Source organism: Rhodopseudomonas sp. RCAM05734, assembly GCF_052658035.1.
Window position 1 is genome coordinate 5,431,299 of sequence record NZ_CP199742.1, and the last position, 54,330, is coordinate 5,485,628.

Annotated in this window: 59 protein-coding genes, 1 tRNA gene and 2 pseudogenes (2 of these 62 running past the window's edge); 33 read left to right on the top strand and 29 right to left on the bottom strand. The window is 65.8% G+C overall.

Features of this window, described 5'->3' with window-relative positions:
* Positions 1-66: the beginning of a COG3904 family protein gene (locus ACUXVA_RS25850; RefSeq protein ID WP_265083651.1), read on the bottom strand. Its footprint begins 801 nt before the window's first position; the window shows 66 of its 867 coding nt (coding positions 1-66); the start codon lies at positions 64-66; its stop codon lies off the left edge, out of view.
* 280 nt (positions 67-346) lie between these two features.
* On the opposite strand from ACUXVA_RS25850, the gene yidD reads away from it, so the two are divergent.
* Positions 347-700, top strand: coding sequence for a membrane protein insertion efficiency factor YidD (gene yidD / locus ACUXVA_RS25855; protein WP_265083051.1), 354 nt, complete (start codon positions 347-349; stop codon positions 698-700).
* Here the strand turns inward: yidD and ACUXVA_RS25860 are convergent.
* Positions 697-1,122, bottom strand: coding sequence for a DUF3574 domain-containing protein (locus ACUXVA_RS25860; RefSeq protein WP_265083050.1), 426 nt, complete (start codon positions 1,120-1,122; stop codon positions 697-699). The two genes, yidD and ACUXVA_RS25860, sit on opposite strands and share 4 nt — an antisense overlap.
* A 122-nt stretch (positions 1,123-1,244) precedes the next feature.
* On the opposite strand from ACUXVA_RS25860, the gene ACUXVA_RS25865 reads away from it, so the two are divergent.
* From ACUXVA_RS25865 to ACUXVA_RS25880, 4 genes are all read left to right on the top strand, one after another.
* Positions 1,245-1,571: a GrlR family regulatory protein gene (locus ACUXVA_RS25865; RefSeq protein ID WP_265083049.1), complete on the top strand. Its 327-nt coding sequence runs from the start codon at positions 1,245-1,247 to the stop codon at positions 1,569-1,571.
* A 141-nt stretch (positions 1,572-1,712) separates the two neighbouring features.
* Positions 1,713-3,761 carry a threonine--tRNA ligase gene (thrS, locus tag ACUXVA_RS25870; protein ID WP_445488979.1) on the top strand — a complete coding sequence of 683 codons (2,049 nt, stop codon included), beginning with the start codon at positions 1,713-1,715 and terminating at the stop codon, positions 3,759-3,761.
* 187 nt (positions 3,762-3,948) lie between these two features.
* Positions 3,949-4,164 (top strand): hypothetical protein, encoded by a 216-nt coding sequence (locus ACUXVA_RS25875; RefSeq protein WP_265083048.1) that lies wholly within the window; start codon positions 3,949-3,951, stop codon positions 4,162-4,164.
* Positions 4,165-4,463: 299 nt separating this feature from the next.
* Complete coding sequence (locus tag ACUXVA_RS25880; protein ID WP_265083047.1) at positions 4,464-6,488, top strand: YadA family autotransporter adhesin; 2,025 nt, start codon at positions 4,464-4,466, stop codon at positions 6,486-6,488.
* 10 nt (positions 6,489-6,498) lie between these two features.
* On the opposite strand, the gene ACUXVA_RS25885 is transcribed toward ACUXVA_RS25880, so the two are convergent.
* On the bottom strand, positions 6,499-7,410 hold the full coding sequence (locus tag ACUXVA_RS25885) for a hypothetical protein (RefSeq protein ID WP_445488982.1): 912 nt from the start codon (positions 7,408-7,410) through the stop codon (positions 6,499-6,501).
* 375 nt (positions 7,411-7,785) lie between these two features.
* Here ACUXVA_RS25885 and ACUXVA_RS25890 point away from each other — a divergent pair, with 375 nt between their 5' ends.
* Together ACUXVA_RS25890 and ACUXVA_RS25895 are read left to right on the top strand one after the other, a co-directional pair.
* Positions 7,786-9,843, top strand: a complete 2,058-nt coding sequence (locus ACUXVA_RS25890) for a YadA family autotransporter adhesin (RefSeq protein WP_265083045.1) — start codon at positions 7,786-7,788, stop codon at positions 9,841-9,843.
* A 15-nt stretch (positions 9,844-9,858) separates the two neighbouring features.
* A complete protein-coding gene (locus tag ACUXVA_RS25895; protein WP_445488984.1) occupies positions 9,859-10,266 on the top strand; it encodes a hypothetical protein in 408 nt (135 codons plus the stop codon).
* Between the two features lie 101 nt (positions 10,267-10,367).
* On the opposite strand, the gene ACUXVA_RS25900 is transcribed toward ACUXVA_RS25895, so the two are convergent.
* Positions 10,368-11,306 carry a 2-hydroxyacid dehydrogenase gene (locus tag ACUXVA_RS25900; protein WP_445488986.1) on the bottom strand — a complete coding sequence of 313 codons (939 nt, stop codon included), beginning with the start codon at positions 11,304-11,306 and terminating at the stop codon, positions 10,368-10,370.
* 198 nt (positions 11,307-11,504) lie between these two features.
* Between ACUXVA_RS25900 and ACUXVA_RS25905 the strand changes: the two genes are divergently transcribed.
* A complete protein-coding gene (locus ACUXVA_RS25905; RefSeq protein ID WP_445488988.1) occupies positions 11,505-12,068 on the top strand; it encodes a nitroreductase family protein in 564 nt (187 codons plus the stop codon).
* Between the two features lie 78 nt (positions 12,069-12,146).
* Here ACUXVA_RS25905 and ACUXVA_RS25910 read toward each other — a convergent pair whose 3' ends face one another.
* A complete protein-coding gene (locus tag ACUXVA_RS25910) occupies positions 12,147-14,654 on the bottom strand; it encodes a putative bifunctional diguanylate cyclase/phosphodiesterase (protein WP_445488990.1) in 2,508 nt (835 codons plus the stop codon).
* A 396-nt stretch (positions 14,655-15,050) separates the two neighbouring features.
* Entirely contained in the window at positions 15,051-15,980 is a 930-nt protein-coding gene (locus ACUXVA_RS25915; protein WP_445488992.1) for an NADH:flavin oxidoreductase/NADH oxidase, read from the bottom strand.
* Positions 15,981-16,058: 78 nt separating this feature from the next.
* Here ACUXVA_RS25915 and ACUXVA_RS25920 point away from each other — a divergent pair, with 78 nt between their 5' ends.
* Complete coding sequence (locus ACUXVA_RS25920; RefSeq protein WP_265083040.1) at positions 16,059-16,400, top strand: ArsR/SmtB family transcription factor; 342 nt, start codon at positions 16,059-16,061, stop codon at positions 16,398-16,400.
* A gap of 171 nt (positions 16,401-16,571) precedes the next feature.
* Here ACUXVA_RS25920 and ACUXVA_RS25925 read toward each other — a convergent pair whose 3' ends face one another.
* Complete coding sequence (locus tag ACUXVA_RS25925) at positions 16,572-17,630, bottom strand: hypothetical protein (protein WP_265083649.1); 1,059 nt, start codon at positions 17,628-17,630, stop codon at positions 16,572-16,574.
* 224 nt (positions 17,631-17,854) lie between these two features.
* Here ACUXVA_RS25925 and ACUXVA_RS25930 point away from each other — a divergent pair, with 224 nt between their 5' ends.
* The gene (locus tag ACUXVA_RS25930) at positions 17,855-18,895 is read left to right on the top strand and encodes a patatin-like phospholipase family protein (protein WP_265083039.1); all 1,041 of its coding nucleotides are present in this window, start codon (positions 17,855-17,857) and stop codon (positions 18,893-18,895) included.
* Between the two features lie 27 nt (positions 18,896-18,922).
* Here the strand turns inward: ACUXVA_RS25930 and ACUXVA_RS25935 are convergent, their stop codons facing one another.
* Positions 18,923-19,351, bottom strand: a complete 429-nt coding sequence (locus ACUXVA_RS25935) for a CBS domain-containing protein (protein ID WP_265083038.1) — start codon at positions 19,349-19,351, stop codon at positions 18,923-18,925.
* A 209-nt stretch (positions 19,352-19,560) separates the two neighbouring features.
* Entirely contained in the window at positions 19,561-20,298 is a 738-nt protein-coding gene (locus tag ACUXVA_RS25940) for a rhomboid family intramembrane serine protease (RefSeq protein WP_445488996.1), read from the bottom strand.
* A gap of 597 nt (positions 20,299-20,895) precedes the next feature.
* On the opposite strand from ACUXVA_RS25940, the gene ACUXVA_RS25945 reads away from it, so the two are divergent.
* The 4 genes and pseudogenes from ACUXVA_RS25945 (at position 20,896) to ACUXVA_RS25960 (ending at position 23,530) form a co-directional block, all read left to right on the top strand.
* Positions 20,896-21,453, top strand: coding sequence for a PAS domain-containing protein (locus ACUXVA_RS25945; RefSeq protein ID WP_265083037.1), 558 nt, complete (start codon positions 20,896-20,898; stop codon positions 21,451-21,453).
* 98 nt (positions 21,454-21,551) lie between these two features.
* Positions 21,552-22,167 (top strand): annotated as a pseudogene (locus ACUXVA_RS25950) (PilZ domain-containing protein).
* A 330-nt stretch (positions 22,168-22,497) separates the two neighbouring features.
* Positions 22,498-23,121 carry a transglutaminase-like cysteine peptidase gene (locus ACUXVA_RS25955; protein ID WP_445488998.1) on the top strand — a complete coding sequence of 208 codons (624 nt, stop codon included), beginning with the start codon at positions 22,498-22,500 and terminating at the stop codon, positions 23,119-23,121.
* A gap of 217 nt (positions 23,122-23,338) precedes the next feature.
* Positions 23,339-23,530, top strand: coding sequence for a hypothetical protein (locus ACUXVA_RS25960; RefSeq protein ID WP_265083035.1), 192 nt, complete (start codon positions 23,339-23,341; stop codon positions 23,528-23,530).
* Between the two features lie 19 nt (positions 23,531-23,549).
* On the opposite strand, the gene ACUXVA_RS25965 is transcribed toward ACUXVA_RS25960, so the two are convergent.
* Positions 23,550-23,798 (bottom strand): hypothetical protein, encoded by a 249-nt coding sequence (locus ACUXVA_RS25965; RefSeq protein WP_445489000.1) that lies wholly within the window; start codon positions 23,796-23,798, stop codon positions 23,550-23,552.
* 245 nt (positions 23,799-24,043) lie between these two features.
* Between ACUXVA_RS25965 and ACUXVA_RS25970 the strand changes: the two genes are divergently transcribed.
* Positions 24,044-24,856, top strand: a complete 813-nt coding sequence (locus ACUXVA_RS25970; RefSeq protein ID WP_445493356.1) for a dienelactone hydrolase family protein — start codon at positions 24,044-24,046, stop codon at positions 24,854-24,856.
* A gap of 44 nt (positions 24,857-24,900) precedes the next feature.
* Here the strand turns inward: ACUXVA_RS25970 and ACUXVA_RS25975 are convergent, their stop codons facing one another.
* The 3 genes from ACUXVA_RS25975 to ACUXVA_RS25985 form a co-directional block, all read right to left on the bottom strand.
* On the bottom strand, positions 24,901-25,053 hold the full coding sequence (locus tag ACUXVA_RS25975) for a hypothetical protein (protein WP_445489002.1): 153 nt from the start codon (positions 25,051-25,053) through the stop codon (positions 24,901-24,903).
* A gap of 107 nt (positions 25,054-25,160) precedes the next feature.
* The gene (locus ACUXVA_RS25980) at positions 25,161-25,541 is read right to left on the bottom strand and encodes a hypothetical protein (protein WP_265083031.1); all 381 of its coding nucleotides are present in this window, start codon (positions 25,539-25,541) and stop codon (positions 25,161-25,163) included.
* Between the two features lie 133 nt (positions 25,542-25,674).
* Positions 25,675-26,016 (bottom strand): hypothetical protein, encoded by a 342-nt coding sequence (locus tag ACUXVA_RS25985; protein WP_445489004.1) that lies wholly within the window; start codon positions 26,014-26,016, stop codon positions 25,675-25,677.
* A 149-nt stretch (positions 26,017-26,165) separates the two neighbouring features.
* Here ACUXVA_RS25985 and ACUXVA_RS25990 point away from each other — a divergent pair, with 149 nt between their 5' ends.
* The 3 genes from ACUXVA_RS25990 to ACUXVA_RS26000 are packed head-to-tail and all read left to right on the top strand — an operon-like array spanning position 26,166 to position 26,893.
* A complete protein-coding gene (locus ACUXVA_RS25990) occupies positions 26,166-26,447 on the top strand; it encodes a hypothetical protein (RefSeq protein ID WP_445489006.1) in 282 nt (93 codons plus the stop codon).
* A gap of 37 nt (positions 26,448-26,484) precedes the next feature.
* On the top strand, positions 26,485-26,751 hold the full coding sequence (locus ACUXVA_RS25995) for a hypothetical protein (protein WP_265083028.1): 267 nt from the start codon (positions 26,485-26,487) through the stop codon (positions 26,749-26,751).
* Positions 26,723-26,893 (top strand): hypothetical protein, encoded by a 171-nt coding sequence (locus ACUXVA_RS26000; protein ID WP_265083027.1) that lies wholly within the window; start codon positions 26,723-26,725, stop codon positions 26,891-26,893. The genes ACUXVA_RS25995 and ACUXVA_RS26000 overlap by 29 nt, the downstream gene beginning before the upstream one ends.
* An 87-nt stretch (positions 26,894-26,980) precedes the next feature.
* Here the strand turns inward: ACUXVA_RS26000 and ACUXVA_RS26005 are convergent, their stop codons facing one another.
* The 4 genes from ACUXVA_RS26005 to ACUXVA_RS26020 all read right to left on the bottom strand — a co-directional run bounded on the left by ACUXVA_RS26005 (position 26,981) and on the right by ACUXVA_RS26020 (position 28,626).
* Positions 26,981-27,511 carry a gamma carbonic anhydrase family protein gene (locus tag ACUXVA_RS26005; RefSeq protein ID WP_445489009.1) on the bottom strand — a complete coding sequence of 177 codons (531 nt, stop codon included), beginning with the start codon at positions 27,509-27,511 and terminating at the stop codon, positions 26,981-26,983.
* Positions 27,512-27,568: 57 nt separating this feature from the next.
* Positions 27,569-27,859 (bottom strand): helix-turn-helix domain-containing protein, encoded by a 291-nt coding sequence (locus ACUXVA_RS26010; RefSeq protein ID WP_265083646.1) that lies wholly within the window; start codon positions 27,857-27,859, stop codon positions 27,569-27,571.
* A complete protein-coding gene (locus tag ACUXVA_RS26015; RefSeq protein ID WP_445489011.1) occupies positions 27,745-28,224 on the bottom strand; it encodes a type II toxin-antitoxin system RelE/ParE family toxin in 480 nt (159 codons plus the stop codon). The genes ACUXVA_RS26010 and ACUXVA_RS26015 overlap by 115 nt, the downstream gene beginning before the upstream one ends.
* Before the next feature lie 72 nt (positions 28,225-28,296).
* Positions 28,297-28,626, bottom strand: a complete 330-nt coding sequence (locus ACUXVA_RS26020; protein WP_265083025.1) for a DUF6949 family protein — start codon at positions 28,624-28,626, stop codon at positions 28,297-28,299.
* A 226-nt stretch (positions 28,627-28,852) separates the two neighbouring features.
* Here ACUXVA_RS26020 and ACUXVA_RS26025 point away from each other — a divergent pair, with 226 nt between their 5' ends.
* Positions 28,853-29,566, top strand: a complete 714-nt coding sequence (locus tag ACUXVA_RS26025) for a hypothetical protein (protein WP_265083024.1) — start codon at positions 28,853-28,855, stop codon at positions 29,564-29,566.
* 25 nt (positions 29,567-29,591) lie between these two features.
* Here the strand turns inward: ACUXVA_RS26025 and ACUXVA_RS26030 are convergent, their stop codons facing one another.
* From ACUXVA_RS26030 to ACUXVA_RS26040, 3 genes are read right to left on the bottom strand one after another with little or no spacing between them, the layout of a single operon-like run.
* Positions 29,592-30,194: a hypothetical protein gene (locus ACUXVA_RS26030; protein WP_265083023.1), complete on the bottom strand. Its 603-nt coding sequence runs from the start codon at positions 30,192-30,194 to the stop codon at positions 29,592-29,594.
* A 5-nt stretch (positions 30,195-30,199) separates the two neighbouring features.
* Positions 30,200-30,829 (bottom strand): hypothetical protein, encoded by a 630-nt coding sequence (locus tag ACUXVA_RS26035; protein WP_265083022.1) that lies wholly within the window; start codon positions 30,827-30,829, stop codon positions 30,200-30,202.
* Complete coding sequence (locus ACUXVA_RS26040; protein WP_265083021.1) at positions 30,826-31,605, bottom strand: MotA/TolQ/ExbB proton channel family protein; 780 nt, start codon at positions 31,603-31,605, stop codon at positions 30,826-30,828. Before ACUXVA_RS26040 ends, ACUXVA_RS26035 begins: the two co-directional genes overlap by 4 nt.
* Before the next feature lie 219 nt (positions 31,606-31,824).
* On the opposite strand from ACUXVA_RS26040, the gene ACUXVA_RS26045 reads away from it, so the two are divergent.
* Both ACUXVA_RS26045 and ACUXVA_RS26050 read left to right on the top strand, forming a co-directional pair.
* Entirely contained in the window at positions 31,825-33,219 is a 1,395-nt protein-coding gene (locus ACUXVA_RS26045) for a histidine kinase (RefSeq protein ID WP_445489015.1), read from the top strand.
* On the top strand, positions 33,216-33,866 hold the full coding sequence (locus tag ACUXVA_RS26050; protein ID WP_265083019.1) for a response regulator: 651 nt from the start codon (positions 33,216-33,218) through the stop codon (positions 33,864-33,866). Before ACUXVA_RS26045 ends, ACUXVA_RS26050 begins: the two co-directional genes overlap by 4 nt.
* A gap of 105 nt (positions 33,867-33,971) precedes the next feature.
* On the opposite strand, the gene ACUXVA_RS26055 is transcribed toward ACUXVA_RS26050, so the two are convergent.
* The 4 genes from ACUXVA_RS26055 to ACUXVA_RS26070 form a co-directional block, all read right to left on the bottom strand.
* Positions 33,972-34,190, bottom strand: a complete 219-nt coding sequence (locus ACUXVA_RS26055) for a DUF3126 family protein (protein WP_265083018.1) — start codon at positions 34,188-34,190, stop codon at positions 33,972-33,974.
* A gap of 131 nt (positions 34,191-34,321) precedes the next feature.
* A complete protein-coding gene (cysE, locus tag ACUXVA_RS26060) occupies positions 34,322-35,149 on the bottom strand; it encodes a serine O-acetyltransferase (RefSeq protein ID WP_265083017.1) in 828 nt (275 codons plus the stop codon).
* Between the two features lie 220 nt (positions 35,150-35,369).
* Complete coding sequence (locus ACUXVA_RS26065) at positions 35,370-36,122, bottom strand: alpha/beta fold hydrolase (protein ID WP_265083016.1); 753 nt, start codon at positions 36,120-36,122, stop codon at positions 35,370-35,372.
* A gap of 51 nt (positions 36,123-36,173) precedes the next feature.
* On the bottom strand, positions 36,174-37,262 hold the full coding sequence (locus tag ACUXVA_RS26070) for a hypothetical protein (protein ID WP_413776466.1): 1,089 nt from the start codon (positions 37,260-37,262) through the stop codon (positions 36,174-36,176).
* A gap of 297 nt (positions 37,263-37,559) precedes the next feature.
* Here ACUXVA_RS26070 and ACUXVA_RS26075 point away from each other — a divergent pair, with 297 nt between their 5' ends.
* On the top strand, positions 37,560-37,805 hold the full coding sequence (locus ACUXVA_RS26075) for a zinc-finger domain-containing protein (RefSeq protein ID WP_265083014.1): 246 nt from the start codon (positions 37,560-37,562) through the stop codon (positions 37,803-37,805).
* A gap of 9 nt (positions 37,806-37,814) precedes the next feature.
* Positions 37,815-38,994 (top strand): annotated as a pseudogene (locus ACUXVA_RS26080) (FAD-dependent monooxygenase).
* 22 nt (positions 38,995-39,016) lie between these two features.
* On the opposite strand, the gene ACUXVA_RS26085 reads toward ACUXVA_RS26080, so the two are convergent.
* On the bottom strand, positions 39,017-39,421 hold the full coding sequence (locus ACUXVA_RS26085; protein WP_445489019.1) for a twin-arginine translocation pathway signal: 405 nt from the start codon (positions 39,419-39,421) through the stop codon (positions 39,017-39,019).
* Positions 39,422-39,637: 216 nt separating this feature from the next.
* On the opposite strand from ACUXVA_RS26085, the gene ACUXVA_RS26090 reads away from it, so the two are divergent.
* Positions 39,638-39,724 (top strand) — tRNA-Leu (locus ACUXVA_RS26090).
* A 47-nt stretch (positions 39,725-39,771) separates the two neighbouring features.
* Here the strand turns inward: ACUXVA_RS26090 and ACUXVA_RS26095 are convergent.
* Positions 39,772-39,969: a hypothetical protein gene (locus ACUXVA_RS26095; protein ID WP_265083012.1), complete on the bottom strand. Its 198-nt coding sequence runs from the start codon at positions 39,967-39,969 to the stop codon at positions 39,772-39,774.
* Between the two features lie 241 nt (positions 39,970-40,210).
* Positions 40,211-41,821, bottom strand: a complete 1,611-nt coding sequence (locus ACUXVA_RS26100) for an ABC transporter substrate-binding protein (RefSeq protein ID WP_445489021.1) — start codon at positions 41,819-41,821, stop codon at positions 40,211-40,213.
* A 288-nt stretch (positions 41,822-42,109) separates the two neighbouring features.
* Between ACUXVA_RS26100 and ACUXVA_RS26105 the strand changes: the two genes are divergently transcribed.
* From ACUXVA_RS26105 to ACUXVA_RS26145, 9 genes are all read left to right on the top strand, one after another.
* Positions 42,110-43,240: a M20/M25/M40 family metallo-hydrolase gene (locus ACUXVA_RS26105; protein ID WP_445489023.1), complete on the top strand. Its 1,131-nt coding sequence runs from the start codon at positions 42,110-42,112 to the stop codon at positions 43,238-43,240.
* Positions 43,241-43,447: 207 nt separating this feature from the next.
* Positions 43,448-44,389 carry an ABC transporter permease gene (locus ACUXVA_RS26110; protein ID WP_445489025.1) on the top strand — a complete coding sequence of 314 codons (942 nt, stop codon included), beginning with the start codon at positions 43,448-43,450 and terminating at the stop codon, positions 44,387-44,389.
* A 13-nt stretch (positions 44,390-44,402) separates the two neighbouring features.
* Positions 44,403-45,287: an ABC transporter permease gene (locus ACUXVA_RS26115; RefSeq protein WP_445489027.1), complete on the top strand. Its 885-nt coding sequence runs from the start codon at positions 44,403-44,405 to the stop codon at positions 45,285-45,287.
* An 8-nt stretch (positions 45,288-45,295) separates the two neighbouring features.
* Positions 45,296-46,972 (top strand): ABC transporter ATP-binding protein, encoded by a 1,677-nt coding sequence (locus ACUXVA_RS26120; RefSeq protein WP_265083008.1) that lies wholly within the window; start codon positions 45,296-45,298, stop codon positions 46,970-46,972.
* A 156-nt stretch (positions 46,973-47,128) separates the two neighbouring features.
* Positions 47,129-48,661, top strand: a complete 1,533-nt coding sequence (locus ACUXVA_RS26125) for a M81 family metallopeptidase (RefSeq protein WP_265083007.1) — start codon at positions 47,129-47,131, stop codon at positions 48,659-48,661.
* 5 nt (positions 48,662-48,666) lie between these two features.
* Positions 48,667-49,836 carry a M20 aminoacylase family protein gene (locus ACUXVA_RS26130; protein WP_265083006.1) on the top strand — a complete coding sequence of 390 codons (1,170 nt, stop codon included), beginning with the start codon at positions 48,667-48,669 and terminating at the stop codon, positions 49,834-49,836.
* A complete protein-coding gene (locus ACUXVA_RS26135; protein ID WP_265083005.1) occupies positions 49,829-51,244 on the top strand; it encodes an amidase in 1,416 nt (471 codons plus the stop codon). The genes ACUXVA_RS26130 and ACUXVA_RS26135 overlap by 8 nt, the downstream gene beginning before the upstream one ends.
* Positions 51,245-51,347: 103 nt before the next feature.
* The gene (locus ACUXVA_RS26140) at positions 51,348-52,238 is read left to right on the top strand and encodes a crotonase/enoyl-CoA hydratase family protein (protein WP_445489030.1); all 891 of its coding nucleotides are present in this window, start codon (positions 51,348-51,350) and stop codon (positions 52,236-52,238) included.
* A gap of 7 nt (positions 52,239-52,245) precedes the next feature.
* On the top strand, positions 52,246-52,929 hold the full coding sequence (locus ACUXVA_RS26145; RefSeq protein ID WP_445489032.1) for an alpha/beta fold hydrolase: 684 nt from the start codon (positions 52,246-52,248) through the stop codon (positions 52,927-52,929).
* An 18-nt stretch (positions 52,930-52,947) separates the two neighbouring features.
* Here the strand turns inward: ACUXVA_RS26145 and ACUXVA_RS26150 are convergent, their stop codons facing one another.
* On the bottom strand, positions 52,948-53,922 hold the full coding sequence (locus ACUXVA_RS26150) for an NADPH:quinone oxidoreductase family protein (protein ID WP_445489034.1): 975 nt from the start codon (positions 53,920-53,922) through the stop codon (positions 52,948-52,950).
* Positions 53,922-54,330 carry the 3' portion of a 2-hydroxychromene-2-carboxylate isomerase gene (locus ACUXVA_RS26155; protein WP_445489036.1) on the bottom strand. It continues 224 nt past the right edge of the window, so 409 of the gene's 633 nt are visible here — the last part of the coding sequence; its start codon lies off the right edge, out of view; the stop codon is at positions 53,922-53,924. Before ACUXVA_RS26155 ends, ACUXVA_RS26150 begins: the two co-directional genes overlap by 1 nt.

The window sequence follows — 54,330 nt, forward strand, 5'->3', positions numbered from 1 at the left end:
ATGGGCCGCCCGCTCGGGCACGCTGGCCAGGACTGCGAGGAAGCAACAGAAGGCCGCGGCGCGCATCAACGCCGAACCGGCGGATCGAAGTGACGTCAGGCGTCTCAAATCGGTTCCTTCCCTGCGCTCGACTGAGCATTGGTACTGGCCCCAAACAACGCTCATGAATCTGTCGCATCAGCGTCGCAAAAAAGTAGACCGCGCGGATGTTAAGCGTCCACTAACAATTGCTGCACCGCATACCGAGGCGTGCGATAAACCGGCGACTGTGACGGAATTGCATGCCTGTTGCAGTTCCGTGCTTCGGAACCATGCAGATCCGCGATACGGAAAGAGCAGATCGCTCATGAAATATTCAACGCCCTGCCCCGACTGCGCCCGTGCGATTCGGCGCGCACCGCGCAATGCGGGGCGCGGCGCGATCTGGATCTACCGTCACACGCTGTCGCCCATGGTCGGCTACAACTGCCGGCACCTGCCGACCTGTTCGGTCTATGGCGACGAGGCGATCGAGCGATTCGGGTTGTGGGCCGGCGGCTGGATGACGCTGGCGCGGCTGCTGCGCTGCCAGCCTTGGGGCACGTCGGGGATCGACAACGTCCCGGCGACGGCGCCGCCGGATGCTCGCTGGTACACGCCGTGGCGCTTCGCGCGCTGGCGCGGCGTCAATGATCGCAGCGGCAACGATCGCGGCGGCTAGAAGCTCACGCAGCCGGCGCGAACGGAAGTAAGTACCGATTGCTGGCGAAACTTGCGCTTGTAGGCGTCGGCGATGGCGACAAGATCGGCGCGCTTCCGCGCATCGTCGTCAAATACCAGCAGCAACAGCTTGCTGGGTTCGCGCAGCAAGGCTCCGGCCCCGTCGCGCCACTGTCCGCGCGCGTCGATCACCGTCAATCCATCGGGAAACCGCGGCGTTACTTCCGCGGCGAGGAAGTCCGCGAAGGCCCGGTCGCTGACCGCCCGGCCGTTCTCGATGTCGCGACCGAACATCATGTCCGCCGTCGCCATCATCCGCGCGGGCGCCACGCAGGACTGCGGCAACGAGGCGCAGCCCGACAGTGCAGCGGCGACGGTCAGCGCGGCCAGACAAGCGCCGGCAGCTCTGGTTCGTCTGTTCATATTCGCCGATCCACTTTGATAAAATATAATGGCTTGAAATAGCAGAATTCATCCATCGGCCATTGTTACTTAGCGAGCATAGTCCTAAAGTATTAATCCCATCACCGATCGAGGAAGCCAAGTTGCGCGAGGGCCTCTACAAGGTTGACTTCCATACCGTCCACGGCGCGGGTAACGGAGTGATTCATGTCATCGGCGGCAAGCTGCGCGGCGGAAACTCGGCCTTCGCCTTCATCGGCAACTACCAGAACACGGACGGCATGATCACTGCGAAGGTGTCGACGCAGCGCTACAGTCCCGACCCCGACTTCAAGGCCCTGTTCGCCCTCGACAGCGTCACGTTGACTCTCAACGGCCGGGAGAACGGCAACATGGTCGACTTCGAAGGCAGCGCCCTGCAGGCGCCCGGCGTCCACTTCAAGGCCGTGCTGACGCTGCTCAGCGACTAGCCTTCCACCGCCAGGCAAGACAAAATCGTCCGTAAATTGCACAGCGGCGCAACGCTACAGTTGCAACGCCACACTCGGCTGATATACAGCGTCTCCCGCTTACCTGCGCCCGTGTGCAGGAGTGAGCCACAGGAGACGACCATGCCCGACAGCAACAAGCCTGCATCCGGATTCCAGTTTGGCCTCGCCAACCTGACGCCGCCGCCGCCGCCCCCCGACGTCATCACGGTCACCTTTCCCGACGGCAAGACCCGCGAATATCCGCGCGGCACCACCGGGTTCGATATCGCCAAGGGCATCTCGCCCTCTCTGGCCAAGCGCACCGTGGCGATGGCGCTGGACGGCACGGTCACCGACCTCGCCGACCCCATCGAACAGAACGTCGCCATCGACTTCGTCAACCGCGACGACCCGCGCGCGCTGGAGCTGATCCGGCACGACGCCGCCCATGTGCTAGCGGAGGCCGTGCAGGCGCTGTGGCCGGGCACCCAGGTGACCATCGGCCCGGTGATCGAGAACGGCTTCTACTACGACTTCTTCCGCAACGCGCCGTTCACGCCGGACGACTTCGCCGTGATCGAGAAGAAGATGCGCGAGATCATCCAGCGCGACAAACCGTTCACCAAGGAAATCTGGACCCGCGACGCCATCAAGCAGGTGTTCGCGGACAATGGCGAGATGTTCAAGGTCGAGCTGGTGGACGCCATCCCCGCCGACCAGACCATCAAGGTCTACAGGCAGGGCGACTGGTTCGACCTGTGCCGCGGCCCGCACATGACCAGCGTCGGCAAGGTCGGCACCGCCTTCAAGCTGATGAAGGTGGCCGGCGCCTACTGGCGCGGCGACAGCAGCAACCCGATGCTGACGCGCATCTACGGCACCGCCTTCGCCAAGCAGGAAGACCTCGACGCTTATCTTCATCAGATTGAAGAGGCGGAGAAGCGCGACCACCGCAAGCTCGGCCGCGAGCTCGACCTGTTCCACTTCCAGGAGGAAGGTCCGGGCGTGGTGTTCTGGCACGCCAAGGGCTGGACCATCTTCCAGGCCCTGATCGCCTATATGCGCCGCCGCCTCGGCAGCGACTACCAGGAGGTCAACGCGCCGCAGATCCTCGACAAGTCGCTGTGGGAGACCTCCGGCCACTGGGAGTGGTATCGTGAGAATATGTTCGCAGCGCAATCCGCCGGCGACGAGGCCGAGGACAAGCGCTGGTTCGCGCTGAAGCCGATGAACTGCCCGGGCCACGTGCAGATCTTCAAACACGGCCTGAAGAGCTACCGCGACCTGCCGCTGCGCATCGCCGAATTCGGCATCGTGCATCGCTATGAGCCGTCCGGCGCCATGCACGGCCTGATGCGGGTGCGCGGCTTTACCCAGGACGACGCGCATGTGTTCTGCACCGAGCAGCAGCTCGCCGACGAGTGCCTGAAGATCAACGAGCTCATTCTCTCGACCTATGCCGACTTCGGCTTCAACGGCGACCTCACCGTGAAGCTGTCGACGCGGCCGGAGAAACGCGTCGGCACCGACGAGATGTGGGACCACGCCGAACGGGTGATGGCCACGGTGCTGTCGCAGATCGCCGCCGAGGGCAACAACCGCATCAAGACCGAGATCTCGCCGGGCGAAGGCGCGTTCTACGGGCCGAAGTTCGAATATGTGCTGCGCGATGCCATCGGTCGTGACTGGCAGTGCGGCACCACCCAGGTCGACTTCAACCTGCCGGAACGCTTTGGCGCGTTCTATATCGACGCCGACGGCGCCAAGAAGGCGCCGGTGATGGTGCATCGCGCGATCTGCGGATCGATGGAGCGCTTCATCGGCATCCTGATCGAGAATTTTGCGGGCAACTTCCCGCTGTGGCTGGCGCCGACCCAGGTGGTCGTCACCACCATCACCTCGGAAGGCGATGACTATGCCAAGATCGTCGCCGCCGCGGCGCGGCGCGCCGGATTGCGCGTCGAGATCGACCTGCGCAACGAGAAGATCAACTACAAGGTCCGCGAACACTCGCTGATGAAGATCCCGGTGATGCTGGTGGTCGGCAAGAAGGAAGCCGAGAGCCAGTCGGTCTCGATCCGCCGCTTCGGCAGCGACGGCCAGACCGTGCTGCCGCTGGTCGAGGCATTGGCCGCGCTGATCGACGAAGCGACGCCGCCAGACGTCAAGCGGGCGAACGGGGCAGCGTAAGACCTCTCGTGTCCCGGGCGCGGTGCGGCGCACTTCGCGCTGCTCCGCAGACCCGGGACCGTACCAAGCACGGAGTTTGTGGCGGTCCCGGCTCTGCAGCGCACCACGCCGCAAGAGCGGCGCGCTGCGCTGCAGAGCCGGGACACGCTTCTCATCTCTCATCGCTTCAACTGACGGAAACAATTCGATGACCGACGCCACCGACGAACAGGAAATCCCGGCCTACCCGATCCTCGCCTATCAGTTGATCCCCGATCCCAACCGCCCCCATGTGGTGGCGCTGGCGTTCGAGACCGACCAGGGCCACAGCTTGTTCCTGGCGACGCGGGAGATCCTCGAGGATCTCGCGAAGGACCTGCTCGACCGCGCCGGCAAGATGCCGGAGAAGGCGCCAAAGGCCTGAGCGCACGCAAGGCCGCAACCGGCGCGAGAGGCAGCCGCGCCGGCAGACGTCGCGGCCGGCAATTGCGGTCATGCCTGGACCTGCCGGGAACGGCTGCTGCGATCCGGCCACAGCGGCGCATTATTACCGATCCGACCAAATTTCTGCAGTTGAGTCCCTTCGCGACGTGCCGGCCATATGCCCGCAGCCATGTGCGTGGTTTGGCTGCAGTGGTGGGGGCTCTCATGGGAAGCGATCCGCATACGCGCAACGTCGTCGTCGCCAAGTGCGCGAACGGGCGACGACGCTCGTGCGCGAGCATGATCGCGCTGGCTGTGGCGGGTATTTTCGCATTGACGGCTGATCCGCAGCCGGCCCGCGCGCAAATCGTTTGCGAAGGCGCGTCAGGAAACGGCGGCGCGACGGCGGCTTCCGGTGCGACGGCCTGCGGCACTTCGGCCAATGCCAGCGGGACCGGCAGTTCGGCTTTCGGGGCCGGAAGCGTTGCTGCCGGCCCGGGAGCTGCAGCCTTTGGCGGTCTCGCCTCGGCATCCGGCCAGTACGGCGTGGCGGTCGGCTATGGTGCCGGCGCCAGCGGCGAGAACGGCGCTGCGATAGGATATCAGAGCTCCGCGAGCGGCGTGAACAGTCTGGCTGCCGGCGCTTCGGCGCACGCGCTTGGAAATCAAAGCATCGCGCTCGGCAGCGGCAGCACGACGACCGGATCCGCCAGCGTCGCAATTGGCGTGGGCAGTTCGGTCGACGGCAGCTCAAGTATGGCGTTCGGCAATTCCGCAAATGCAGCCGGCAACTTCAGCATCGCGCTCGGCCAAAGCGCGTCGGCCGGCGGCAGCGGCAGCATGGCGTTCGGAAACTCGGCGTCCGTCAACGCGACGGCGACCAGCGCCATCGCCATCGGCAACAGCGCGCAAATCGGCGCGGCCGGCACGAATGCGGTGGCGCTGGGCCTCAGTGCGGCAGCAAGCGCCGCCAACGCGGTGGCGCTTGGCTACGGCTCGATCGCCAACGTCGCCAACACCATTTCGGTCGGTTCAGCGGGCAGCGAACGCCGCATCGTCAACGTCGCCGCCGGCACGCTCACTTCGGCCTCTACCGACGCCGTCAACGGCGCGCAGCTCCTGACGGCCAACCAGCGCGTCGCCGCCGCGTTCGGCACCACGCTCGACGGCAACGGCCAGCTCAACGCGCCGAGCTACACCATTCTCGGCACGGCTTACGACAATGTCGGCAGCGCCTTCGGCGCCATCGATGCCGCGTTCAGCGGATTGCAGACGCAGATCAACCGCGGATCCATCGGGCTGGTGCAGCAGAATACGACGACGCGGGTGATCAGCATCGGCAGTTCCACCGACGGCACCACGATCGATATGTCCGGCACGTCAGGCAACCGCACGGTGACCGGCGTCGCAAACGGCGCCGTGACGTCGACCAGCAGCGATGCCGTCAACGGCAGCCAGCTCTATGCCACCAACCAGCAGGTCACCGCGAATACGGCCGACATCGCCAGCCTGACCAGCGTGGTCGCCGGCATCACCGGGGGCGGCGCGAATTATGTTCGTGTCAACAGCTCCGGCGCAGCCGCCTCCGCGACCGGCAGCAACGCTGCAGCGATCGGCACGGGCAGCAAGGCCAGCGGCGCCGATGCGCTGGCATTCGGCAGCAATGCGCAGGCGACGCAATCCGGCGCCATCGCCATGGGGTCGAATGCGTCCTCGACCGGCGTCAATGCGATTGCGATCGGCACCGGCGCGTCCGCCACCGGCTCGGTCGCGGTCGGCGCAGGCGCCTCGGCGGCCAATGGCGGCGCGGCGTTCGGCGACGGCGCCACGGCCACCGCGACCAACAGCACCGCGCTCGGCCCCAACGCGTCAGCGACCGCCACCAATGCGGTGGCTATCGGCTCCGGCTCCACCAACACCGTCGCCAATACTGTGTCGTTCGGATCATCAAGCAACGAGCGCCGCCTGACCAACGTCGCCGCCGGCATCAACCAGACCGACGCCGTCAATGTCGGACAGCTCGACAGCGTCGCTGCCGGGTTCTCCGCGCAGGTGTCGGGACTGCAGACCCAGATCACCGCCAATCAGCGCGAGGCCCGTCAGGGCATCGCCTCGGCGATGGCGATGACGCCGGCGGCGATGCCGTCGGCCACCGGTCGCACCAGTTGGGCGATGAACACCGCCGCGTTCCGCGGCGAATTCGCATTCGGCGGCGGCCTCGCGCACCGGCTCGATACCAATGTGCCGGTGGCCCTGACCGCGGGCTATGCGTTTGGCGGCGGCAGCAATCACGGTGCGCGCGTCGGCCTTGCCGGCGAGTTCTAGCCCCGCGGCGTCAGGCGGAACGCCGGCTGCGCTCGCTGGCCTCGCGATCCTGCACATCGAGCTTCGTCGCCGCCTCGCGCGCGCTGTCGAAGAAGTAGATGAAGGCGTTGGCGTAGAACACGCTGAGTGCGTCCGCGAGGGCCGGCGCCAGCGTGATCTCCTCGCCCTTGTCGCCGGCGCGCGTCAACAGCCCCTCGTTGGCGGCATCGCGCAGCATCTTGGCGACATGAATGCGCGACACGTTGAAGCGCCGCGACAGCGCGGAGATCGAGATCGCAAACGGCCGCGACGGCGGCACGGTGTCGTCCTCTGCGCCCGCCGCCAGCAGGGTCGAGGCGATCATCATGCCGGCGCTGCGGTCGCCGAACAGGCCGAGCCCGGGCGTATACATGATCAGCCGGAAGCCCTCCTCATAGCGGCTGAACATCGCGGCGACGAAGGCCCGCACGAAGACGGGATCGTCGAGGCGGGCCGCGAGATCGGCGCCGTCGGGAAACACCGGAATGCCGCTGATGAAATGCGAGCGCCAGCGCGGGCGCAGCAGTTCCAGCAGCTTCGGTGTCGCCACCAGCGGCCTGCGGCGACCGTCGGTCGCGTCCGGATCAACAGCCAGATAGCCGGCGAAGCGCATCAGCGACACCATCGCGGTGGCCCGCCCCGGGCTGCACAGATCGAACTCGCGGCACGGCTGCTTGATCCGGGTCGGCGTCAGGCCGGACGCGGGGTCGGCGGGATCGCGTGCGAAATGACAGTGCAACACGACATGGCTGAGGACGACGCGTGCGCGATCGTCCATCAGCCAGTTCAGCAGCGGGCCGCCGCGATAGAAGCCGGTGAGCCCGATCGCCATGTTGCGGGCGGCCTGCGGGAATGCAGGATGCGCGCGCAGCGCCGCGATCTTCGCCTCGAGATTTCTCGCCACCGACGCTTCCACGGTGCACCTTCCTGTGTTGCCGAGATCGCATAGTTCGATGCCTGGCGAGATACAACCAAATTTCTGCAGTTGCCGGCGCACTGCGAGTGTCTAGGTTCACCCCAAAGAGGGGTACTACTATTGACGAGGCGCACGAAAATCCGCCGACGTGAAGGAACGGCATGTACCGGCCGTCCGTCAAGCCCGGTGCGACTTTTCGCGGCGGCCATCGCGCTCGCCGCGGGAACTGCAATGTGCCTGCTACCGGCTCCGGCACTTGCGTTCACGTGCGACGGAACAGTCGGCCCGGCGTCGGGAACTTCGGATGCCGGCGCCTTCCAGAACACCGTCTGCGGCGTGGACGCCATCGCGTCCGGAATCGGCATGAATAGCGTGGCGGTCGGTTACGTCGCCCACGCGACCAACAGCTTCAGCACGGCCGTCGGCGGATCGACGTTGGCGACCGGACTGCAGAGCGCGGCGTTCGGCTTCAACAGCCTCGCGCAGGGCGACTACAGCATCGCGATCAACACCGATTCAGGCACCGACACCGGCGGCATCCAGTTGTACGGGGCGACCGGAACGCTCGCCATCGCGACGGGCTATCACGCACTCGCCTCCGCGGCTTCGAGCGTAGCCTATGGCGCCAACACTATTTCGTCCAGCCTCGGCGCCAGCGCTTTCGGCACATCGGCCAAGGCCACCGCAGCTCAAGCGACGGCGCTGGCGAGCGGCGCGGTGGCCTCGGGAATCCGCAGCACGGCCATCGGCGTTTTCAGCACGGCCACCGGACAGGAGTCGATCGCGATCGGCGCGGGAACCAACGTGACGCAGGCCGCCTATTCGTCGGGCATCGGCAGCATCGCCATCGGCAACCGCGCCGCCGCCGGCGGCACCGACGCCAACGGATTCGCCAACGCCGGCAACACCGCCATCGGCCAGCGCGCGCTGGCAGGCAGCAGCGCGAGCAGCATCACCAACGCCACCGCAGTGGGCATCAGCGCCAGTGCCCAGGCCAACAGCGCAGTTGCGCTCGGGGCGAGCGCGAGCGCGACGGCGGCCAATGCCGTGGCGCTCGGCATGGGCTCGGTGGCCAACGTCGCCAACACCGTGTCGGTCGGTTCGTTGGGCGGTGAGCGCCGGATCGTCAACGTCGCCGCCGGCACCCTCGCGTCGGGTTCCACCGACGCCGTCAACGGCGGGCAACTGCTGACGGCCAACGAGCGCGTCGCCGCCGCTTTCGGCTCGACCCTCGATGGTAACGGCCAGCTCAATGCGCCGAGCTACACCATCCAGGGCACGGCCTACGACAATGTCGGCGGCGCCTTCGGTGCGGTGGACACGTGGATGACCGCCACTGCCGCCAGCCTGAACAGCCTGCAGAGCCAGATCAGCGGCGGCGCGATCGGACTGGTGCAGCAGAATGCGACGACGCGCGTCATTACCATGGGCGCCGCCACCGACGGCACCGTCGTCGATGTCTCCGGCACGTCCGGCAACCGCACGGTCACCGGGGTCGCGAACGGCGCGGTCACGTCGACCAGCAGCGATGCCGTCACCGGCAGCCAGCTCTATGCCACCAACCAGCAGGTCGCGGCCAACACGGCCGACATCGCCAGCCTGACCAGCGTGGTCGCCGGGCTCGGCAGCGGCGGCACCGGGTCGAACTACATTCGCGTCAACAGCTCCGGCGCAGCCGCCTCCGCCACCGGCACCAATGCCGCAGCGATCGGTTCGGGCGCAAATGCCAGCGGCTCGGACTCGCTGGCCTTCGGCAGCAATGCGCAGGCGACACAGAGCGGCGCCATCGCCATGGGGCTGAATGCGTCGGCGACGGGCGTCAACGCCATTGCCATCGGCACCGGCGCATCCGCCACCGGATCGGTCGCGGTCGGTGCCGCCGCTTCGGCCGCCAATGGCGGCGCGGCGTTCGGCGATGGCGCCATGGCCACCGGCTCGCTGGCCACCGCGCTCGGTCCCAACAGCAGCGCCACCGCCGCGAACTCCGTATCGATCGGCTCGGGCTCGACCAACACCGTCGCCAACACGGTGTCGTTCGGATCGGCCGGCAACGAGCGCCGCCTGACCAACGTCGCCGCCGGCGTCAACCAGACCGACGCGGTGAACGTCGGGCAGCTGCAGTCGACCGTGTCGGGCTTCCAGTCGCAACTGGACGCCATCCAGTCGCAGGTCGCGACCAACCAGATCGAAGCGCGCCGCGGCATCGTCGCCGCGGTGGCGGTCGCGCCCGTGCTGATGCCGTCGGCAGCCGGGCGGACCACCGTGGCCGTCAACACCGGTTTCTATCGCGGCGAGGCCGGCGTCGGCATCGGCCTGTCACACCGTCTCAACTTCGTGCTGCCCACGGTCGTGTATGGCAGCTATTCAAACGGTGGCGGCGCCGAGCATATCGGGCGCGCCGGCATGGCCATGGAATTCTGAGATATCGGATCGCGCATGACTGGTTTTCACTCCTGCAGTGCGCGCGCTTTCGCCATGGCCGTCATCGTCGCGGCGGCTTCGCAACCGGCGCTCGCGCAGCAACAGCCGGCGCCGCCGCCCGCTGCGCCGCAAGCCGCGCCAGCTCCGCCCGCAAAACCGTTTCCGCAATCGGCGGAGTGGAGCAACCTGCCGAAGATGATCCTCGAGCGGCAATTCGCCGGGCCGCTGCAGGACACCGTGATCCAGCGGCTGCGCGATCCCGTCGACGGCACGGTTTGCTATCTCTATCTGCCGATCTCGGCGCCGCATTCGCCAACCACTGCGACCGGTTTTGTCCAGTATGGCCCCAACGTCATCGGCTCGATCAACTGCAGCCCGGCCGCAGCGCGCGCCGTGGCGCCGGCAACGGCTCGAAAACCCTGAGCCTCGCAATCGCTACCGATCCGGCAAAGGGCCGCGTGGAGGCCGGTCGAGATCCTCGGGGTGAACGACCGCTGAAGCCTGCGTCATCTCCAGGCCGACGGTTACACCGCCGTCGGCACCGGCTTGCCGGAGAAATGCGCCGCGAGATTTTTCAGCGCGAGCGCGGCGGTCGCAGCGATCGCTTCGGGGGAACGGCCGGCCACATGCGGGGTGAAGATCACGTTGGACAGCGCGACCAGTGCCGCCGGGACATCGGGTTCGCCCTCCACCACGTCGAGCGCGGCGCCTGCGATCGTGTCGGCTTTCAGGGCGTCGATCAGCGCGGCGGTGTCGACGACACTGCCGCGCGCGATGTTCACCATGTAGCCGCCGGGGCCGAGCGCCTTCAACACCGACGCGTCGACTAGGTGCCGCGTTGCGCCGCCTCCCGGCGTGGCGACCACCAGGAAATCGGCCCATTCGGCCAGCGCCTCCGGCGTTGGATGATAGAGATACGAGATGTCGGATCGCATCGTGCGGGTGTGGTAGCCGACCGGCATATCAAAGCCGAGATGCGCCCTGCGGGCGATCTGCATGCCGATCTGGCCGAGGCCGAGAATGCCCAGTTTCTTGCCGAAGATCATCGGCTGCCGGTAGGAGGAACGCCCGAAGTCGCCCTGACGCACGCACGCATCCGCCTGTGGAATGCCGCGCGCGACCGCCAGCAACAGCGCCATCGCATGGTCCGCAACGGTCACGTCATTGGTGCCGGCGCCGTTGGTGACGACGATGCCGCGCGCCCGCGCCGCAGCCACATCGATGTTCTCGTAGCCGGCGCCAAGCGCACAGACGATCTCGAGCTGCCGCAGCGCCGCGATCTCGTCGGCGGAAAGTCCGAGCGTACCGTTGGTCAGCACGGCGCGGATATGCGCGGCGGGATCGGCGATCTTCGCGGCCCGCTCGGCCGGCGTCGTCGCCACATGCAGCGCAAAGCCCTCAGCCACGAACCGCGCCGTGGTGTCAGGCGTCAGCTCGACCAGAACCAGAAGTTCGCATGGCATCGGGGACAGTCCGCCGGGGTGAGCTTTCACCGTTTATCGATGGCCCACCACCCCTCCCGCAAGCGGGCGATCTGCATTGCAGCGTTGCGCTCAAATTTTCCGGCAGCCACAATCGGTCTAAATGCGCGCGGTTTGCCTCGTGGCGGACGGCATCGCGTGGTAACGACCGGCCAGAGCCTTTCAACGCGAGACATTGCCATGCCCGACACCATCGAATTCCTGAAGACCCGCCGCTCCGTCAAGCCGCGCGAGATGAGCGGCCCCGGCCCCTCGCCGGCCGAACTCGACAGCATTCTGACCATCGGCGCGCGGGTGCCGGATCACGGCAAGCTGACGCCGTGGCGCTTTATCGTGTTCGAGGGCGACGCCCGCGCCCGCGCCGGAGACGTGATCGCCGCGGTGTTCGCGCGCCACCATCCCGATGCGCCGGTGGCCGATATCGAGGCAGAGAAGCGCCGCCTGCTGGAGGCGCCGCTGGTAATCGCCGTGGTGAGCCTGACCAAGCCGCATCCGAAGGTGCCGGCCTGGGAGCAGGAACTGTCGGCCGGCGCCGGCTGCATGAACATCGTCAGCGCCGCCACTGCGCTCGGCTACGGCGCCAACTGGCTGACCGGCTGGTACGCCTTCGATCGCGACGCGCTCGAAGGGCTCGGGCTGAAACCGGAGGAAAAGCTCGCCGGCTTCATCCATATCGGCACCGCCACCAAGCCCAGCGAGGATCGCCCGCGCCCCGCGCTGGCGGAGATTGTGACGCGGTTTTGAGGCTGACACCCGCTTGACCTTCACCTCTCCCCGCCTGGCGAAGCTTCGCTTCGCGCGGCGGGGACGGGTGAAAGAGCCCTACGCCGCCTTCGACGCGCCGACGCCGAATTTCAGCAGCAGTTGCTCGATCTCCGACGCTGGCCGCGCGGGACTGAACAGAAAACCCTGCACCTCGTTGCAGCCCTCGGCGCGCAGCCAGTCGAGCTGATCGACGGTCTCGACGCCTTCGGCTGTGGTGACGATGTTGAGGCTGCGGCCGAGGCCGGAGATCGCGCGCACGATGGCCACGCAGTCCGGGCGCCCGACCAGATCCTTGATGAAGGAGCGGTCGATCTTGATCTTGTCGAACGGGAAGCTGCGCAGATAGCTCAAGCTGGAATAGCCGGTGCCGAAATCGTCCATCGAGATGCGCACGCCGAGCGCGCGCAACTGGTGCAGGATCGCCAGATTGGCCTCGGTCTCGGCGAGGAACAACGACTCGGTGATCTCCAGCTCCAGCCGCAGCGGCGACAGGCCGGAATAGGCCAGCGCGGACACCACCACCTGCACCAGATTGCGGTTGCGGAACTGGACCGGCGAAAGGTTCACCGCGATCTTGATATCGTCCGGCCACTTCGCCGCCTCGACGCAGGCCTTGCGCAACACCCATTCGCCCAGTGTGACGATCAGCCCGATATCCTCGGCCACCGGGATGAAATCCGCCGGCGAGATCATGCCCTTCTCGGGATGCTTCCAGCGCAGCAACGCCTCGAAGCCGGTGATGCGGTCGGCGGCGAGATCCACCAGCGGCTGGTAGTGCAATTCGAATTCGCCGTTGGCGAAGGCGCGCCGCAGGTCGATCTCCATGTCGCGGCGTTTCTGCGCCTGCAGATCCATTTCCCGCTCGAAGAAATGATGCACGCCGCCACCGTCGTTCTTGGCGCGGTACAGCGCCATGTCGGCGTTGCGCATCAGCTCCTCGCTGTTGTCGCCGTCGCCCGGCGACAATGCGATGCCGACGCTGGCGCCGATCACGATCTCGATGCCGTCCATGTCGTAGGGCTCGCTCAGCGTATGAATCAGGCGGAGCGCAAAGTCGTTGGCGTCGTTGGGCGCGATCTCGCCGGCCAGCACGATGGCGAACTCGTCGCCGCCGAGCCGCGCCACCAGATCGGTGCTGCGCACGTTGGCGCGCATGCGCGCGGCGACCATGGTCAGCAACCGGTCGCCCATCGGATGGCCGAAGGAGTCGTTGACGTTCTTGAACAGGTCGAGGTCGATGCACAACACCGCGACGCCACCCTCGGTGCCCTGCCCGACCTGCAGCAACGCCTGATTCAAACGCTCCTGATACATCACGCGATTGGCGAGGCCGGTGAGGCCGTCATGGTGCGCCATATGCGCGACGCGGGCCTCCGCCTTGCGACGCTCGGTGATATCCACGATCGCGACCAGAAAGCCGTCGCGGCCGTCGAACGACACCCGGCGGCCATAGGTCAGCACCTGGATCTCGCTGCCATCGGCCTTGAGATGCCGCCAGATGCGCTCCGACTGATAGGCATCGCCGACCTCCTGCAGGGACCGGGTGTGCACGTCCCATTCGTCCTCCGGCCAGATCTGCCGCAACTGCATGGTAAGGAAGGTGGCGCGGTCATAGCCGTAATGCGCGACCGCGGCGTCGTTGACGCCGCAGAAGTTCATCGTCTCGGCATCGAACACCCACATCGGCATCGGATTGGCGTCGAACAGCAGCCGGAACGATTCTTCGCGACGCTTGATGTCGGTGACGTCGGAAATCGTCAACGACACGAGATCGCCAAAGCCGGTGGCGCTGAGCCGCAGGTTGCGGTCGCCGCTGTCGAGCTCGAGCTGGTCGCTTTCGCCGCGCGAAATCATCGACAGCAGCCATCGCACGACATTCGGCAGACACAGCGCGTGACCGCCGGCGCTCAGCCTGCGCCATTGCAGCCCGGTGGACGGCGCCTTCAGCAGCCGTGCCGCGCCATCGTTGAGATGCACGATCTGGAAATCGAACGCTTCGCTGGCCGAATTGCGGATCGCCGCGAGCGTGACGATGCCCTCATTGGTGGCCGAGAAAATCGCGTCGACCAGATTGTAGCGCGGCCCGTGCTCGTTGACATAGACGCCGATCAGCGTACCGCCCCAGCGCGACGAGGTCGGCAGCGCAAGGATCTCATAGGTCTGCACCAGCCCGTCACGGACGCAATGCACGGAGGACACATGCGGCCGCCTGGTCTGCAAGGCGCAGGAGGCCGCTTCCGCCAGCGCCGTGGCGCAATCCGGCGACAAGCCATCCAGCGGAATATCCCAGCGCTCGTCGCCGAGCCACTGCTGCACGTAACGGCCGCTGCGCGACACCCGCAGCGACGCGGCGTCGCCAACCAGCAGCACGATATGATCGGCGAGGCGCCCGAGGCTGCCCAGCATCACTTCTTCATAGCCGGGCAAGCTCTGCCCCGGGCGAACCGCGGCATGCCATTTGCGTTGCAGCACCGGAATGTCACCCAGCAACTTCGCGTCTGATATCCCGGATAGTTTTCTGGCCGCGATCACGACGTCCCTTTCCGAATACTTGCGCTCAAGCATGGTAATCGGGTGAGGCTCCTTAAGGGGATGTAAACGTTCCGGCGTCGCAGCGCCCAATCGCGCATTATGAACTTTTAAAGTCATGCGATGGTTAGGGCGGATTCAGGACTATGACGGCGACGTGACAAGCGGCATGTCATTCCGGGCGCGCAGCGCAACCTGCGCACGAACCCGGAATAACAATGCATGTGGCATTGTGCGCCGTCGCTAAGTCCGGTAGCGCTCCAGCCAGTGTGCGTAAGGCGCCGGAAGCGTCCACGCAGCCTTTTCGACTCCCAACTCGATGGCCGCCCGATATGGCCAATGCGGGTTTGCGAGCAGCGGGCGGCCGAGCGAAACCAGATCGACCTTGTCATCGGCGATCAGGGCGTTGGCCTGAGCAGGTTCGCTGATAAACTAGCTGGTGGTCGCGGGAATCCCGACCTCCCCGCGGATGCGTTCCGCAACAGGCGCCATGAAAGCCGGCCCCCAAGGGATCTTCGCCGTCGGCGTGGAGAAGCCGACGCTGACGTCGATGATATCAAGGCCCGCAGCCTTGAAACGCCGGACCATCTCGATGCCGGCCTCGAGATCATCAGAGCCATCGAATTCGGTGACACCGAAACGCGCCGCCAGCGGCAGGTTTTCCGGCCACACTTTTCGAACCGCAGCCAGGGTTTCGAGCAGGAATTTGGCGCGCCCCTCGAAATCGCCGCCATAGGCATCTTCGCGCTTGTTCGACCAGGTCGAATGAAAACTCTGGGCGAGGTAGCCGTGGGCGAAGTGTAGTTCCAGCCATTCGAAGCCGGCGGTGCGGGCGCGCTGCGCAGCCGCAACGAAATCGCCCTTCACGCGCTCGATATCGGCGATGGTCATGGCGCGCGGCACTTTTGGCAGATTGGCGCCGAAGGCGACGGCCGACGGCGCGATGGTTTCCCAGCCGCGAGCATCATTGGCAGCGATGTGATCGTCACCTTCCCACGGCCGGTTGGCGCTGGCCTTGCGGCCGGCATGGCCGATCTGGATTCCTGCGATGGCCCCCGCCGCCTTGATCCCGGCGACGGCCCTGCTCCAGGCATCGCCTTGTGCATCGGTCCAGATTCCGGCGCAGCCGGGGGTAATGCGTCCCTCCGGAGAAACGGCGGTCGCTTCGGCGATCACCAGCGCGGCGCCGCCGCGCGCCAGGCCTGCCAGATGCACCGCATGCCAGTCGTTGATGACGCCATCGTCGGCCGAATACTGGCACATGGGCGACACCACGATTCGGTTTCGCAGGGTTACGTCCTTCAACGCGAACGGGGTGAACAAGGATGGCAGGAGCTGCTCCAAGGAAATGACCGAGAGCAAAGCCCAACCGGTCCAACTACGGTAGTTCGAGTATTATCGAATATTGAAACTGAGTCAAGGATGTGCGAAGAATGGCGGATGCGCGCAATTCATCATCCCGATTTGGACGAAGTGGCCCTCAGCCAGGTCCTCTACGCCCTCAGCGACCCCGTGCGCCTCGGCGTGGTGCGCCAATTGGCAAATGCCGGTGAAGCCACCTGCTCGACGCTGGATGGCGGACGGCCGAAATCCAGCATGTCCCATCATTTTCGCGTGTTGCGTGAGGCAGGCCTGGTGCGCACACGGACGGACGGGCCCGCCCACATGAACGATTTGCGCAAGGCAGAGATCGAGAAGCGGTTTCCCGGCCTGCTGAAGGCGGTTCTTGCGGCTGACGAAGTACGCGGGGTTTTGCCGGTGAAGCGCGTGGCCAAAAAATAAAGGTGCGGCGGCAAGATTCGTCGTTCCGAGGCGCGACGGCGCAGCCCGAGCGAACCTCAGCCACTCCGGTTGAGGCGGCGGGAAATCCCAGGATCTTTCGATGAACTTGTCGAGATTCCGGGTTGGCGTGCGACTAACGCGGTCGGCACCCCGGAATGACCGAGCCTGTCGCTACCGCGCGACGACCTCGATCTCGCCGTCGACTCCGTTGACGACCTTGAAGGGGCGCTCGAACACCTTGCCTTCGTTCTTGGCGATGGCACGGTACTCGCCTTCCGACAGCACCACGCGCGGGAACGCGCCGATGGATTCCTTGATCACGTCGCCGGCCGGCGTGATCACTGACCACGCGGTGTTGGCCAGCGCCTCGCCGCCCTTGTCGCTGACCAGTTTCAAGGTGATCACCGCGGCGCGATGGGTGATGACGACGTCGGTCAGCTTGCTCGCCTGCACTCGGATGTCGGAGCGCACGGTCGAGTTGGCGTCGCCATAGTTGGACACGATGTAGTAGGTGCCCTCCTGCAGCAGGACCACGTCGCCCGCGGCCACGTTCGGCAGCAGCGGCGCGCGCTCGCCGGCCTCGAACTGGCTGCCCTTGAAGATGCTGAAGGAGATCTGATTCTGCGGAATCTTCGAGGTGCCGACGCGGCCCTCGATACGCAATCCGCCGGCGGGCAGCACGAAGGCCTCGCGATCGGTGTCCGACTTGATCGTCACCGGCCTGACCGCGCTGACCAGGCCGAGCGCGACGTGAACCACGTAGCTGCCCGGCGGCAGCACGATGTTGGGCGTGGCGCCGCGATCCTCACGGATCAGCTTGAACGCGCCGCTTTCGTCGGGGCGGTCGGAATAGACCCGCCACACCAGCCCGTTGGCGATGACCGGCAGATCTTTGCCGTAGCGTGCCGTCAGCGACAGCACGCCCTGCCCCGGCGCCGAGGGCGCCGCCGGCAGCGGCGACGGCACCGGCGGGGCGACTGCCGCCATCGGCGGCTGGGTCAGCGGCGCCGGCAGGCTCGGCGCGGCGGCCGGCCCCGATGGCGGCGCCAGGCTGATGGCCGGACCGGACGGCACGTCGGGAACCAGACCCGGCGGGACCGGCGGCGGACGATCGCTGAAAAACTGGGCATAAGCGGCATGCGGGACGGCAGCCAGCAAGGCCAGCGTCAAGGCAAACGCCAAGCGTCCGCCCCGCCTGGATCTGTCTGCGCCCTGGCCCCATGCAATCATGGTCATGCCTTTCACTGAAAACGCGGCAAATTCAAGCCATGATGAACGCCGTCCCCGATCCGGCAGCGAAATTCACATAAATCTGTTGCATTGCAGCGGAGGGTCGCGGTGCAGTCATAATTTCTGCCTATCCCGGCGAATATGGCATCCATCATGAATAGCGGACCGCTGGTCCGACCTTGCCAAGCTCGGTAGCATGAGGCCTGTCCTCGAGGAGTGATGTGGTGCTGGAGAGTTTGATGGGGCGCCAGAATGGTGCGAACGGCCGCGACAAGCCCGGCCTGGGCAGCGTCCGGCGCCCGGTGATCGGACTGGCCCTGGGCGGCGGCGCGGCCCGCGGCTTCGCCCATATCGGCGTGCTCCGTACGCTCCTGGCCCATGGCATCGTTCCCAATGTGGTTGTCGGCACGTCGATCGGCGCCGTGGTCGGCGGTTCCTATGCCGCGGGTCATCTCGACACCCTGGAAGAATGGGCGCGCAGCCTGCAGCCGCGCAACATCCTCAGCTATCTCGATATCCGGCTGAACGGCTCCGGCCTGATCGGCGGCAACAAGCTCGCCGCGCAGCTCGAGGCCTCGCTCGGCCAGACCGTGATCGAGGACCTGCCGCTGAAGTTCGCCAGCGTCGCCACCGAAGTCCGCACCGGCCACGAGATCTGGCTGACCCATGGCCGGCTGGTCGACGCCATGCGCGCCTCCTACGCCTTGCCCGGCATCTTCTCGCCGGTGCTGGTGGGCGACCGCTGGCTGGTGGACGGCGCGCTGGTCAACCCGGTGCCGGTCTCGGCCGCGCGCGCGCTCGGCGCGGAGATCGTCATCGCCGCCAATCTCAGCAACGACGTGTTCGGCCACAGCACGACAATCTTTTCGCATGGCAGCGGGGCCGAGGCCGTCGAGCCGGATATCGAAGTCGCCGCGCCGAAACGCGGCTTCGGCAAGTTCTTTTCGGCCGAGCGCACCATGAAGCGCGAATTCTTCGGCGGCGGCGGCCGGCCCGGTATTTCCTCGGTCATGGTCGACGCCTTCAACATCATGCAGGACCGCATCACACGGGCGCGGCTGGCCGGCGATCCGCCGGACCTCCTGATCGCGCCGCGCGTCGGCAAGATCGGCTGGTTCGACTTTCACCGCGCCGAGGACCTGATTGCGCACGGGGCCCGTGCCACCGAACGCGCCATCGACTCGATCCAGGAAGCCATCGAGATGCTGGCGCCCGACACGCCCGACGCCGTGGTCATCGAGCCGGCACCGGTGGCGCAACGCTAGCCTCCAGCCGACGGCACGCGCCGGCGGTCAGGCCGTCTTGATGTAGTCGCGCAGCGCTTCCTGTTCGGTCTCGAACTCGTGCACGCGCCATTTGACGACGTCGCCGATGGAGATCAGGCCGACAATCTTGTCGCCGTCGAGCACCGGCAGGTGGCGGAATTTTCCCGAGGTCATCTGTTCCATGATCGAGGCGACGGTGTCGGACGGCTTGCAGTGGATAACCTTGCGCGTCATCACTGCGCCGACGGTCTCGTCGAGCGCCGCGGCGCCGCGCTCGCCGATCACCCGCACGATATCGCGCTCGGACAGGATGCCGTCGATGTGCCGATCCGCGATCACCAGCACCGCGCCGATCCGCCGTTCCGACAAAAGCTTCACGGCCGCGGCGAGCTTCGCGTCGGGCGTGACGCTGATGATCTGATGGCCTTTGGTGTCGAGAATTGCACGTACCGTCATTGTCGCCTCCGGGATTCAGCCATGCCCTTGAGCGGGCGCGGTCATTCATTCTTGAGTCGTCAAGATACAGCGTCGATGCCGTTCAGGCCGCAAGCCGACAATCTCCGCGTCGCCTCAAACCTGCGTTTGCGCGGGTCACGCCGCAAGCGTGATTTGCCTGACCGGGCGATGATGAATGAAATCAGCAGCCCCCGCAAGGCGGCAGGCCGTCAGTGCGGTTCCGCCAGGTCGGACGACGGCGCATCGAATTCGCGCGGCAGGCGCGGAATCGGATCGAACAGCGAGAACAGCAACAGGCCTGCGAAGAAGCCGCCGATATGCGCCTGCCAGGCGACGCTGGCGCCTTCGGCGCCGATGGCGATCGATCCGACGCCGAAGATGATGTTGGTACCGAACCAGATCGCGAGAAATGCCAGCACGCGCGGATCGCGCAGCGAGCGCAGCAACGGCAGCGCCGGCACCCGCGCGGCCTCGTCGGCGTCGCCGCGGTTGAACGACAGGAAGCTGCCGCGCACAAAGGCAAAGCGGATCGCCGCCGCCATCGCCCCGGACACCGAGGCGGAGGCGCCGATCATCGGCGCCAGCGCGTGCTCATGCGTGAGCAGATGGGCCGCCGCGCCGGCCGCAGCGGTTACCGCCATGAACAGGAAGAACCTGACCGCGCCGAAGCGGCGCGCCAGCGCGCTGCCGAACGGCAACAGCCACAGCACGTTGAAGCCGATATGGCTGAGATTGGCATGCAGCAGCGAGTAGCTGACGAAGGTCCAGATCTTGGCGGGCGTGCCGCCGGCAAACGGCATCGCCAGCAGGGTCTGGTCGTAACGCTTCGGGATGAAGGCGAACAGTTCGAGCACGAGGTCGTCGAGATCGAGCGGCAGCAGCGCGCGCACGCCGTGAATGATCGCCAGCAAGGCGACATAGGCGGTCAGTGCGCCCGGCAGGGTCAATATCGGTTCACGCGGGGGAGCGGGGAGTCCAAAATCAAAGACCTATCAGGGTGCTGATGCGAGCGATCGGCCCAAATAGGCGGCTTTGGCCGGGCGGCGCAAGCGCAGGATCGCTGCAGAACCGCATCGCGCGGTGAAAAACAGAAAAAGGGAGAGCGTTGCGAACGCTCTCCCTTTGACTGGACCGGCCTTTTCGCGCGGGCGGATGACGGGGACAGCGGATTGCCGCTTGTCCCACCCTGCCCGCACGACGACCAAACCTGTTTTTAGCCACCCTGTCATCGTGTGCCCTGCGAGCCCTGAGAAAGCCCGCAGCGCCATGGAATGGCCGCAACCTACCGGATTGCGCTGCCACGCCAAGCACATCGTTAATCGAGGGTTAACGGCCGCCGCGCCGGCGCCCGAACCCTAACAACAGCTTAAGATCCGTCGTTAATTTAACCTTAACATCGAGATCCCCCGGCGCGCAGCGGCAAAGTCCCGGCTCCGGCATGGACGCTGCAAAGCCCCTCTTGCACAACAATTGAGGGGCACGCGACGCCCGATAACGGGACAGAAGTGTCCCCGAAGGGCCGCGTGCAAGTCGGGACTGAGTGAATGAAACATCCATCGAGTCGCGAATTCTTTGCCTATTGGGACGAGAAGCGCGGCGTCAATCGCGCGCCGGACCGCAGCGAGATCGAGCCCGGCCCGGTGCGCGAGCTGCTCGGCGACATCTTCGTGCTGTCCTATGACAAGGACGGCGGCTTTCCGGTCCGCGTCGCCGGCACACGGGTCTGCGCCCTGCTGGCGCGAGATCTCAAGGGCGATGCCTTTCCGGCGCTGTTCAACGCGGAAAGCCGTTCCGAGATCGAGGACATCATCACCGTCGTCGCCGAGGAGCTGCTGGTGGCGGTCGCCGGCGTCACCGCGACCACCGAATTCGGCGCCAGGGCGCATCTGGAATTGCTGCTGCTGCCGTTCAGCACCCGCGCCCACACCCCGATTAGCCTCACCGGCCTGCTGGCGCCGCTCAGCGAGACCCACGGCCGGCTCGGCGAATTCCAGCTCACCTCGTTCCGCTACCTGGCGCACCCGCCGCAGCGCTTCGTGCCGCGCGCGCTGCGCCGCTGGCAGGCCGCGCGCGGGCTGATGGTCTATGAGGGGCTGCGCTGACGCCGGCGCACCCGCTGGGCGAGCGACCGCTAACGGGGCATTAACCCTGACAACCGTAGGGTTTGGTCACCTCGACCCGCTGGACCGGCACGGCACTGATGGCGTTCGCCCACAAACAATCCATTATTCCCGGCGCCGAAGAGCGGCGGCGCTTCCAGCGCGTGAAGGTTCATCTGCTGGGCCGCTACATGCTGCCCGACCGCCGCGAGTTTCCCTGCCAGGTCATCAACATGTCGCCCGGCGGCCTGGCGCTGCTGGGACCCGGCATCGGCAATATCGGCGATCGCGTGATCGCCTATCTCGACCATATCGGCCGGGTCGAGGGCAAGGTCACCCGCATTATCGACAACGGCTTTGCCATGAGCGTGGGCGCCACGCCGCGCAAGCGCGACAAGCTGGCCGCACAGCCTGACCTGGCTGGCCAACCGTGACATCCTCAACCTGCCGGAAGACCGCCGCCACGATCGCATCGTGCCGCGCAATCCGATCGCGCTGCTCACCCTCGAGGACGGCAGCCGCATGAACTGCCGCATCATCGATCTGTCGCTGTCGGGCGCCGCCATCTCCGCGGAGAGGCGCCCGCCGCTGAACTCGATGGTGACGCTCGGCGCGGTGAAGTCGCGCGTGGTGAGAAACCTCGAAGACGGCGTCGCGCTGGAGTTCGTCCACCAGCAGCCCGCCGAGACACTCGAAGACAGCGTCAACGTCCGGTAAACGGCCGGCCCTCCCAACCCTCTCTTTTACCGGCAGACACAGGCGCTATCCGCATCGGCGGATACCGCCGTGCGGGCGTTTCGCGACGGTCCAAGCGGTTAACGCCGGCGGCAATGCGGCGCCGAAACCGCGGTTTTGCGCGGCACAACGGTTAATCCGTAAAATTTGAATCGAATTCCGACAGCGACAATCTGAATCGAAGCGCGCCCAACTATAGTTTCGAAATCGTGCTGTCTTTGGCCGGCATTCGCTTCAATTGTAGTCGCTCGATTTAGCGGCGCCGCAAAGCCTCTGTGCAAAACATGGTCCCAACAAGAAACGGGGGCCACAATGTTTGGTAGCAAGGGGCGTCGGACGGGAATGGCAATAGCCGCCGTCCTGTTGGGAATAGCGACGACGGCACATGCAGGCGACGAACGGCTTTATGCAAGCCTGGGCGACAGCACGCGTGCACCGATCGGCTGGGTCGAATTCTGCGCGGACAATCCCGGCGATTGCCGCGGCGGCGCGACCCAGGCACGCGACATCGTTATCACCCAGACCGCGTGGAAGGACCTGCTGCGGGTCAACCACTGGGTCAACGAGACCGTCAAGCCGCTGACCGACATGGATCATTGGGGCGTGATCGAGAAGTGGTCGCTGCCGACGGATGGCTACGGCGACTGCGAGGACTATGTGCTCTTGAAGCGCAAGATGCTGATAGATGCGGGCTGGCCACGCGAGGCACTGCTGATCACCGTGGTGCGCGACAAGAAGGGCGAAGGCCACGCCGTGCTGACGGTGAAGACCGACAAGGGCGAATTCGTTCTCGACAACCAGAATGAAAACGTCGTTGCCTGGACGGAGACCGGCTATCGCTTCGTCAAGCGGCAGTCGCAGAGCGACCCCAATGTGTGGGTCTCCCTCGGCGACTCCCGCCCGGCAGTGGCAACGGCCAGCGCCCGCGGGCACTAGCGCAACAGAATTCGGAGACACGCGACCCGGTCACATTCCCACCCCTCTCCGTCCCAGACCGGATCGCGCGCGGCCAGCTTCTCCCCCAGAAGCTGGCCGCAACTACGTTTGAGACTGATTTGACTCAGGATCATCCCGGGGGCTTCAACGCTGAACATTCGGCGCCTGATCGCGTTGAATGATGATGAGCAAGACTCCACCGAAAACTGAGCGACCAATGGGCCTGCAGCCGCAAAAGCTGGTGCCGGGTATCGCGATGATGCCGCTGATGCCGGTTGCAGGCGATGAGCCGAGCGGACCGGCACAGCCACGCCCGGAACCGTCGCGGGCGGATTCGGTGCAGGCCGCCAAGGCGAAGATCATGCGAAGAAAATCGCTGCGGAAACAGCGCGCCGCCCGGAGTACTTAGCCGTCAGCAATCGCGACGGTCAGGCGTTTCGATTGCGATCAAAATCGCGGAGGAACGACAGGCCGCGAACGGTGAGGCGATGATGGTCGTGCTCGCCGTTAACGTAGAGCCTGCCGAGGTGCTGCGAGAGCTTCTCACGCGCGCCCTTCGGTTCGGTGCGATCCGCAATCGCCTCATAGATGCTGATGGCACGGTCAACGGCCTGGATGTTCATCGGTCTGTCCAAAAGCGTTTGGCGGCGCTGGGCCGCCCGGTCATGGCCGTCCATGCAGCCATCGCTGGGGTAAAGCGGGGCTGACGGGTTCGTTCCGAAAAACCGACGGAACCAGCTGCACAAATAGCGTTCAGCCGCGCCGTGGGTTCCTCGCGCGCTGGTGATTTGCGTTTCGCGCGGCCGCTACGCTTATGGTCGTACCATCTCATGCTGGAGCGTTGCCCATGACTGCAGAGCCGATCCTGACCGCCGATATCATCGGACTGACCAAAACCGCGCCGTTCTCGCGCCGCGGCTTTATGACCGCCTCCGCCGCAGTCGCGGCCGGCTACACGCTGGCCGCCGGCCCGGTGCGCGCCGAGGTGATCACCACCGACACCACCGGCCTCGACGTCGGCACGGCGAAGATCAAGGTGGCCGATGGCGAGATGCCCGGCTACTTCGCGCGGCCGAAAGGCGTCGCCAATCCGCCGGTGGTGATCGTCGCGATGGAGATTTTCGGCCTGCACGAATATATCCGCGACGTGACGCGGCGGCTCGCCAAGCTCGGCGCTTTCGCCATCGCGCCGGACTACTATTTCCGCAAGGGCGTCGATCTCACCAAGATCACCGACATGACGCAGCTCATCCCGCTGGTGAACTCCAAGCCGGATTCGGAACTGCTGACGGACCTCGATGCCACCGTGGCCTATACCAAGGCCAATGGCGGCGACACCGGTCGGCTCGGCATGATCGGTTTCTGCCGCGGCGGTCGCAACGTCTGGGAATACGCCGCCCACAGCACGGAGCTCAAGGCAGCCGTGGCGTTCTACGGCCCGCCGGTGGATGCACCGAACCCGCTGTGGCCAAAGAGCCCGACCCAGCTGGCGCCGGAGATGAAGGCACCGGTACTCGGTCTCTATGGCGGGGCAGATACCGGGATCCCGGTCGCCCAGGTGGAGGCGCTGAAGGCCGCGCTGGCGGCGGCGGGCAAGACCGCCGAGTTCAAGATCTATCCCGGCGCGCCGCACGGCTTCCATGCCGACTATCGCCCGAGCTACCGCAAGGAGGCGGCCGAAGATGCCTGGCTGCAGATGCAGGCCTGGCTGAAGAAATACAAGGTGTTGAGCTAGTCGAAGGCGCGCAACGGCCGCGCCGCGATGGCCGGCCGTTGCCGTCAGCGCCGATGCGACTTGTCAGGCGGCGTACGCAAGACAAGGGCGCGCCGCCGCGCCACATGGCGGTCCAACTCGCAGAACATCCAGATGAAAGCCGTCGCCAGCCCAAAGATCGTGGCCAGGAACAGCAGCGTCAGTTCGGGGAGATTCACTGCATCCATCATGCGTCACGCGATGCAACGACTATACCAACGGCGGCACGGAGCAGCCATGCGGACCCGGCATGCAAGCCGGGTTCGCCTAGTGTGGAGGGCTGAGGTTAGCGGCACACCTCGATGCGACGAAGCCGCCAGCCATAAGGTGTCCAGATGCGACGGTTGACGAGATAGCAGCCGCCTTCGTCGTAGTAGCCGCCGTAGCCGGCAAAGGAATACGGATAGCCGTAACCGTGGCCATAGCCGGGTCCGTAATAGCCGCCATAGGCGTAAGGCGCCGCAAGGCCGAGACCGACGCCTACACCCAAGGCACCGAACCCGGCGCGACGCCAGCCACCACCGTACCAGCCGCCACCATGCCAGCCGCCGCCGTGAAAGCCGCCTCCATGAAAGCCGCCGAAACCGCCGCGTGCCGAGGCCGCCGTCGGCGCCGCCAGCGCCATCGCGGCCACGGCCATCAGAGCCAGAACTGTTTTACGAACCATCGCTGCTCTCTCCGTTTCTTCCAGCATCGCTCCGATGCCTGCGCTCTTCTCATGTGGTCTGTTTGAGCCAGAAGATAGGCAGATACCGCTGCCGCGCGATCACATCATGGCGACTGGCCGGTCGTGCCATGGATCAGCAGCCCTTGCAGATGCTCTTCACCTTGCGATCGACGGCCCGGTCCTGGGCATCGACCGCCGCATTGCCGGTCGCGGGCGCCCCATCGCCGGACACGCCCGTCCCCAATCCCGCCCCCGGCCTGCCAGTGGCATTGGCCGTGCCGGCGCTGTTGGTGCCGGGAGCGGCGCCGACGCTGCCGGAGCCGCTCATGGCGCCGCTGGTCGCGGTGCCACCCGATCCAGCGCTTGATGAGCCCGCTGATCCGCCGCCCGAACTGCCTCCACCGCTCTGGGCGAGCGCGGCGACGGGTGTGAGAAGGATGGCTAGGGCTAGCAGGACTTGTCTTGCAGTGGGCATGGGAAACTCCTTTGCGCTGTAACTCTGCACAGGCAGCCGGGTTCCTCGACATCGATCGCTCCCTGCAGACGGGATCGTGCAGGAACCTTTGCGTCATCGCGCGCTTGAGTCGGTCGTATCAGTCATAGTTACGTTGCGTGGGGTGCGTCATGTCGTGGGATCTGCGGTTCAGCGAGCCGATCGCATTGGCCAACGGCCAGCGGCTGTGCACGCTGCGCGACGCCGGCACCTACATCACCTCCCTGTCGCCCGCTGACCATGAGGCCAGAGAATGGCAGACCGCCATGCATGTGCTGATCGAGGCCGCCGACCATGCCGGGCCGGTCAGCTTTGCGCGGCTCGGCGTGGCGCAGGCGCTGCATCGCCATGAGGAGAAGGTGTTCGACCCTTCCCGCAAACAGCCGCGCTGGCGCAAGGCCGCATCGCGCTAGTCTTTTCATTCCGCGCACGGCAGGATTTCATGACGACATGCGCAAGCTGATCGACTTCGACGACGAGACCCGCGACAAGCTCACCCAGCTGGGGCGCGATCGCATGGCGACCTTGCAGGAGCTCGCCGACGAAGCCTTCGCCGACCTCCTGAAGAAACACGGCGTGCCGATCGACCTGAAGGACGCCTTGCGCAAGAGCGCAGGCGTATCGCGCAAGCGTCCATCCGCTATATCCTCCACCCCGGCGTCATCGCGCCCAGCAAGGAAACGCAGCCATGCCAGATCCGCAAAAAGATCCGTTTGAAGAAGGCGAAAGCGCCGCCGCCGAAAATATCCCGGCGGAGGCCAATCCCTATCAGGACGGCAGCGAGGAACACGCGCTGTGGAGCGCCGGCCACGAAAGCGTGGCAGGCGCCGTCGAAGCCAGCCAATCCGAGGGGACGTAGGCAGACACATCGGCCTTGCCCGACCCCTGTGATGCCCGGCCTTGTGCCGGGCGTCACCGCGTTTGAGCGGCGAGGAGAGCCTCTCCCTCAGCCGATCTTCTTCAGGCCCTTGGCAAAGCGCGGACCGTTGGCGACGTAGAACTTTGCCGCGCCGGTCATCGCCGCGGCCTGTTCCGGCGACAGCGTGCGGATCACCCGCGCCGGCGCGCCGATGATCAGCGAGTTTTCCGGGAATTGCTTGCCTTCGGTAATCACCGAGCCGGCACCGACCACACTGCCCTTGCCGATCCGCGCGCCGTTCATGACAATCGAGCCCATGCCGATCAGCGCACCATCCTCGACGGTGCAGCCGTGCAGGATGACGTTGTGACCGATGGTGCAGTTGGTGCCGATGGTCAGCGGAAAGCCCTTGTCGGTGTGGCAGGTCGAATTGTCCTGCACGTTGGAATTCTCGCCGATCTCGATCCACTCATTGTCGCCGCGCAGCACCGCGCCGAACCACACGCTGGCATTGGCCAGCAAGCGGATCCTGCCGATCACCTGCGCGGTGTCGGCAATGAAGTAATTTCCGTCAGATGGAAGCTCCGGGCCCTGCCCGTCGAGTTCGTAGATCGCCATTTTGAAAGTGTCTCCCTGTGCGGAAGACACTGCCACGGATTCAGCGCAGCGTTCAACTCAGGCGGCTCTGGCGCCACCGCGTGGCTTGACGGCAATGCTGACCTCGACGTCGCGATCGAGCTTGCCGAGGATCGAAATCATGCGATCGAGCGTGAAGCGGCCGAGCTTGGCGTTGCGAATGCGCGACAGATCGGTGTGAGACACGCCGGTTAGTTGCTCTGCCGCGCGGGCGGTCAGCTTGCGGGTGTCGAGCACGTCGATGATCTTGGCCGCGAGGATGGCGCGCGCCTGCTCCAGATCGGCATTGGGCATGCAAAAATCGCCAAAGACATTGCCGCTGCCACGCACCAACGCAGAATCATCCCTGCCCATCGCAGTGCCTCCTTCAGCCGTTTCAGCCGCTCTCTGATGCGTTCGACATCCATTTGGGGCGTCCTGATGCCGCTTTTGGATTTCTTCTGGAAGGCATCGATCACCCAGACGTCGTCGCCGATCTGCACCGCGTAGATCGCGCGATAGGCATCGCCGCGATGCTTCAACGCGATTTCGAACACGCCGCCTTCGACGCCCTTGAATGGCTTTGCGATGTCCGCCTTGCCGCCTTCAGCGGCGATCGCCAGCGCCCGCAACATGGTCAGTTGCGCCCCCGCGGGAAACGCCTCGAATTCCCTGCGAGCGGATTTCAGCCATGAAATGACGCGCGATGGCCGCATCCGCGGACGTTGGCATATTTGCCAACATTTGTAAAACCCGGAAGATCCAGTGGCAGCGCGTCCGCGTTGCGCTCAGTCGAGCAAGCCGGCGGCGCGCAGGGTCATCAGCACGAAGGTGCCGGACATCATGCTCCAGAATCCGGCCAGCACCGTCGCCATCATCACGAACTGGAAGCGGCGCTGCTGCTGCCGGGTGCCGAGCAACGTGTTGCGCATGATGATGAAGGGGGCCGCGAACACCAGGAACGGCACCGCCGCAAAAGCCTTCGGCGCGGCACCCTGCTGCAGCAGGCCGAAGCCGGCGGGACGCTGCACCAGCGCCTGATAGCCGCTGGTCAGCGCGCCAGCGAGCGCAAAGCCAAGACACAGCGAGAACAGGGAATTCAGGGCATCCGGTGACATGGCGAGTTCAACTCCAGAACAACTCCGTCCTGTCTCGCAAACCCGCGGGCGCCCCGCCAGTTTATCCTTAAGAAAGGGTTAACGCCGCGGGCGGGAACCGCGCTGCGCGCATGTCACGACGTTGCGCCCTGCGGCCCGAACCGGGCTCGCGTTAAGGATTGCGTGCCATGTTTCGCTGCTGATTCGGGGCGGTCATGGTGGATCGCCCTCCTCCCACCGTGTGTCCATGACCCTGCTTTCACCGACCCAGAACCGCCCGCGCATCCGGCGCCGACAGCGCCGCAGCCACATCGTCCCGATGCTGCTGGGCGGCCTGCTGGCCGCCGGCGCGATCGCGCTGATCGCCTATCTGCTGTGGCCGACCTGGCATTCCGGCGCCGCCACCGATCCGGAGCGGATTCCGGTCAGCGTCGGCGACACCCTGTTCAACGTGCCCGCGCATGCTTTTCGCCGCAAGGTGCAGAAACAGTCCGGGCCGCAGGAGCGCGTCGACCTCAGCTACAACTACCCGTCGCTCGAGGCCCCGACCCAGCCGCGCCGCGTCAGCGTCGAGACCTTCGATGAGAACGCCCAGCCGATCGACCGGATCTTCGTCTCGTTGACGGCGCATCACGACGCCATGTCGCCGGACATCCGGCTGCGCACGATCTATCCGCGCTACATCGACCCGGCGGCATCGACCGCGCAGGACGGGCTGACGCTGCGCCCGTTCCGCGACGGTTCGGCCTATGCCAACGAGGACCTGTTTCTGGGCGCGTCGCCGGAGCTGGTGGCGCGCTGCACCCGCGACGGCGTCACGCCGGGCATGTGCCTCAGCGAACGCCGTATCGGCGGCGCCGACCTGACCTTCCGCTTTCCGCGCGACTGGCTGGCGCAATGGCGCGACGTCGGCAACGCCATGGACCGGCTGACCACGCAACTGACCAGCCCGCACGGCTGATCGATCGCCTCACTGCGCATCCCTGCTATTGCGGCGCGTCCTTCGGCGGCAGCGTGCGGATGGGCAGCGGCGCGAACTCGATCGACTGCGAATCTCCACGCATGAAGTCGGAATCGAGCAAGCCGCCGCCGGACGGATCGCCGCCCGCTTCCGCGTTGCGCAGGGCCGCCACCGAGCCGTCGGGCGCCCCGCCCTCGCCGGAGCCGAACTGCTCGGCGCGGCCGCCCTGCGGACGACCATTGCCGATCTCGGTGCGGGCGCTCTCCACCTTGCGCGCGAGTGCCGTCGAATACGGACGCTGATAGGCACGCGGCACGCCGCTCGGGAAATTGTCGGCGTCGAGCTCCTCGACCCACAGATGCACGGCGCCCGGCTCGCCGAGCGCGCGGTTCGGCTCGACGCTGCGCGCCCACAGCAACTGGAACCGGGCCGGCAACGGCTCGGGCGCCGACCAGCCCAGCAGCCCCTCGGTCCTGAAGTAGACCGTTACGTAGAACGCGCTGGTCAGCACCACCGCGCCCGCCTTGACCGGCCACGGCAGCCGCGTCAGCGTCAACGCCAGCAGCAACAGCAAGCCGAGCAGCGCATAGCCGATGGACAGGCCGAGGATCGCGGTCTGCAGGCTCATGGCGCTCATCCGGCGTTGCGCACCTTGCGCAGGGTCTGCAGCAGCGACTTGCTGTCGTGGTTGACGTCAACGACGGTCCCGGCCTTGTCCATCACGAAGCGCACAGCGGTTTTCTCGGTGCCGCCGCGGTCGACCTCGATGGTGTCGTAGTACACCACCTGCACCTTCGGGTTCAGCTTCTCGACTTTCACCGAGACCGGCACCGGCTGCCCGGTCAGCGCCGCGAAATGATAGATGTTGACGGTATATTCGCCGGCCACCACGCCGCGAATGCTGACGATCTCCTGGCGGATCGGCGAGGGCACTTTCTGGCCGTTGACCATGATGAAATCGTTGAGGCCGCCGCGGTCGTCGCGATCCAGCACCATGAAGCCGGACTCACGGCGCCGGTACCACACCATGTTGCCAAGGGGATCCTGCACGAACATGTCGATGTCATCCGGGTGCTTGTCGGGCCAGCTCACCGTGACCAGAAACTCCAGCCGCGGATCGACCTTGCCTTCCTCGTCGCGGGTTTTGATGGCCAGCAGCGCGATGAAGAACAGGAAGGCGATCACCTGCAGCGCCTTGAACAGCATCACCCCGAGTGGGTCGAATGACGGCTCATGCGGCGCGAACTCGAATTCGTCGATCACTCCGCCATCTCCGCTGCAGATAGCTGCGTTCCACGATCGAGTCGCGCGATGACATGGACATCGATAAGCCCGACGGCGAAGGCGAACAGTTTGGCGGTGGCGTCATCCAGCATGTAGTACTGGATGCGGATCAGGATCGAGCCGAGCAAGCCGGCGAGCGTCGTATACATGGCCACCGCCATGCCCTCGCTCATCAGGTTCATGGATGATTTGATGGCGCCCTGATTGGCGGTGTCGAGGCCGGCGATGGGCGCCAGCATCATGATGAAGCCGACGATGGTGCCGATCAGGCCGAGCTTCATCAACGTATCGCCGGCGAAGGCGCCGAACGCGTTGGAGCCGCGCAGGTTGCCGGCAAGCCGGCGCAACAACAGCGTCTGGTCGAGGCGGGCCCCGTTCTGCAGGCCCGACTTCACCGCGAGGTCGCGGATATGTTCGGCGACGAGGCCCTTCGGCAAGGTGCCGACGCCATCGATCGCCACAGCGTCATCGCTGACGACGACGCGCTGCGCGCCGCCGCCTTCGAACAGCCGCGCCGCGCGACGTGCCGCAGCGCCCTCGCGCGACACCACGATGGTCCGCCACAGGCAATGCAGGGAGGCGCCGACATAAAGCAGCACGATGATCGCGGAAATGTAGGTGCGGTCGGCGGCGAGCATCTGCCGGACCAGACCGTAGTGCCAGAGCAGCACCGCGCCGAACAGGCTGAGGCCGGTGAAGATCATCCAGTGCAGCAGCGGCACGCGATCGGCTGGATCGGATTGACGTCCGGTCATTACTTCCTCGGCATCCCCGTATCGGCAGGTCTTGTATCGCGCCCGCCCTGTCCCGGTTTAGGACTGAACGCATGGCATGCCCAAGGGCATCCGGCCTGCAAAGCACCGGGCAATTTGCCCGACCGCGCGGGAAACGCTTGCCAGACCGGGGCCGGCTCATCTTAGATGTCGGAAGCGCACGTCTGAGATGCGCACGTCCCAATGCGGAGGCTCGAAGCGATGCGTCTGCTGATCCATCTCATCCTGCGTCTTGCCGCCGTCGTCGTGTTCTGTCTCGCCTGCGCCGTGGGCTGGGTCCTGGTCGATGCGCACCGCAGCATCGAGAACGACATCGCGGTGTCCGCCGACCGCGTCGCACACAACCTGCAGAACCTGTACTGGCGGCAATTGCTGTGGCGCGATGGCGTCTACCGCGATGCACTGCTGCCGCTGCCGGACTGGGAATCCATCGCCACCATGAAAGTAATCGCGCCGGGGATCTGCATCTCTTTCAAGCTCGGCGCTCAGGACCCGCACGAAATCTGCAGCCAGGTGGAAGGCATCGGCACCACCGCGCCGGGCTGGTTCGTCAGCCTCTACGGCGCGCTGTTCGGTCCGCATGACAGCGTGACCCGGCCGTTGACCATCCGTAGCCGGGACGCCGGCACGGTGGTGTCGCGCGCGGAGCCGGCGGTGGCCGTGCGCCAAGCCTGGCGTCAGGTCACCGTGATGGTGTCGGTGGCCGCCGCCATGGCGCTGGGGATCGGCCTGCTCGCCACGCTGCTGATCGGCCATGCGCTGATGCCGGCGCGCACCATCGTGCGCGGCCTGCGCCGCCTCGAACAGGGCGAGCACCGTCACCGCCTGCCGGCGTTCGGCGCCACCGAGTTCAACCATATCGCTGGCGCGGTGAACGATCTCGCCGGCCGCCTTGCTTCCACTACCGCCGAACGGCTGGCGCTCACCAAGCGCCTGTTCCAGGTCCAGGAGGAAGAGCGCCGCGCGCTGGCGCGCGACCTGCACGACGAGTTCGGCCAGTGCCTGACCGCCACCGCCGCACTGGCCGCCTCCATCGAGGCCGGCGCCACGCCGGAGCGCCCCGATCTCGTCGATGATGCCCGCGCCATCGCCCGCATCACCGCGCAGATGATGGCCACGCTGCGCGGCGCGCTGGCCCGCTTGCGTTCGCAGGACCTCGAGGAACTCGGGCTGCAGGCCAGCCTCGTGCAACTGGTGGCGCGCTGGAACAGCGGCACGGCGAACGGCGCGGTGTTCCACCTCGACGTCGCCGGCGATCTCGCCGACGTGCCGGCCGAGGCCGCGGTGAACGTCTACCGGATCGCGCAGGAATGCCTGACCAATGCGGCGCGCCACGGCAAACCGCGCCACGTGCACCTGCGCGTCGCACGCACCACCGACGTCGATGAGGCGGTGGCGCTGAGCGTGGAGGACGACGGCGGCGGCGATGCCGCGCGCATCAACGCCGCATCCGGTCACGGCATTCTCGGCATTCGCGAACGCATTGCGGCACTGGGCGGCAGCCTGTCGATCGCCGCCGCCGCGCGGGGCGTGCGGGTGGCGGCGATCATCCCGCTGATCCTGCCGCAACCGCGTGCGGCGGCGGCCGTGGCATGACCGACATCAGCATCCTGCTGGTCGACGACCATCCGGTGGTGCGCGAGGGCTATCGCCGGCTGCTGGAACGCCAGCCGGGGTTCCGCATCAGCGCCGAGGCCGAGGACGCCGCTTCCGCCTATCGCGCCTATCGCGCGGAACGGCCTGACGTGGTGGTGATGGACCTGTCGCTGCCGGGACCGGGCGGGCTGGAAGCGACGCGGCACATCCGGCAGTGGGATCCGACGGCGCGCATCCTCGCTTTCACGATGCATGCCAGCGCGGCCTTTGCACTGAAGGCGTTCGAGGCCGGCGTATGCGGCTACATCACCAAGAGCAGCGCACCCCACGAGCTGGTGCGCGCCATCGAAACGGTGATGAAGGGCGGACGCGCGCTCAGCGAGGACATCGCCCGCGAGGTCGCCGCCGAACGATTGTCAGGCCAGCGTTCGCTGGTCGACGATCTCGGCCCGCGCGAGACCGAGATCCTGCGCCTGGTGGCGTCCGGCTGGACCACCGAACAGATCGCGCAATCGCTGAACCTCAGCGCCAAGACGGTGCAGAACTATCACTACCAGATCAAGGCCAAGATCGGCGCGCGCACCGACGCGCATCTGGTCTGGCTCGCCACCGGCGCCGGGCTGGTGACGCCGGAAGGCGTTGGGTAGGACGGGATGTGCAGGATGGGTTGAGCACGTGCGAAACCCATCAAGAGCATCGCGCGGCAGTGATGGGTTTCGCCAAGACGCTCAACCCATCCTAGGCCGCGTCGCTCAGCCTTCGTCGACCAGGTCTTCTTCCAGGATCGCCATCTGGAACTGGAACGAACGGTCTTCGTCCTCGTCATCGACGAACAGCACGCCGACGAATTCCTCGCCGATATAGACCTCGGCCGAATCGTCCTTCTTGGGCCGCGGCACCACGCGGATTTTCTGGTTGCCGAACAGGCGCTTGAGATAGGCGTCGAGTTTTCTGACTTCCTGAACGTCCACAGGTGTCTCCAATGCGATTGATGTGTCGAGGATGTTGGCGAAGCTTTAAGGCGAGACGGCGCGGACCGCCAGCCCGTATCAACAAAATTCGACGGCACCGTGCGGCGATCCGGTGGGCCCGGATCGCGGCATCACAGGCCGGTGGCGTTGAGCATCTGGTTCATGGTGCGCGACGGCTCGGCACAACCGGCCTCGCCGACGATCTTGGCGGGCACGCCGGCCACGGTGACGTTGTGCGGTACCGGCTTCACCACCACCGAGCCGGCGGCGATGCGGGCGCAATGGCCGATCTCGATATTGCCGAGAATCTTGGCACCGGCGCCGATCAGCACACCGCGGCGGATCTTCGGATGACGGTCCTCATTCTCCTTGCCGGTGCCGCCGAGCGTGACGCCGTGCAGGATCGACACGTCGTCTTCGATGACAGCGGTTTCGCCGACCACGAAGCCGGTGGCGTGATCGAGGAAGATGCCGCGGCCGATCTTCGCGGCCGGATTGATGTCAGTCTGGAACACCGCAGAAGCCTGGCTCTGCAGGTACCAGGCAAAATCCTTGCGGCCCTTGTTGAGCAGCCAGTGCGCCAGGCGGTGGGTCTGGATGGCGTGGAAGCCCTTGAAGTACAGCAGCGGATCGATGAAGCGGGTGGTCGCGGGATCGCGATCGAACACCGCCACCAGATCCGCGCGAAACGCATTGCCGAGATCGGGCTCGTCGCGCAGCGCCTCGTCGAAGGTCTGGCGGATCAGGTCGCCGGACAGCGCCGAATGATTGAGCCGCTCGGCGACGCGGTGCACCACCGACTCTTCGAGCCGATCGTGATGCAAGACGGTGGAGTAGATGAAGGATGCCAGCTCGGGCTCGCGGCGAACGATGTCTTCCGCCTCGCCACGGATGCGATCCCAGATCGGATCGAGCGATGCGATCTTTGCATTCTGCGAATTGATGTTCTGGATGGACATGCTGGGCTCGCACATTCTGCTGTCGGACCGGCACTATAGCACACCGCGAACGGCTGTCGCGGCACGGCTGGCGCCATCATGAACGCGCCCCTACCCCGGAAACGCGAGCTAACACATTGAACTCGCTCACATTCCGGATCGATCGCGATCCCCTGCGACGCAGTGGATGCCTGTGAAGTGGGCGGTCGCGCGATCAAAACAAGGTGTCGGCATCCCCCGATCAGGGATGGCGCGCCAGAAAATCCAGCACGCCGGCCTTGTAGACCTTGTCGCCCACCGCGCGCATGTGGTCGCGGTTCGGGATGTCGAGCACTTCGGAGCCGGGAATCACCTCCTGCAGCGCATGCGCCGAGCCGGCGATCTCGTCGACGGTGCCGACCGCGATCAGCGTGGGCACCGAGATCCCCGCCGCATCCTCGCGCGACATCAGACGGCGCGAGCCGCGCAGGCAGGCCGCCAGCGCGCGGCGGTCGGAGCGGGTCTGGTCGGCGAAGGCGCGAAAGGTACGGCCCACGGGATCGGTGACGTCGTCGAGCGAGTCGGCTTCCAGCGCCCGCGCAACATTCTCGCCCGGACCGCCGCCGGCGATCAGACCGATGCCGAGGCCGCCGATGATGGCATTGCGGATCAGGGCCGGCTGGCTGTGGGCGAGAAAGGCGGTGATCCGCGCGCCCATCGAATAGCCCATCATGTCGGCGCGCGCGATGCCGAGATGCGCCATCAGCGCGCGCACGTCGCCGGCCATGGTGCCGATATGATAGTCCTCGGGATCGTACAGCTTGGTGGAATCGCCGTGGCCGCGATGGTCGAGTGCGATGACGCGACGGTTGTCCTTGCGCAGATCCGATACCCAGGTCGGATACACCCAGTTGACGTTCTTGCTGGAGGCAAAGCCGTGCACCAGCACGATCGGGTCGCCCTCGCCCTCATCGAGATAGGCAATTTCAACAGCGCCGTTGTGGAAGCTCGGCATCTTCAATTCCGTTTACTTATGATGGGGGATAGATCAGGCAGGCCGCGCAGTTTAGCTGTGCACGGAAGCCGCCGCCAGTGTCGGGCGCAAGGCCATTTCGTTGCGAAGCTGCTGCTCGCGGCGCTGCCGCCGGACCTTGGAGCGCTGCAAGTGCGACCAGGTGAGCCGCTCTGTGGTGGCCTTGATCGAACAGACCAAGCCGAACAGCGCGAACAGCGCCCAGAACAGCCACATGGTGAGGTTGAAGGCACCCGCCGCCAGCAGCAGTGCGCCGCGGCCGAACATCTTGAACAGCGCGCGGGTCTGGCCGCCCTTGGATTCCGCAAGGCGCGCCGCGCGCGCGACGTCCTTCGGTCCCTCCGCGATGCGCAGCGTGTCCAGCGCGCCCTTGGTGCCGGCCTTTTCGCCGACGCGGCCGACATCCTTGGCCAGCCGAACCAGCCCGCCGGCCTTCTCGGCGCGGAACGCAGCCTTGACGCCATCGATGGTCTGGCCCGGTCGCATGATCGACGCATCCGCCATCGCGGTGCGCAGCATCGGCGTATCGACCACCTCACGCGCCGAGCGTCCGACAAAGGCCGTGAGCCCCTCGCCGAGTCGGCCGACCTTGCGCGCGTCCTTTACCAGCGTCAGCCCTGCCCGCACCGGTGCTGCGCCACCGACCGAAACATAGGTCGCCGCGGTGATGGCGAGACCGGCGGCGGCAAGGCCGAGAATGACGCGATCGACGTCTTCGCCCATCACCAGATGCTTGCCCTCGCGAATTGCGTCGCGGATGTCGCCGAACACGAACAGGTCGCCGGCTACCGTGCCCGACATGCTGGCGACGTCGTCGGCTTCGCCGGTGATCAGGCCGGAAGCAAAACGGGTGGCGATCTGGGTGGCGGAATTGGCTTCGGTGACGGCGTCACTGACGCGCTTCACCACCTCGTCGGGCAGCACGACATGCCGCGCCGCGGCCAGTTCGACAAAGCTCTGCGCGAGGTCGGAATCCTTCGCAGCCAGCGCTTCTTCGATGCTGCGGACCAGCACGCCCTGGTCGCGCCGCAACGCGATGTCGACCTGCGCGTCGGACAGCGCGGCCGGATCGTCCTGCGCCGTCAGCACCGCAGCCGCATCGCGGGCATGCGGCCACAGCATGACGCCAGCGACCGCGCAAACCGCCACCCCCGTCAGGACTGTATCGAGCCGCAAGCGCATTGACCGAAACCCTATTTCTGCACCTCTCTGTGGAAATGGTGTGCCGTTTTTAGGACACAACCGCCCCGACGAAAGAAGGGCTTCTCCAACACCGCATGATTGTGTCGAATCCACACGCTGGATAGATCAGCCTTGGCAGCGGCCTAGGAATCAATCTCAGCCGCCAGTATGGTGCGCCGCACTAACGGCACGGAGACGTATCATGTTCCGCAGCCGTCGCGAGCAAGGGTAAACAAGATGTCCGATCACGTCGTTCCGCACTTTCACAATGACGCCGGCGTTCCGATCATCGAGATCGGATCGAAGGAGTTCATGTGCGTGGGTGCCAACCCGCCGTTCGATCATCCGCACGTCTTCCTCGACCTCGGCAACGACAACGAGATCATCTGCCCGTATTGCTCGACGCTGTATCGCTTCGCCGCCGACCTCGGCGCGGGCGAGGCCCGGCCGCCGGAATGCGTCCTGAAAGACAAAGTCACCTGATCCCGGTTCGTGGCGCCGTCGCGCACCATCGCCGTTGCCGGTGCCGGCATCGGCGGGCTGACCGCTGCGCTGGCGATTGCCGCGCGCGGGTTTCGCGTTGTCGTCCTCGAAAAGGCTGAACGGCTGCAGGAGGTCGGTGCCGGGCTGCAGCTCTCGCCCAATGCCAGCCGGGTGCTGATCGGCCTCGGCCTGCAGTCCCGTCTCGCCCCCGATGTCATCGCACCAAACGCCGTCAGCATCATGAGCGCGCGCAGCGGCGGCGAAGTGATCTCGGCTGCCGCTCGGCGAGGCCGCCGCGTCGCGCTCCGGCGGCCCCTATTGGGTGATGCACCGCGCCCACCTGCAATCGGCGCTGCTCGGGGCCGTTACCGACCATCCCGCCATCGAATTGCGGCTGGGGAGGTCGCTGGACGCGTTCGGCGTCGATACCGGCGGCGTCGTGCTCGGCGAGTATGGGCCGGCACTGGCGCTCGTCGGCGCCGACGGCGTCTGGTCGGCGGTGCGGCAGCAGTTGTTTCCCGGGATCCAGGCGCGGTTCTCCGGCCTGATCGCCTGGCGCGCCACCATCGATGCCGACCGGTTGACGCCCGAACGCGCGCCGCACCGCGTGCAGCTGTGGATGGGGCCGAATGCCCATCTGGTGAGCTATCCCATGGCCGGCGGACGGCAAATCAATGTGGTGGCGATCATGCCCGGGCCATGGAACGGGCCGGGCTGGAACGAGATCGGCGAGGCCGCCGAGATCAAGACTCACTTCGCCGCGATGGGCTGGCCTGACCGGCCGAGGATGATGCTCGACGCCGCGGAAGGCTGGCGGCGCTGGCCGCTGTGCACATTGCCCGACGGCGGCGCCTGGAACCAGGGCCCGGTGGCGCTGCTCGGCGACGCCGCCCACGCCATGCTGCCGTTCGCAGCCCAGGGTGCCGGCATGGCGATCGAAGATGCCGCAGTGCTGGCGCAATGCCTTAGCGAGACCATGGCGGGCTCCACCGATGTGGCGACGGCGCTGCAGCGCTACGCCGCCCTGCGCCGCGATCGCGTCAGCCGGGTCCAGCGCACGGCGCGCCAGTCCGGCCGAATCTATCATTTGCGCGGACCGATGGCCCTGGCCCGCGATCTGGCGATGCAGGCGATGGGCGCGGCACGGCTGCAAGCAAGGCAGGACTGGATCTACGACTGGCGGATGTGAGCGATGGTGGCCGGGAGCCGGCTCAGCGCTTGCGGGCGGAATGGGCCGGTGCGGCTGGCGGCGGCGCGGCCGGGACCGTCGCCACGCATTTATTGCGCAGCCAGGTCTCCTCGGCCAGCTTCGAAGAGGCTCGCGCCGAGATGTACTCGTTGCCGTAGGCCACCTGGCTGACCACCGCTCCCCCGGTCCCGGTCTCGGCCTTGTCGATCAGGCCCTGAAGTTCGGCGGTGCGCGCGGCCTGCGCCTTGCGCTCGGCCTCGAGCTGCTTGCAGTCGAACTGTTCGTATTTGGCGGGGTCGACGAACGCCGCCGAGGCAAAACTGTCGCCGACAGCGGCGCAGCCGCCCAGCCCCGTCGCCAGCGCAAGCAGCGCCAGCGCCGCCGCGGCGCGGGTCAGGTGTGGGGACGGAAAAGCGCGATCGATCATGGGACTTGCTACACCGGACACTGTTGACGTTGCGTAAACCATCGCCGGGTGACCGGATTGAGGCCGGATCGGCGCGATCGCCGACAGGTCACCGGCCGCCCGATTGGCCATCGGCTTTGCTTTGCGGCCCGGCCTCCCTTATGAGGGGGCGCGCCTTGTCGGCGGGCTGCATGCCAGTTCGCCCCAACGCGCGATAGACCTGATCGGACGATCAATGCGGACGTGGCGGAACTGGTAGACGCAAGGGACTTAAAATCCCTCGATGGCAACGTCGTGCGGGTTCGATTCCCGCCGTCCGCACCAACGCCAGGCGCGCCGTGGCCGATCAAGGGCGGCCGCAGGCAGGTCGTTCAAACTCTCTGAATCTCGCCCTTGAACAGCGCCAGCGGAACAACCTTGGCGCGCAGCGCTTTCGCCTGCATCTTGCAGACGCACAAAGGCTCGCCCTTCACCTTGGTGCAGCGGCAGGTGGTGCCATAGGCGAAGTCCACCAATGCCACGATGTCCTTGGCGGCGATCGCCTGCTCCACGCGTTCGTCGTAGGTCATGCAAATCCACCTTCGCTGAAAGAGCTTGTACGTGGCGCCACCGCTGGCTGCGCCGTGCCGGCCACACTGCGAGATACGGGTCCGGCCAGTGAACCGTTTCAGCGTTGCTATACGCGACGCAGCACCACGGCAAGAGACCTGCCCTGCCCACGCCGTACCGCAGCGCCAAACGCATCGCGCCGGCCCGATCGCTCGGGCCGGCGCGAATATCGGGTGAACCTGGCCGCCGTGGCGGCGCCGGTTACTCCTTCTTGTCGATGTTCCAGAACACCGGCGTTGCCGCGCCGGGCAGCACGCCGGTCAGCGAAGTCCGCCACACGCTGGGGACCGTGTATTCGCCGAGCGGCAAATAGGCGACCTCTTCGTAGGCACGCGCCTGAACTTCCGCAGCGATCTTCTTCTGCTCGTCGGGCGAGGTCGACCGCGCGAACTTGTCGCGCAGCTCTTCGATCTTGGCGTCATCGAACCAGCCAAACCAGCCGCCCTTGGTGCCCCGGCCCGAGATCGACACGTTGGAGACCGGGTTCAGGATGTCGGCGCCGACCCAGTTGGTGAAGAACATGTTCCAGCCACCTTCCTTGACCGGCTTCTGGCTGGCGCGGCGGGTGACCACGGTCTGCCAGTCGGTTGCCTGGACCTCGACCTTGAAGCCGGCCTCGCGCAGCAGCTGCGCCGCCACGATCGGCTGTGCCTTCAGCGTCAGAACGTCGGTCGGCGCCATGATCACGACGGGAGTGCCGTCATAACCGGATTCCGCCAGCGCCTTCTTGGCCTCAGCCATGCCGCTGCCCTTGACCAGCGTGTCGCCACCGGCCTCGGAGGAGAACGGCGTGCCGCAGGCGAAAATCGAACCGCAGGTCTTGAAGTAGTTGGGATCGCCGACCAGCGCGTCGAGTACCGGCTTCTGGCTCATGGCCAGAAAGGCGGCGCGACGAACCTTGACGTTGTCGAACGGAGGATGAAGGAAATTCATCCGGCCGAGCGTCTGGTAGCCAAGCTTGTTGAGGACCTCCATCTTGAGCTCCTTGTCGGCGGCCAGCACCGGAACGATATCGAACGACGGATTTTCCAGGAAATCGATGTCGCCGGACTGCAGCGCGTTCACCGCGGTCTGCGCGTCGGGCATGGTGATCCATTCGACGCGATCGACCTTGACGACCTTGCCGCCGGCCGCCCGGCTGGCGGGCTCGGAGCGCGGCACGTAGTCCTTGTTCTTCTCGTAGACCGCCTTCACGCCGGGCTGGAATTCGGCCTGCACGAACTTGAACGGGCCGGAGCCGATCTGCTCCGGGATCGCCTTGCCCGCGGGCGTTTCCGCCAAACGCTTCGGCATCATGAACGGCACCAGCGACGACGGCTTCGCGATCGAATCCAGCACCAGGCCGTAGGGCTCCTTCAGCGTCAACACGATGGTCTTGGCATCGGGCGCCTCGAGGCTCTTGGTGAAGTCCATGAGCTTCTGGCCCATGCCGTCGTTGCGGCCCCAACGCTGCAGCGACGCCACGCAGTCTTCGGCGGTGACGGGCTTGCCGTCATGCCATTTCAGGCCATCGCGCAGCGTGAAGGTGTAGACCAGCTTGTCATCGGAAACCTTGAAGCTCGCCATCTGCGGCTGAACCTTGAAGTTCGCGTCCATCGCCAGCAAGGTATCGTAAACCATATAGCCATGATCGCGCGTGATGTACGCAGTGGTCAGGCCGGGATCGATGACGCGCAGATCCGAATGCATCACCGCGGTGAGGGTCTTGGCATCTGCGAACGACGGCAACGCCAGCGTCACTGCAACCGCGAGGCTTGGCAGAATCATTTTCGAGTACGTCGCGGATTGCCGCCAACGTGAAATGAAGGACATGGATCTCTCCTGACTGGAATCTGATCATCGATGGATGATTCATTATGCAACGCGATAGTTTATTAGGCGGCATCAAAACGCTGCATGTTTGAGGCATCAAAGAGTTGCATCAAGCGCCTTGCGCGTCAATCGGGTTTTGCTTTCGTCAACGTTCTGCAGGCTGCAACGCCCGCGCATTTGCCAATCCGGATTCACTACTGATAAGTGGCGGCGAAAGCCGCGCGAGGTCCGCGACACCAAGCGCGCCTGACGCCGACGACACGCGTTCGAACCACGAGGAACACCGCGATGAATCCCGCCAACCTTCCATTCGATACCGACGAAATGCTCCAGGGCCTGCGTGGCTGGGTCGAATGCGAAAGTCCAACTTGGGACGCCAACGCCGTCAACGGCATGCTCGATCTCGCCGCGCGCGACATGGCGATCATGGGTGCGACCATCGAACGCATCGCAGGACGCCAGGGCTTCGGCGGCTGCATCCGCGCGCGCTTCCCGCATCCGAAATTCGGCGAGCCCGGTATCCTGATCGCCGGCCACATGGACACCGTGCATCCGGTCGGGACCATCGACACGCTCAAGTGGCGCGTCGAGGGCAACAAGTGTTTCGGGCCCGCAATCTGCGACATGAAGGGCGGCAATTACCTGTCGCTGGAAGCGATCCGACAGCCGGCGCGCGCTTCGTTCACCACGCCGCTGCCGATCACCGTGCTGTTCACGCCGGACGAGGAAGTCGGCACGCCGTCGACCCGGGATATCATCGAGGCGGAGGCGGCGCGCAACAAGTACGTGCTGGTGCCCGAACCCGGCCGCCCCAACGGCGGCGTCGTCACCGGCCGCTATGCCATCGCACGCTTCAATCTCGAGACCATCGGCAAGCCGAGCCACTCCGGCGCGACGCTCTCGTCGGGCCGCTCCGCGATTCGCGAAATGGCGCGCCGGATCATCGCCATCGACGAGATGACCGGCCCGGACTGCACCTTCAGCGTCGGCATTGTGCACGGCGGCAAATGGGTCAATTGCGTTGCCTCGAACTGCACCGGCGAGGCGCTGAGCATGGCCAAGCGGCAGGCGGATCTGGACGCCGGCGTGGAGCGCATGCTGGCGCTGAACGGCACCGCTAACGACGTCACTTTCAAGGTCACCCGCGGCGTCACCCGCCCGGTATGGGAGCCCAACGCCGGGACCATGGCGCTGTACGAAAAGGCCCGGGCGATCGCCAGCGGGCTCGGCGTCGACCTCACCCACGACAGCGCTGGCGGCGGCTCCGACGGTAATTTCACCGGCGCCATGGGCATTCCCACCCTGGACGGCCTCGGCGTGGTTGGCGCGGACATGCACACACTCGGCGAGTACATCGAGATCGACAGCCTGGTAACGCGCGGTCGCCTGATGGCCGGTTTGCTGGCGACGCTGGATTGATGCACAAGGGCATTCAACGGTATCCGGCTGGCCCGGAGCGCGGGCCGACCGATCGTGACCGTGGCACGGGATTTGCTCTCACATTCACTTATGAGCGCATTGCAGCAGTGAGGACCAAGTTGAAGTTTTGCAACGCGCCTGCGACGTTCCCCGTCGATCATTGCTCTACATTTACCACGCGCCGTCTCGCGCGATAGGATCGTCACTATGTTCGGATATCTCATACGGCGAATTCTCGCTGCCATCCCCGTCATGGGCGTGGTGGCGCTGTTCGTCTTCCTGCTGCTGCGGCTGACGCCGGGCGACCCAGCCGCGATTCTTGCGGGCGACAATGCCTCGCCGGAACAACTCGAACGTATCCGCACCCAGCTCGGTCTCAACGAGCCGCTCTACACGCAGTTCTTTTCCTGGATCGGCCGGCTGCTGCATGGCGATCTCGGCACCTCGTTGATCTCCGGCGTGCCGGTGCTGAAGATGATCGGCCAGCGCATCGAGCCTTCGCTCAGCGTCGCACTCAGCGTGATGCTCGTGTCAATTCTGGTCGCGGTACCGCTCGGCGTCATCGCTGCCTGGAAACACGGCACCTGGATCGACCGCTTCGTCATGGCGCTGTCGGTGATCGGCTTTTCGGTGCCGGTGTTTGTGATCGGCTATGTGCTGATCCAGATCTTCGCGATCGAGCTGCGCTGGGTGCCGGTGCAGGGCTTCCGCAGCATCTTCAAGGGATTCGGGCCGTTCTTCGAACGCATCATCCTGCCGGCCGTCGCGCTGTCGTTCATCTATGTGGCGCTGATTGCGCGCATGACGCGCGCAGCCATGCTCGACGTACTCGGCGAGGACTATGTCCGCACTGCCCGCGCCAAGGGCACCAACGAAAGCGGCGTGCTGCTGCGCCATGCCCTGCGCAACGCGGCAGTGCCGGTAATCACCGTGATCGGCACCGGCTTCGCCCTACTGATCTCCGGTGTCGTGGTCACCGAAAGCGTGTTCAATCTGCCAGGCGTCGGGCGCTTGACGGTCGACGCCGTGCTGGCACGGGACTTTCCGGTGATCCAGGCCATGATCCTGCTGACGTCAGGCGTCTACGTGCTCGTCAATTTGCTGATCGATCTTGCCTACTCGCTTCTCGACCCAAGAATTCGTTACTAGGAATCCGTATCTGATGGCGATCGACACCCTTCCCAACGCTGCCCTGCCCTCGCGCAGCGGGCCATCCTTCGGCTTTCTCACGGCAACGCCGATCATCGCGGTGGCGACGGTGTGCCTTGTCCTGGTCATCCTCTCGGCGATCTTTGCGCCGTGGCTGACGACGCACGATCCGCAACTTCTGCTTCCGGCCATGCGGCTGAAGCCGGCGAGCGCCGAATATCTGCTCGGCACCGACGCCTATGGCCGCGACGTGCTGGCGCGCATTCTTTATGGCGGCCGCATCTCGCTGCTGATCGGCCTCGGCGCCGCCGCCGTCAGCATCGCCATCGGCCTGCTGATCGGCCTGGTCGCGGGCTTCTTCAAATGGGTCGACGCGATCCTGATGCGGGTGATGGATGGGTTGATGGCAATGCCCAGCGTGCTGCTGGCCATCGCCGTGGTGTCGCTGTCCGGCGCCAGCCTGACCACGGTGTTGATCGCGATCACCATCCCGGAAATTCCCCGCGTCGCGCGACTGGTGCGCTCCGTCGTGCTGTCGGCGCGCGAAGAGCCCTATGTGGAAGCTGCGATCTCGCTCGGCACCAGCCTGCCCAAAATCATGTGGCGGCATCTGATGCCGAACACCGTGGCGCCGCTGATCGTCCAGGGCACCTACATCGCCGCCTCCGCGATCCTGACCGAGGCGATCCTGTCGTTCCTCGGCGCCGGCATCAGCCCGGAGACGCCGACCTGGGGCAATATCATGGCCGAAGGCCGCGGCTTCTTCCAGGTCAAGCCATCGCTGATCTTCTGGCCCGGCCTGCTGCTGTCGATCGCCATTCTTTCGGTCAACCTGATCGGCGACGCGGCGCGCGATGCGCTCGACCCGCGCATGAAACAGCGGGAGAGCAGCAAGTGAGCAATCCAGTGAGTGACACCGTGAACAGCAATCCGCTCGTACTGGAAATCAACAACCTCGTTGTCGGCGTCGGCAAGGACGGCGGCGGCAAGAAGATCATCGACGACATCTCGCTGCAGGTGCGCCAGGGCGAGACGCTGTGCGTGGTCGGCGAGAGCGGATCCGGCAAGTCGGTGACCTCGCTCGCCACCATGGGCCTGCTGCCAAAGGATTCGTTGAAAGCCATCGGCGGCAGCATCAAGCTGGTCGGCGAGGATACGCTGCAGGCCAGCGACCGCCGGCTGCGCCAGTTGCGCGCCACGACGATGGCGATGATCTTCCAGGAGCCGATGACGGCGCTCAATCCCGTCGTTCCCGTCGGCAAGCAGATCGACGAGGTGCTGCGCACCCACACCGATCTCGACGCCGCGGCGCGCAAGAAGCGCATCCTGGACATGATGGATCAGGTGCGCCTGCCGGACGTCAAGCGCATCTTCAATTCCTACCCCCACCGGATGTCCGGCGGGCAACGCCAGCGCATCATGATTGCCATGGCGCTGGTGCTGGAGCCGAAGCTACTGATCGCCGACGAGCCGACCACGGCGCTCGACGTCACCACGCAGAAGCAGATCCTGACGCTGATCCGCGACCTGCAAAGGGATCACGGCACCGCCGTGCTGTTCATCACCCACGACATGGGCGTGGTCGCCGAAATCGCCGACCGCGTCGCAGTCATGCGCCAGGGCCGTCTCGTCGAGACCGGCACGCTGGACGGCATCCTGCGTACCCCGACCATGGACTACACGCGAAAACTGCTGTCGGCGGTGCCGAGCCTAGTGCCGCGTGCGCCGCGCGTCGAAGTCGGGTTCAATCCGGTGGTGCTCGAGGCCAACGAACTCGGCAAGGTCTATCGCGAGCGTTCGTTCTTCGGCAAAGCGCGCGAGGTCGCCGCGGCGCAGGACGTGACGCTGACGCTGCGAAAAGGCCGCACGCTGGGCATCGTCGGCGAGAGCGGCTCCGGCAAGTCCACGGTGGCGCGCTGCATCGTCCGGCTGATCGACCCGACCTCCGGCGGCATTCGCCTCGGCGGCCGCGAGATTGCCGACCTGTCCCGCCGCCTGCTGCAGCCGCACCGCAAGAAGATCCAGATCATCTTCCAGGACCCGTATCGCTCGCTCAATCCGCGCATCACCGTCGGCGAATCCATCGCCGAAGGGCCGATCAATTTCGGCGTCTCGCACAAGGATGCCATGGCCAAAGCGCGCGAGCTGCTGGAGCTGGTCGACCTGCCCGCCGACGCCGTCTCGCGCTATCCGCACCAGTTCTCCGGCGGCCAGCGCCAGCGCATCGCCATCGCCCGCGCACTGGCGCTGGAGCCCGACGTGCTGGTGGCCGACGAGGCCTGTTCGGCACTCGACGTCTCGGTGCAGGCCCAGGTGCTGGACCTGCTCGACAGCATCCAGACCCGGCTCGGCATCTCCCTGCTGTTCATCACCCACGACCTGCGCGTCGCCGCGCAGATCTGCGACGATGTCGCGGTGATGCAGCACGGCCGTGTCGTCGAACAGGGCCCTGCCGGCGAAGTCCTCACAAATCCGCAACAGGCCTATACCCGCCAGCTGCTTGACGCGGCGCCCGGACGGGGATGGGATTTCGCCAACTTCCGGCCGGTGGCGCCGCTCGAGTCGTTGGCCGGCGCGATCTAGCCTCTCACCGTCGTTCCGGGGCGCGAGCGCAACAGCGCAAGCGAACCCGGAACCCTGATATGTGGCGATGAACATATCGGGATTCCGGGGCTGCATCAGCCGGCTGTCGCCGTCTGCTGCATCCCGGAATGACAGCTTCGTACGAAATGGACATTCATGACCCGTATCGCCGTCGGCGGCTTCCTCCACGAGACCAATACATTCGCGCCCACCAAGGCAACCTATGAGTCTTTCGTCCATGGCGGCGGCTGGCCGGCGATGACGCGCGGCGCCGAGGTGCTGAAGGTCATGCGCAACATCAATGTCGGTCTCGCCGGCTTCATCGAGGAAGCCGAAGCCAGAGGCTGGGAGCTGGTGCCGACGATCGCCTGCGCCGCCAGCCCGTCGGCGCATGTCACCGAGGATGCGTTCGAACGCATCGTCGCCGAGATGATCGCCGGCATCGCAGCCGCAATGCCGCTCGACGCGGTGTATCTCGACCTCCACGGCGCCATGGTCGCCGAGCATCTCGACGACGGCGAAGGCGAGATCGCTGCGCGCGTACGAAAGGTGATCGGTCCGGATATTCCCTTCGTCATCAGCCTCGACCTGCACGGCAACATTTCGCCGGAGCTGGTCCGAGACACCGACGCGCTGATCGCCTACCGCACCTATCCGCATATCGATATGGCCGACACCGGCCGCGCCTGCGCGCGCCATATGGAGCTGCTGCTCGCGGGCAACCGCTATGCGAAGGCGTACCGGCAGTTGCCGTTCCTGATCCCGATCAGCTGGCAGTGCACCAACGACGAACCGACCCGGAGCATCTACTTCAAGCTCGCTGCGCTGGAGGACGACCAGGTCCCGACGCTGTCGTTCTGTCCCGGCTTCCCCGCTGCTGACTTTCCGCATTGCGGTCCCAGCGTGTTCACCTATGGCGTGACGCAGGCGGATGCCGATGCCGCAGCCGATATGGTGGTGACGATTGTCAACGGCCACGAGAACGATTTCGACGGCAGGATCTACACCCCGGACGAAGGCGTGCAATACGCCATGGAGCTGGCGAAGAGCGCCACCAGGCCGATCGTGATCGCCGATACCCAGGACAATCCCGGTGCCGGCGGCGATTCCGACACCACCGGCATGCTCGCCGCGCTGGTTCGCAACCGCGCCACCAAGGCCGCGATCGGCGTGATCTACGATCCGGCCGCGGCTGCCGCCGCACACGCCGCCGGCGAAGGCGCCACCGTGACGCTGTCGCTCGGCGGCAAGTCGGGCATCCCCGGCGACGCGCCGTATGAAGCAAGCTTCATCGTCGAGAAATTGTCGGACGGAAAATTCGTCGCCCCGGGCCCTTACTATGGCGGTCGCGACATGGATATGGGCCTGTCGGCCTGTCTGCGCATCGACGACGTCCGCGTGGTCATCTCCTCGCACAAGGCGCAGCTCGCCGATCAGGCGATGTATCGCTTCGTCGGCATCGAGCCGACCACGGAATCGATTCTGGTCAACAAGAGCTCGGTGCACTTCCGCGCCGATTTCGAACCCATCGCCGGCGCGCTGCTGATCTGCGCCGCGCCCGGCGCCATGCCGGCCGACACCTCGACCCTGCCATGGACGCGGTTGCGTCCCGGCATTCGCCTGAAGCCGAACGGCGAGCCCTTCACACCCGACACCGCATCGCCCTCCCTCGCGCCTGCAAACGGATAACGCCCATGCCCACCATCGACCGCATCGAAGCCTTCGCCGACGAACTCACCGCGATCCGTCGCGATTTCCACGCCCATCCGGAAATCGGCTTCGAGGAAGTCCGCACCTCCGGCATCGTCGCCGAGAAACTGGCGAGCTGGGGCATCGTGGTGCATCGCGGCCTTGGCGGCACCGGCGTGGTCGGCGTGCTCAAGGGCAAGGGGACCGGCGGCAAGCGCGTCGGGCTGCGCGCCGACATGGATGCGCTGCCGATGGAGGAGAACACCAACCTGAAATGGCGCTCCACCATTCCCGGCCGCTTCCACGGCTGCGGCCATGACGGCCACACCACTATGCTGCTCGGTACCGCGCGCTATCTCGCCGAGACCCGCAATTTCGACGGCACCGTGCACTTCATCTTCCAGCCCGCCGAGGAAGGCCTCGGCGGCGCCCGGGCCATGATCAAGGACGGACTGTTCTCCAAATTTCCCTGCGACGAGATCTACGGCCTGCACAACGCGCCGAACCTGAACCACGGCGAGATTGCGATCTTCCCGGGGCCGGCCATGGCCGCCGCCGATTTCTTCGACATCGTCATCACCGGCTACGGCGGTCATGGCGCAAGGCCGGAGAAGTCCAAGGATCCCGTGGTCATCGCCATGACGCTGGGTCAGGCGCTGCAGACCATCGTCAGCCGTAACGTCAACCCGCTGAAGTCCGCGGTGCTGTCGATCACCCAGATTCACTCCGGCTCGGCCTACAACGTGATCCCCGGCGATGCCAGGCTGTGCGGTACCATCCGCACTTTCGACGAAAAGGTCCGCCTGATGGTCCGCGAGCGCATGCACGCGCTGGCCGCCGGCATGGCCATCGCCTTCGATGTCGAGATCAACGTCGACATCCGCGACGGTTTCAGCGTGCTGATCAACCAGGAAGAACAGTCGAAGGCCATCGAGGAGGTCGCGCGCACCGTGGTCGGCGACGACAACGTGTTCACCGATGTGAAGCCGTTGATGGGCAGCGAGGACTTCGCCGACATGCTGCACGCCGTCCCGGGCGCCTATTTCTGGGTCGGCCATGACGGCGATGTGCCGGTGCATAACCCCGGCTACGTGCTCGACGACAAGATTCTGCCGATCGGCGCCAGCATGTTCGCCCGCATCGTCGAGACGCGCATGCCGGTCGCCCATGTCTGACGGCATCGCAAAGCCGGCGACGGCGCTGCACGATCTCAGCGCCGTCGAGTTGATCGCGGGCTACGCGGCGAAAGCCTTCTCGCCGAGCGAAGTGCTCGACGACGTATTCGCCCATATCGCCCGCTGGGAACCGCACATCAAGGCGCTCTACGCCTTCGATCCCGATGGTGCCCATGCCGTGGCCCGCGCGTCGACCCTGCGCTGGCAGCGCGGCGAGCCCATGGGACCGCTGGACGGCGTGCCGGCGACCGTGAAGGAAAACATCGCCACCCGGGGCACGCCGGTGCCGCTCGGCACCGCCGCAACCACGCTGGTGCCGGCGGCGACCGACGCGCCACCCGCCGCGCGGCTGCGCGAGGCCGGTGCGGTGATCTTCTCCAAGACCACGATGCCGGACTTCGGCATGCTGTCGTCCGGCGCCTCGTCGTTCCATCCGCTGACGCGCAATCCCTGGGATCTCACCCAAAATCCCGGCGGCTCCAGCGCCGGCGCCGGCGCCGCAGCCGCCGCGGGCTACGGACCGCTGCATGTCGGCACGGACATCGGCGGCTCCGTCCGTTTGCCCGCGGCGTGGTGCGGTCTTGTCACGCTCAAGCCCAGCCTCGGCCGGATTCCGATCGACCCGTTCTATGTCGGCCGCTGCGCCGGACCGATGACCCGCACCGTCGACGACACCGCGCTGATGATGAGTGTGCTGTCATTGCCCGACGACCGCGACGGCATGAACCTACCGCCGGCGACCATCGACTGGAGCGATCTCAAGGTTTCCCTCAAAGGCGTGCGCATCGGGCTGATGCTCGATCTCGGCTTCGGCCTGCCGCTGGACACGGAAGTCCGTGACGTCGCCATCGCCACCGCAAAGGCGTTCGAAGCAGCCGGCGCAATCATCACCGAAGTGCCGTCGGTGATGACCGGCGAACACCTGATCGGCCTCGACGCGTTCTGGCGTGCGCGGTCGTGGGACGACATTTCCAAACTGCCGGCGGAAACGCGCGCAAAAATCCTGCCGTTCATCTATGCATGGGCGGAAGGCGGCGCGAAGCTGTCGGGCAGCGATGTGGTGCGCGGCTTCAATGCCACCATGGCGATCCGCACCAATACGGCAAAGCTGTTCGCGGATGTGGACTATGTGATCTCGCCGACGACGCCGATCGTCAGCTATGCCGCCGAACTCGCTTCGCCCACCGACGACGTGCAGCGCCCGCTCGAACATATCGGCTTTACCGTGCCGTGGAATATGGCCGAGAATCCCGCCTCCTCCATCAACGGCGGCTTCAGCGCCAAGGGCTTCCCGATCGGCGTCCAGATCGTCGGCCGCCGCTTCGACGATCTTGGTGTGCTCAGGATGACCAAGGCTTTCGAGGATATGCGCGGCCCGCAATTGCCATGGCCGACGCCGCCGAAGTAGTTTTAGGATAGCATCGTCATTCCGGGGCGCGCGCAGCACAAGCTGCACGCGAACCCGGAATGACAAGCTGAACAAAAGCGAAAAAATCGGGAGCGAAACGCAGATGGCTTACGAGACGATTCTCTATGACGTCGCCGACCAGATCCTCACCATCACCCTGAACCGTCCCGAAAAGCTCAACGCCTACAACCCCACCATGCAGGCCGAGCTGATCGCCGCGTTCGATGCAGCGGATGCCGACGACAATGTGCGCGCCATCATCGTCACCGGCGCCGGCCGCGGCTTCTGCGCGGGCGCGGATCTGTCGTCCGGCCCCCAGACCTTCGACCGCGACTACCGACGTGGCCCAGTCAAGCGTCTTGCCGACGGCGAGGTCGACTACAGCGATCCCAACGTCCGCGATGGCGGCGGCACGGTGACCCTGCGCATCTTCAAATGCCTGAAGCCGGTGATCGCCGCCGTCAACGGCCCCGCGGTCGGCATCGGCGCCACCATGCGGCTGGCGATGGATATCCGCATCGCCTCGGAGGCCGCGCGCTTCGGCTTCGTATTCTCCCAGCGCGGCATCGTGCCGGAGGCGGCGTCGAGCTGGTTCCTGCCGCGCCTGGTCGGCATCTCACAGGCACTGGAATGGTGCTACTCCGGCCGCGTGTTTCCCGCCGAGGAAGCGCTGAAGGGCCGGTTGGTCAGCCAGGTGGTTGCGCCGGACGATCTGCTGCCGGCCGCAAGCGCATTGGCAAAAACCTTCATCGACAAGACTGCGCCGGTTTCCGTTGCACTGATCCGGCAGATGATGTGGCGCATGATGGGCGCCGACGATCCGATGGAAGCCCATAAGATCGACAGCCGCGGCATTTACGCCCGCGGTCGCTCGGAGGACGTCAAGGAAGGCGTCACGGCATTCCTCGAAAAGCGCCCGGCGGCGTTCAAGAACAAGGTCTCGACCGATATGCCCGACTACTTTCCGTGGTGGGACGAGCGGGAGTATAAGTAACACGCGGATGCATGCAGCCGACCAGAGCAACGCCGCTTCGACATCTGCCAAGGGCGGCGTCGTTCTGCTGCACGGCATCTCACGGTCGTCGCGATCGTTTCGCAAGATGCAGGCAGCCCTCCACGTCGCCGGCTTCGCCACGCTGAACCTCGCCTATGACAGCCGCCGCAAGCCGCTTGAGGCCCTCGCCGACGACATCCATCCGGCGATCACCCGCTTTGCCGGCGCGACGCCCGGGCTTCTGCACTTTGTCGGCCATTCCATGGGCGGACTGGTCGCGAGAGCCTATCTCGCCAGATATCCGGCGGCGCGCATGGGCCGTGTGGTGATGCTCGGCACGCCGAACGGCGGCAGTCAAATTGCCGATCGCCTCGGGCATCTTGCGCTCTACCGGGCCTATTTCGGGCCGGCCGGACAGCAACTGGGGACCAGACGGGACGCTGCGACGCAGGCTGTTCTTCCCCCCGCGACTTATCCGGTCGGGATCATCGCCGGGAAAAGGTCGATCGATCCAATCTCTTCGGTGTTCCTGCTGCCCGGTCCGAACGATGGACGGGTATCGGTCGAGAACACCAAGCTCGACGGCATGACCGATCACATCGTGATCGGCACGGCGCACGCATTTCTTCCAACCGATCCCCAAGCGATCGCCCTCGCCATCGCATTTCTGCGCAACGGCCGGTTTGCGTAGATGCGGGGGATAAAAACTTCACATCGTCAGCGCCACCCGTCCGATCGCCTTGCGGTCCATCAGGAGCCGCATCGCCGGTGCAACGTCTTGCAGCGGCAAGCGATGCGAGACGTGGGGACGGACGCGCCCCTCCTCCGCCCATTGCAGCAGCGCCGCGATCCGTGCCGTGCCCAGCGCCGGATCGCGCCGCGCCGCCTCGCCGGCGCGGACGCCGAGCACACTGGCGCCCTTGATCAGCACAAGGTTGGTTTTCGCCACGCCGACGCCGCCGGTAAAGCCGACCACCAGCAGCCGCGCACCGAAGGCGATGCAGCGCAGGCTCTGCTCGAACACCTCGCCGCCGACGGGGTCAAACACCACGTCGACGCCGCGGCCGTCGGTGATGCGCTTGACCACCTCGCGAAACGGCTCGGCGCCATACAGCACGCCGTGATCGGCGCCACGGGCGCGGGCCGCGGCGAGCTTTTGCTCTGACGATGCCGCGGCAATCACCGTGGCACCGAGCAGCTTGCCGATCTCCACTGTGGCGAGACCGACGCCGCCGCCGGCGCCGTGCACCAGCAGCACTTCGCCGGGTCTGATTTGCGCGCGGTCGACCAGCGCGTGATGCGCGGTGCCATGGGCGGCGAGAAATGTCGCGCCCTCGGCGTAGTCGAAGGTCGACGGCAACGGGGTCGGCTGCGCCGGCGCGACCATCGCCTCCTCCGCATAGCCGCCATGGCGTAGCTTCGCGATCACGCGATCGCCCACCATGACGCCCCCGACATCGCCCGCGATCTCGACGACGTCACCGGCGGCCTCCATGCCCGGGGTGAACGGCAACTCCGGCTTCAGCTGATAGTCGCCGGCGACCATCAGGATGTCAGGAAAATTGATCCCGGCGGCGCGGATGGCGACACGGACCTGTCCCGCTGCCAGCGGCGCTGAGGCGAAGCTCTCCAGTCGCAGCGTTTCCGGCGGCCCGAGCGTGCGGCAAACGATCTTGTTCGGCATCAGGCCGCGCTATCGACGGTCTCGGCGCGGCGGCGCTGCAAGGCTTCGCGGATCAGCGGCAGGCGGTCGTTGCCGAAGTACATGTCGGTCTTGTCGAGATAGATGGTCGGCGAACCGAAGCCGCCGCGGGCAATGACCTCGTCGGTGTTGGCCTTGAGTTGGTCCTTGATTGCCGGATCGGCGATACCCTGGAAGAAGGCTTCGGACTCGATGCCAACGCGATCGCAGATCCCCGAAAGCACGGCATCCTGCGAAATATCGAGATCGTCGCCCCAATAGGCCTCGAAAACCGCACGCGCAAACGGCAGCATGTCCTGCGATGCATTGCGGCCAATCCAGAGGCAGCCGCGCATCGCCTTCACGCTGTTCACCGGGAACACCCGCGGCGGCATTTTGATCGCCAGCTCC

What these genes read in the sequence shown, in the direction of transcription:
- ACUXVA_RS25955 (WP_445488998.1), top strand. Translation starts at nt 22,498, where the DNA reads ATGTTTGGTAGCAAGGGGCGTCGGACGGGAATGGCAATAGCCGCCGTC.
- ACUXVA_RS26075 (WP_265083014.1), top strand. Translation starts at nt 37,560, where the DNA reads ATGTCCGATCACGTCGTTCCGCACTTTCACAATGACGCCGGCGTTCCG.
- ACUXVA_RS26145 (WP_445489032.1), top strand. Translation starts at nt 52,246, where the DNA reads ATGCATGCAGCCGACCAGAGCAACGCCGCTTCGACATCTGCCAAGGGC.
- ACUXVA_RS26105 (WP_445489023.1), top strand. Translation starts at nt 42,110, where the DNA reads ATGAATCCCGCCAACCTTCCATTCGATACCGACGAAATGCTCCAGGGC.
- thrS (WP_445488979.1), top strand. Translation starts at nt 1,713, where the DNA reads ATGCCCGACAGCAACAAGCCTGCATCCGGATTCCAGTTTGGCCTCGCC.
- ACUXVA_RS26045 (WP_445489015.1), top strand. Translation starts at nt 31,825, where the DNA reads ATGCGTCTGCTGATCCATCTCATCCTGCGTCTTGCCGCCGTCGTCGTG.
- ACUXVA_RS25965 (WP_445489000.1), bottom strand. Translation starts at nt 23,798, where the DNA reads ATGGACGGCCATGACCGGGCGGCCCAGCGCCGCCAAACGCTTTTGGAC.
- yidD (WP_265083051.1), top strand. Translation starts at nt 347, where the DNA reads ATGAAATATTCAACGCCCTGCCCCGACTGCGCCCGTGCGATTCGGCGC.
- ACUXVA_RS26030 (WP_265083023.1), bottom strand. Translation starts at nt 30,194, where the DNA reads ATGAGCCTGCAGACCGCGATCCTCGGCCTGTCCATCGGCTATGCGCTG.
- ACUXVA_RS25985 (WP_445489004.1), bottom strand. Translation starts at nt 26,016, where the DNA reads ATGCCCACTGCAAGACAAGTCCTGCTAGCCCTAGCCATCCTTCTCACA.
- ACUXVA_RS25900 (WP_445488986.1), bottom strand. Translation starts at nt 11,306, where the DNA reads ATGCCATGCGAACTTCTGGTTCTGGTCGAGCTGACGCCTGACACCACG.
- ACUXVA_RS26065 (WP_265083016.1), bottom strand. Translation starts at nt 36,122, where the DNA reads ATGCCGAGCTTCCACAACGGCGCTGTTGAAATTGCCTATCTCGATGAG.
- ACUXVA_RS25960 (WP_265083035.1), top strand. Translation starts at nt 23,339, where the DNA reads ATGGGCCTGCAGCCGCAAAAGCTGGTGCCGGGTATCGCGATGATGCCG.
- ACUXVA_RS26100 (WP_445489021.1), bottom strand. Translation starts at nt 41,821, where the DNA reads ATGTCCTTCATTTCACGTTGGCGGCAATCCGCGACGTACTCGAAAATG.
- ACUXVA_RS26125 (WP_265083007.1), top strand. Translation starts at nt 47,129, where the DNA reads ATGACCCGTATCGCCGTCGGCGGCTTCCTCCACGAGACCAATACATTC.
- ACUXVA_RS26135 (WP_265083005.1), top strand. Translation starts at nt 49,829, where the DNA reads ATGTCTGACGGCATCGCAAAGCCGGCGACGGCGCTGCACGATCTCAGC.
- ACUXVA_RS25970 (WP_445493356.1), top strand. Translation starts at nt 24,044, where the DNA reads ATGACCGCCTCCGCCGCAGTCGCGGCCGGCTACACGCTGGCCGCCGGC.
- ACUXVA_RS25890 (WP_265083045.1), top strand. Translation starts at nt 7,786, where the DNA reads ATGAATAGCGTGGCGGTCGGTTACGTCGCCCACGCGACCAACAGCTTC.
- ACUXVA_RS26015 (WP_445489011.1), bottom strand. Translation starts at nt 28,224, where the DNA reads ATGCGGCCATCGCGCGTCATTTCATGGCTGAAATCCGCTCGCAGGGAA.
- ACUXVA_RS25945 (WP_265083037.1), top strand. Translation starts at nt 20,896, where the DNA reads ATGAAACATCCATCGAGTCGCGAATTCTTTGCCTATTGGGACGAGAAG.
- ACUXVA_RS26140 (WP_445489030.1), top strand. Translation starts at nt 51,348, where the DNA reads ATGGCTTACGAGACGATTCTCTATGACGTCGCCGACCAGATCCTCACC.
- ACUXVA_RS26150 (WP_445489034.1), bottom strand. Translation starts at nt 53,922, where the DNA reads ATGCCGAACAAGATCGTTTGCCGCACGCTCGGGCCGCCGGAAACGCTG.
- ACUXVA_RS25905 (WP_445488988.1), top strand. Translation starts at nt 11,505, where the DNA reads ATGCCCGACACCATCGAATTCCTGAAGACCCGCCGCTCCGTCAAGCCG.
- ACUXVA_RS26000 (WP_265083027.1), top strand. Translation starts at nt 26,723, where the DNA reads ATGCCAGATCCGCAAAAAGATCCGTTTGAAGAAGGCGAAAGCGCCGCC.
- ACUXVA_RS26095 (WP_265083012.1), bottom strand. Translation starts at nt 39,969, where the DNA reads ATGACCTACGACGAACGCGTGGAGCAGGCGATCGCCGCCAAGGACATC.
- ACUXVA_RS25920 (WP_265083040.1), top strand. Translation starts at nt 16,059, where the DNA reads ATGCGCGCAATTCATCATCCCGATTTGGACGAAGTGGCCCTCAGCCAG.
- ACUXVA_RS26115 (WP_445489027.1), top strand. Translation starts at nt 44,403, where the DNA reads ATGGCGATCGACACCCTTCCCAACGCTGCCCTGCCCTCGCGCAGCGGG.
- ACUXVA_RS25895 (WP_445488984.1), top strand. Translation starts at nt 9,859, where the DNA reads ATGACTGGTTTTCACTCCTGCAGTGCGCGCGCTTTCGCCATGGCCGTC.
- ACUXVA_RS26040 (WP_265083021.1), bottom strand. Translation starts at nt 31,605, where the DNA reads ATGACCGGACGTCAATCCGATCCAGCCGATCGCGTGCCGCTGCTGCAC.
- ACUXVA_RS26070 (WP_413776466.1), bottom strand. Translation starts at nt 37,262, where the DNA reads ATGCTGTGGCCGCATGCCCGCGATGCGGCTGCGGTGCTGACGGCGCAG.
- ACUXVA_RS25935 (WP_265083038.1), bottom strand. Translation starts at nt 19,351, where the DNA reads ATGACGGTACGTGCAATTCTCGACACCAAAGGCCATCAGATCATCAGC.
- ACUXVA_RS25860 (WP_265083050.1), bottom strand. Translation starts at nt 1,122, where the DNA reads ATGAACAGACGAACCAGAGCTGCCGGCGCTTGTCTGGCCGCGCTGACC.
- ACUXVA_RS26050 (WP_265083019.1), top strand. Translation starts at nt 33,216, where the DNA reads ATGACCGACATCAGCATCCTGCTGGTCGACGACCATCCGGTGGTGCGC.
- ACUXVA_RS25980 (WP_265083031.1), bottom strand. Translation starts at nt 25,541, where the DNA reads ATGGTTCGTAAAACAGTTCTGGCTCTGATGGCCGTGGCCGCGATGGCG.
- ACUXVA_RS25925 (WP_265083649.1), bottom strand. Translation starts at nt 17,630, where the DNA reads ATGATTGCATGGGGCCAGGGCGCAGACAGATCCAGGCGGGGCGGACGC.
- ACUXVA_RS26020 (WP_265083025.1), bottom strand. Translation starts at nt 28,626, where the DNA reads ATGTCACCGGATGCCCTGAATTCCCTGTTCTCGCTGTGTCTTGGCTTT.
- ACUXVA_RS25995 (WP_265083028.1), top strand. Translation starts at nt 26,485, where the DNA reads ATGCGCAAGCTGATCGACTTCGACGACGAGACCCGCGACAAGCTCACC.
- cysE (WP_265083017.1), bottom strand. Translation starts at nt 35,149, where the DNA reads ATGTCCATCCAGAACATCAATTCGCAGAATGCAAAGATCGCATCGCTC.
- ACUXVA_RS26005 (WP_445489009.1), bottom strand. Translation starts at nt 27,511, where the DNA reads ATGGCGATCTACGAACTCGACGGGCAGGGCCCGGAGCTTCCATCTGAC.
- ACUXVA_RS26085 (WP_445489019.1), bottom strand. Translation starts at nt 39,421, where the DNA reads ATGATCGATCGCGCTTTTCCGTCCCCACACCTGACCCGCGCCGCGGCG.
- ACUXVA_RS26025 (WP_265083024.1), top strand. Translation starts at nt 28,853, where the DNA reads ATGACCCTGCTTTCACCGACCCAGAACCGCCCGCGCATCCGGCGCCGA.
- ACUXVA_RS25875 (WP_265083048.1), top strand. Translation starts at nt 3,949, where the DNA reads ATGACCGACGCCACCGACGAACAGGAAATCCCGGCCTACCCGATCCTC.
- ACUXVA_RS25990 (WP_445489006.1), top strand. Translation starts at nt 26,166, where the DNA reads ATGTCGTGGGATCTGCGGTTCAGCGAGCCGATCGCATTGGCCAACGGC.
- ACUXVA_RS25910 (WP_445488990.1), bottom strand. Translation starts at nt 14,654, where the DNA reads ATGCTTGAGCGCAAGTATTCGGAAAGGGACGTCGTGATCGCGGCCAGA.
- ACUXVA_RS25880 (WP_265083047.1), top strand. Translation starts at nt 4,464, where the DNA reads ATGATCGCGCTGGCTGTGGCGGGTATTTTCGCATTGACGGCTGATCCG.
- ACUXVA_RS26110 (WP_445489025.1), top strand. Translation starts at nt 43,448, where the DNA reads ATGTTCGGATATCTCATACGGCGAATTCTCGCTGCCATCCCCGTCATG.
- ACUXVA_RS26130 (WP_265083006.1), top strand. Translation starts at nt 48,667, where the DNA reads ATGCCCACCATCGACCGCATCGAAGCCTTCGCCGACGAACTCACCGCG.